A 56,041-nucleotide genomic window follows, 5' to 3' on the forward strand; every position below is an offset into this window, starting at 1 on the left:
TAACCTGAAGTGTACATAATCAATCCAGCCCTGTGAGTTACTGTATATTCATACAGTACCCCTGTGGCGATGAAAGATCAACTCTATTTTCGGAAACTGTCTCGCAATTTTTATTCTTAGTGGCGTCAAAAATAAAAATCATCTTGCTCGCGGAGTATAAGTTGCCTATTTTCGTCATTAACGGATCCGTTACTGCAAATCATTCTTTTACTTTATGATTTAAAAGGAATTTTATGAGAGCACTCTCTTATGGCAGGATCTATAAATCGCAAGAATATTTGGCCTCTTTGGGGACGATCCAGTATCGATCTTTATTCGGTAGCTATAGTCTGACCGTGGAGGATACCGTCTTTGCGATGGTGGCTAATGGCGAGCTTTATCTCCGCGCCTGTGAAGAAAGCGTACCCTACTGTGTGAAGCATCCTCCCGCCTGGCTCATGTTTATGAAGTGTGGACGTCCCGTTATGCTCAACTATTACCGGGTGGATGAAAGCCTGTGGCGCGATCAGCAGCAGCTGGTGCGTTTATCGAAGTATTCTCTTGACGCGGCAATGAAGGAAAAACACAGCCGTATTTTACAGCACAGACTCAAAGATCTCCCCAATATGACCTTCCATCTGGAAACATTGCTCAATGAGTCAGGGATAAAGGACGAAAATATGTTACGCATACTGGGCGCGAAAATGTGCTGGCTAAGGTTGCGACAAAGCAATCCCTTGCTGACGGTGAAAGTTTTGTATGCCCTGGAAGGCGCAATTGTCGGCGTACATGAAGCGGCGCTCCCGGCGAGTCGTCGCCAGGAGCTTGCCGACTGGGCTCATTCGCTTACGGCTGGGTAATTAATGTAGAAGTCGGCGGTGAAATTTGCCGTTGCAAGCGTCCAATCTCGGGCAGTAAGGCAATGAGCAAACCAATTTGTTGAACAACCAGAGGTTCTTTGCTGTCCGGACGTGTTTCCAGTGACTGAACTCGCTGCTTTAAACCCTCCAGCGCCTGGTGTACGCGCTGTTCGTCTTCAGGTTGATGATGAAGCGCATCATCAACGTAGCAGACCGCGTCATCCAGAAGCCCCAACACGTCCGGATTACTGAGCTTTTCGCGGTGCGCGCCGAGGGCGGAGATATAGCTGGTAAAAGTGTGATTGAGGCAAAGCAGCCTGAACGCCGCCTCCCGGGTTTCAGCCGTGACGTCGGGTTCGCTCGACATATTAGAAACCACGGATGCCAGTTCTGCATCGCGGTTGTGCGCGTCGCGTCTGGCAATGCGATAGGCCAGGCGGTTATCCCGTCCCTGGTGATATTGCTCAAGGATCGCATCAAGGTAGCGGCAATTAGCATCGGTGGCGCGCTGGAGTACCCGGGGAAGGTTGCGAAAGCGCCAGTCCGGCCAAATAAAGCTGACCGCAGCCCAGGCGATAGCGCAGCCAATTAACGTGTCGACGACGCGCGGTAACGCTACCTCAAAGCCTTCGCCCAGGAGGTTAAAGCAGAGTAATACCAGCAGGGTGATGAACATCGTTGCATGGGCATACTGCACATTACGGAATGCGAAGAAAAGCACGCCGGTAATCACCAGCAGAACTAACTGTCCTTCAAGCGAAGGAACAAACCATAAAATCGGCAGGCCGATAGCAACGCCTACCAACGTGCCGATAATCCTGAGCGCAAGGCGATGGCGGGTCGCGTTATAGTTAGGCTGGCAAACAAACAGGCTGGTGAGCAATATCCAGTACCCGTGGCGCATCCCGGTAATTTGGATGAGAGCATAACCGATGCACAATACCAGCGACATGCGTACCGCATGGCGAAAGAGAGCGGACTCCGGGGTAAAATTACGGCTCAGACGCAGCCAGATGTCGCTAAACCCGTGTAGGCTATCATCAGCCAACTGGTTTTCTGACTCATTGCGCGGCATTGCCTGGGCCTGCTCCGACTCGATCGTCGCCAGTTGCGCATCAATGGCGCGTAGGTTGGTTAATAAGAATCCAAGCGTATTCAGCAGCTCTAAAGAAGCGCCGCTGGCGCGCATACGTTCAAGCGCGGCGTCAATGTGGGTAAAGACGCGTTCAAAACGCGGATCATGCTGGTACGGCGTACGCAGTAAGATACAGCGCGCCAGCTGCGTACAGGCCTGCGCCTGCATCGACATCAGACGCTGAAAGCGGAACATGACGTCGCTATGGCGAAAATAATCGCGCAGCGTCTGGTATTGAATATGCGAAGAACTGGCGCGTTCATGAATATCCTGTGCCACAAAATAGTAATGGAGGGTGCGGCGCGTACCGCGTTGACCGCGATCGCCGCGCAGGCGACTCAATAACGACACTTTCGTTTGGTTCAGCGTCGCCATTAACTGCCCGTTCGCTAACGCTAAATCATAGAGCGGCGCCTGGCTTTCATCTTCAATATCAGGATCAAACAGACGTGATTTCAGTTCCAGATAGTGCGCTAACTGTTCGTAACTGCGTGCCAGATTATCCTGCAACGGACGGATCGGAAATAGCAGATGCCCGGTTAGCGTCAGTAGGTTATACCATACTGCGCCTGCCAGCAGGAGCAGTGGTTGCTGATACCAGTGATCGTATAGAGAGGTACCCAGCATCGTATAGATGGCAATGAGTAACGCGCCGAACGCGATGGTGGCATAGCGTTGCCCCAGTCCTCCCAACAGAATAAACCCGCTGGTGGATAACGTTAAGCCCAACGCAAATAGCCACGGCCAGGGAAAGAGCAGCTCCACAGAAGCCGACGCGATAAAAAAGCAAATTAAGGTAATGATTAAATTACGCAAGCGTCCGGCAAGGCGATCGTCGAGATCGGTTAGCGCCGCGGCAACCATACCGAGCGTGAGCGGGATGGTCAGTTTGACGTCGCCCAGCCACCAGGGCAGGGCGGTGGTGCCGCACAGAGCGATAAAAATGCGGATGTAATACAGCCAGGTACTGTTCCAGGTATAACGGCGAATCAACGGACTTAACATAAAGGCTATTTGTCCCGATCATTCAAAACGGCGGCGCGCGTTAGCTTCTCGCGCGGCGCGAGCGGTTTCTACAGAGACGACGCGGCGACCGACAGGCCAAAGCGCAATCGCGGCAATTTTAAAGTTCGCAATACCGACAGGTATCCCGATGATAGTGACACACTGAGCGATACCGGAGGCAATGTGCATCAGGCATAGCCACCAGCCGAAAAAAAGTAACCAGAAAATATTCAGCAAGGTACCGCCAGTATTCATTAATACGCTTTTCGCCGCCGGATTAAGTTCGTCAACGTGAATGGCTTCATTACCGTAAGGGAACAGGGACAGTTTGGTTATCTCCCAGCAGGAGCGGGTCAACGGCAGGGTAAAAATAAGCACAATACTGACCAGCGTCGCCAGCAGCCAGGCCAGCGTAGTGGCAAAGCCGCCCAGTACAAAGTTTAAAATATTCAGAACGGTACGCATAAACCCTCAGTTCATTCCGGTTTTCTATCACTGCGGGCAATTGTAACGTTTTTTTAGACTGGAGCACGTTTTCTCTGGCGGTTACACTGATAAGCACATCTTTACGTCTGGATTCGCTGAGTCATGGAACTGAAAGCAACTTCTCTTGGAAAACGTCTGGCGCAACACCCGTATGATCGTGCCGTGATCCTCAACGCTGGGGTGAAAGTGTCTGGCGACAGGCATGAATATCTTATTCCATTCAATCAGTTATTGGCGATTCACTGTAAGCGTGGGCTGGTATGGGGCGAGCTGGAGTTTGTCCTCCCCGAGGATAAAGTCGTGCGTTTGCACGGTACCGAGTGGTCGGAAACCCAGCAATTCCATCGCTATCTGGACGCGCACTGGCGTCGCTGGAGCCAGGAGATGAGTGATGTCGCCGCGCAGGCATTACAGGAGCAATGGGCGCGTATTAGTGAGCGAACGGGCGAAAACCAATGGCTTACCCGTGAACGCGTTCGGGGGCTGGAACACGAAATTCGCCAGACGTTTGCCGCCTTACCGCTGCCGGTCTCACGTCTGGAGGAGTTTGCTCACTGTCGCGAGATATGGCGTAAGTGTCTGGCATGGTTACAGGATAGCGAGGGAAGTCGGCAGCAGCATAATCAGGCGTATGCTGATGCCATGCTGGAAGCGCATGCCGACTTTTTTACGCAGATAGAATCTTCTCCGCTTAATCCTTCCCAGGCCAGGGCGGTGGTTAACGGCGAATCATCGTTACTGGTACTGGCGGGTGCGGGAAGCGGCAAGACCTCGGTGCTGGTGGCGCGCGCGGGTTGGCTGTTGGCGCGCGGACAAGCCGATGCGGGGCAAATTCTTTTACTGGCGTTTGGTCGCAAGGCGGCAGAAGAGATGGATGAGCGTATCCGCGAGCGCTTACATACGGAAGAGATTACTGCCCGTACGTTCCATTCGCTGGCGCTGTATATTATTCAGCAAGGCAGTAAAAAAGCGCCGGTTGTCAGTAAGCTGGAAAGTGACGCCACCGCGCGGCATCAGCTATTTCTGCACACCTGGCATCAGCAGTGTAGCGAGAAAAAAGCGCAGGCCAAAGGCTGGCGTCAGTGGCTGGAAGAGGAGATGCAGTGGGCGGTGCCGGAAGGTAATTTCTGGGACGATGAGACATTGCAGCGGCGTCTGGCCCCTCGCCTGGATCGTTGGGTCAGTTTGATGCGTATGCACGGCGGCGCGCAGGCAGAAATGATCGCTGGCGCGCCAGAGGAGTGCCGCGAGCTGTTTGGCAAACGCATTAAGTTGATGGCGCCGCTGCTGAAGGCCTGGAAAAGCGCATTGAAAGCGGAAAATGCCGTTGATTTCTCCGGGCTGATCCATCAGGCAATGGTGATCCTCGAAAAAGGGCGTTTTATTAGCCCGTGGAAGCATATTCTGGTCGATGAATTTCAGGATATTTCCCCGCAACGGGCGGCGCTGTTAGAGGCGCTACGCAAGCAGAATAGCCAGACTACGCTGTTTGCCGTTGGCGATGACTGGCAGGCGATTTACCGTTTTAGCGGGGCGCAGCTCTCCTTAACGACGGCGTTTCATCAGACGTTCGGCGAGGGCGAGCATTGCCACCTGGACACCACGTACCGCTTTAACAGTCGGATTGGCGATATTGCCAATCGCTTTGTACAGCAGAATCCGCACCAGCTTAAAAAACCGTTAAATAGTCTGACCCCAGGCGATAAAAAAGCGGTGACGTTATTGGATGAAAGCCAGTTGGACGCGTTACTGGATAAATTATCCGGCTATGCGAAGGAAGATGAACGTATCCTGGTGCTGGCGCGCTATCACCATCTGAAACCCGCGAGTCTACAAAAAGCGGCGACTCGCTGGCCGAAGTTACAGATAGACTTCATGACTATCCATGCCAGCAAAGGCCAACAGGCCGATTACGTGATTCTTGTCGGATTGCAGGAGGGTAACGACGGTTTCCCCGCCCCGGCGCGAGAATCCATTATGGAAAGTGCGCTTCTTCCTCAGGTTGAGGATTTTCCGGACGCTGAAGAGCGGCGTTTGTTATATGTGGCGTTGACGCGCGCGCGTGCGCGGGTCTGGCTGCTTTTTAATAAAGATAATCCCTCGCGCTTTGTGGAGGCGCTTAAACAGCTGGATGTGCCGGTGGCGAGGAAGCCCTAAAGCGCGGGCGGTACAGCATCCCGCCCGCGTAGCGGTTATTTCAGGCGCTCGGCCAGATAACGCGCATAATCCGGAATAAGAATATCTACAGCGTCATTAAAATGCGGGGACTGGATGATAAAGTCCGCCGTTGAGACGTTAGTGGCGACAGGGATATTCCATACGGTGGCCAGACGCAGTAGCGCTTTGACATCGGGGTCGTGCGGTACCGCGTTAAGCGGGTCCCAGAAGAAAATCAACACGTCGATTTTCCCTTCTGAAATGAGTGCGCCAACCTGCTGGTCGCCGCCCATCGGGCCGCTCAGCATCGCATTAACGTCCATACCGGTTGCGCGCTGGATCAGATTCCCCGTGGTGCCGGTTGCATAAAGAACGTGTTTTTCCAGCAACGGCTGATGGCGTTCCACCCAGTTCATTAACATCTGTTTGCAGTGGTCGTGAGCAACCAACGCGATATGTTTGCGCGTCGGCAAGGTGCGAGTCGTCAGTTCCATAATTCGATTCCGTAGTTAACCTGTCTACAGATTACTGGAAGCGCTTGATGCTGCAAGAGAAAGAGAAAAAAATTGCGCGCTGGGACAACTCATATCAAGAGGGCGGCTGTTTTTCCGCCCATTGCAGAAAATGATGGCGTGTCTGCGGGTCGGCCAGTCGGAACCAATATTTCAGCCGCTGTTCTGTCAGAGTTTGTGATTGCGGCGGTACGGTATCAAGCTCTGAGACGTCGGAAAGTAATGTGCTGTCGTCTGCCATCATCGTGGCGAACTGAGGAAGCGAGGCGCGTTTCGCCGATTTATTATAACGCTCGGTCTCTATTTCATAATCGACCACTTTAGCCGTAGAAGTAATGGCCAGAATATCGAGTTTTACCGGAATGGGCATGGCGTCGCCGTCCAAAAGCGCCAGACGCGGCGCCGCGTTAAAATGCGAGGCTTCGCGCTCGTTTTCCAGCCGCGGGAGCTGGAAATTGACCTGACTTATCAGTTGGGTATCGAAACTTATCACCAGCGGCGGAGAAATATAAAGCCGCTCTTCATTACCGGGCAGGCGGATGGTTTTTTCCACCCGGAAAACGAGTTGATGCGGCCCGTTTTCCAGTTCAATGCTCTCTGCGCCGCGTAATAAAGAGCTGGACACCTTTTTGCCGTCCAGCACCAGCAGATCAACCTCATTAGACAAACGGAGCGTTGTGGCAAAAACAGTCACCGGCAAACAGAGAGCAAGGAAGGTGGTTAGCGCGCCGGTTTTCATAAGGTTCTCCTGTCCAAAGGCCGTCTGGCTAATAATGTATCGAAATTTTTCTTAGATCATGTTTACTAACATATAGACATATTTTGGCGTTTTGCTCTCATACATCGGTATGGGATGAATGGTTGCTATGTCAGGTTTGTCGTACACTTTGCAAAACAGCCAGGAGAAAGATGATGAAAGAGACCGATATTGCTGATGTTTTGACGTCCACTCGCACTATCGCGCTGGTAGGTGCGAGCGATAAACCCGATCGTCCAAGTTATCGGGTAATGAAATACCTGCTTGAACAGGGCTACCATGTGATTCCGGTTGCGCCAAAAGTCGCGGGTAAGACATTGCTGGGGCAACAGGGGTATGCCACGCTGGCGGATATTCCCGAAAAAGTCGATATGGTGGATGTTTTTCGCAACTCTGAAGCTGCATGGGGCGTCGCGCAGGAAGCTATCGCCATCGGCGCAAAAACGCTGTGGCTACAGCTTGGCGTGATTAACGAACAGGCGGCGGTACTGGCGCGGGATGCAGGCATGACCGTGGTGATGGATCGCTGCCCGGCGATTGAGATCCCTCGCCTGGGGCTGGCGAAATAAAAGTTTAAATGGCCGGATATCGCTCTCCGGCCTTTTACATACAATCAGTTACGTAGTCGCGGCGCCTGAAGCTGCTTGCGAATGGTACGCGCCAGTTCATCCATCGATGGCTGTTCTGGATGCTCGTCCCGCATTTCGCTTCGCAACTGGGCCTCGGCCAGATAAGTATGCACTGGCTGACCATCATCATCTTCCATTACCACGTGGTACCACGGAGCGGCGCGAAGTTCGTCGTTAACCGCCAGTTCATCAGGCGACGGTTCATCAAGCGAATATTCCGGGTCGATATCGACGACCACTCCGAGGTAACCTAACAGGGAATGGCGGACCTGTTGGCCGATACCGAATTTGCTGGCTATCATAGTCACCTCCCGGGAAATAGATACCCTTTATATGAGGATACTATTCCACTTTTCAAGTTACATGACGCGACAGGCAAACCCTTTCAGATACAGCCCTTCCGGGTAGGTGGCGATCACCGGGTGATCGGCGGCCTGACGGAACTGCTCTATAAATTGTACATCACGACCGGCATCTATTGCGGCATCGGCAATGATTTTCTGAAATAAATCGCTGGTCATCAGTCCGGAGCAAGAGAATGTCAGCAGTATGCCGCCCGGATTGAGCAGTTGAATCGCTAACATGTTAATGTCTTTATAGCCCCGGCAGGCGCCCATTAACTGGCTTTTATTTTCGACGAATTTGGGCGGGTCCATGATGATGACGTCGAATTTTTCGCCGCGTTCACGGTAAGCGCGCAGCAACTTAAACACGTCGTCGCGCACGAATTCGGCTTTGCTCAAGTCCAGTTGGTTCAGTTCAACGTTTTGCCTGGCGATATCCAGCGCATCCTGTGAGGTATCCACGCTGACAACCTGGCGACAACCGCCCATTAACGCCGACACGGCAAAACCGCCGGTATAAGAGAAGCAGTTCAGTACCCGCTGATTTTCCACGTAGCGGCGCGTCGCCAGACGACTGTCGCGCTGATCAAGATAATAACCGGTTTTGTGGCCGCCCTGGATATCGACCAGTAATTTCATACCGTGTTCTTCAATTGGCAGAAGCGCAGGCGGCAGTTCGCCAGTGACCGGACCTTGCGTCAGCGCCATCCCTTCTTTTTTCCGCACGGCGACGTCGCTGCGATCGTAAATAGCGCAATCCGGATAGCATGTTTGCAGAGCGCTAATTAATGCGGCGCGTTGATATTCGGCCCCGGCGCTGAGCAGTTGCAGCACCAAAAAATGACCAAAACGATCGATAGTGACGCCAGGCAGGCCATCGGACTCACCGGCGATCAGACGATAGCTATCCAGGCCGTCTTTTTTCGCCAGCCAGTCGCGCCACTGCTGCGCCTGGCGCAGGCGGCGGGTGAAAAACGCAATATCAATGGATTCTGCTTTATCAAATGTCCAGACGCGCGCGCGGATCTGGGAGGCTGGCGACCAGGCGCCGCGTGCTAACCACTTTCCCTGATGGTCGACGATATCGATAGTTTCACCGAGGTTGGCTTTGCCTTCCAGGCGGGAGACGGCGCCGGAAAAGACCCATGGGTGGCGGCGGAGTAAAGATTTTTCTCGCCCTTTGCTGAGGACTAAACGGGGATATTGCGGAAATGTAGATTCAGTCATGCGGAGTAACCTCTCACAAACAGTGACGCGAGCCGGATGATAGTTCCAGCCAGGGACCGTGAAAACGAAATGGCGCGTAGGGTAGCACAGATAAGAGGGGCAATCACCAGCGTATGGTGGTGAGCGTTTCTGCACAAAATAGAATCGTAAAGGCACAGTTTCTTCAGCGGGCGCTTTTTATAGTGTTATTTCTTTATATGAAGAAGGAAATACAATGAAAACAGTCTTCTCTTTGACCGCAGCCGCAATGATGGCATTAAGTGGCAGCGTATCTGCCGCGTCGGCGTTTAGCCTCAGTAGCGCGGATATTCCGGCGGATTTTCGTTTAACGCAACAGCACGTCTTTAAAGGATTTGGTTGTAGCGGAGAAAATATTTCGCCGCAGCTGAGCTGGCGCAATTCGCCTGCCGGAACCAAAAGCTACGCTATTACCGTCTTCGATCCTGATGCGCCCACCGGAAGCGGCTGGTGGCACTGGACGATGGTGAATATTCCTGCGCAGATTCACGACCTGCCGACGGGGGCTGATAAAAAAACGTTACCCGCTGGAGTGGTGCAGGGACGGAATGATTTCGGTTATGCTGGCTTTGGCGGCGCCTGTCCGCCGCCGGGCGATAAGCCTCATCGCTATCAGTTTACTGTGTGGGCGCTGAATACGGCAACACTGCCACTCGACAGTGAGTCGAGTGGCGCGTTGGTAGGGTTTATGCTGAACGCGCATGCGATTGCGAAAGCACAATTCACGGCCACATACGGAAGATAAAACAGAGGACGGCACGGTGCAGGAGATGCATATTCGACATCAGGATCTTACGACGGCAGAGGTGCGTTCCAGTCATCTGCACCGTTTGCATCGTGTTACGCTTTTTTCCGCCGCTATCTGCCATATTACGCAGGGCAGTAAAGTCATCATTCAGGATGATAGCCGCCTTGTCGCCGGGCCGGGCGAGTTGATTATTATCCCGGCGAACACGCCGCTGGAGATTATTAATCAGCCTGCGCAGAACGGTTTTCGCTCCGACCTGTTGTTACTTTCACCGGAGATTATTGCTCGCTTTAAAACGATGTACGTTCAGGATTATCCACCGGCAAACCTGACATCGCTGTGTACCCCGATGAGCCGTAGCCTGACATTTATGTGGGAGAACGTGTTGGATGCTGTGCGCCAGGGCTTACCTGTCGGGCTACAGGAACATCAGGCGATGGGGTTACTGTTAGCGCTTTTGCATGATGGCGCGGCGGGACCGCTGCTTATTGAACGGCGTTACACCCTCACGGAGCAGGTGCGGCAACTGATTATGCTCTCACCTGCTAAGCTATGGACAGCCCAGGAGATAGCCCGCCGTCTTGCTATGGGAACATCGACGCTGCGTCGGCGTTTGCAGCGCGAATCGCAGAGTTATCGGCAAATTATTGAAGAGGTACGCATGTCCTGCGCGCTTTCTCAACTGCAATCGACGACGCTGCCGATCGGCGAAATAGCGCTACGGTGCGGCTACCTGTCGGGGTCGCGATTTACGGCCAGATTCCGCCAACATTATGGGTGTCTGCCCAGTCAGGTACGTTAAGTATGTCCTGTATGCGTCTTCACCGTTGATTATGAAAGGAGAACCATCATGTCGAACGTCTGCATTATCGCCTGGGTTTATGGTCGCGTTCAGGGCGTCGGATTTCGTTATACCACGCAGCATGAGGCGCAGCGACTGGGGTTAACCGGCTATGCGAAGAATATGGATGACGGAAGCGTAGAAGTGGTGGCCTGTGGCGACGCGGCGCAGGTGGAAAAGCTCATCAAGTGGCTGAAAGAAGGCGGACCGCGCTCTGCTCGTGTGGACAAAATCCTCACTGAACCGCACAGCCCTCGCGAGACGCTAACAGGCTTCAGTATTCGGTATTAAATACACTTTACCGGTTTGGGCAGACCGGCGATTTTGGTCGCTTGCTTTGCCGGGCCTTTCGGGAACAGACGATACAGATAGCGGCTATTGCCTTTTTCTTCGCCGAACTTATTCGCCATCGCTTTTACCAGCATTCGGATGGCGGGAGAGGTATTAAACTCCAGGTAAAATTCGCGCACGAAGCGCACGACTTCCCAGTGTTCCGCAGAGAGCTCAATGCCTTCATTGGCGGCGATAGCGACTGCCAGCGCTTCACTCCACTGCGTCGTCTCTTTCAGATAGCCTTCGCTATCAGTACTGATTTCTTTACCTTCAAAGATCAACATAACGTTTCACTGCGTAATCAACACGGACGGCAGTGTAGCAAAAAATAAAGCCCTGCATAAGCAGGGCTGGAAGAGGGGAATGTCGATTAGTCGCGGCTGGCGAAGCCCAGAATGCTGAGCAGGCTGACAAAGATGTTGTACAGCGAAACGTACAGACTGACGGTCGCACGAATATAGTTGGTTTCACCGCCGTGAATGATGTTACTGGTTTCATACAGGATAGCGCCCGAGGAAATCAGGATAAACACCGCGCTAATCGCCAGGTGCAATGCAGGCAGTTGCAGGAAAATATTCGCCACCATACCAATCAGCACGACGACGATCCCGGCCATTAACATACCGCCCAGGAAAGACATATCCTTACGGGTGGTCAGAACGTAAGCGGAGCAGCAGAAAAATACTAACGCGGTACCACCCAGCGCCAGGCCAATGACATCGCCCATGCCTGCTGACAGATAGGCGTTAAGAATCGGGCCCAGGATATAGCCGAGGAAGCCGGTAAACGCAAAAGCAGACAGGATACCGACCGGCTTATTGGCGGTTTTATAGGTCAGGAACATCAGCCCATACATACCGACCAGCGTCAGAATCAGGCCGGGGGAGGGCAGCATCAGTACCGTACTGGCTGTCGCGGTAATTGCGGAGAAAGCCAGCGTCAGGCTCAACAGAAAATAGGTGTTGCGCAGTACTTTGTGCGTACTCAGTAGCGAGCTACGATCACGCGATGATGTAATGATACGATCCATTAGTCACTCTCTTATGACAGATGTAATTAATAAAGGAGAATAATAAAAACAGTCACTGTCACCCAGTGGTTTTACCCATCTTTACGCATTCGTTTACGTTTAGTTTCCTTAAGAGATTTCAGGTGATTACCGTCGTTAAAACGGTCTGCTCATGCCTGGCGCTACGCCATAAAACAGGCGGCAGCGCCAACCACGCGTTACCGATAAAAAATTGATAATCACAGCGGTAAAACAGTGGGGACGATCAACACGTATTAAGCCAGTTTTTGTGTTGAAGAAATGGTCAATGTGCCGCTATTTCAGGCAATTAACGAAAATTTGCCTGTTTTTCACGCAAACGAACACATTCGGTCTTTACATGACGCACCGGGATGTTTATAGTGCGCCTCATTCCGGAAGTGTGGCCGAGCGGTTGAAGGCACCGGTCTTGAAAACCGGCGACCCGAAAGGGTTCCAGAGTTCGAATCTCTGCGCTTCCGCCAGATTAAACAAGGGGTTACCGAAAGGTAACCCCTTTGTTTTTTGGGCGCTTAGAATATAGTTAGAAAATACTGCTAGAACATTTCCCGAAAAAACGGACTACGTGGGTTTTTAGTTTCTTTTCGTTTCCTGATGTGTCTATTTATTGAAGATGTAGACCATTCTGGGAGGTGAAGGATGCCCCATCTCTTTCAGAATAATGTTGGTATATTCGACAACAGGGCCTCTTGGATGATTTTCTTCTTTATCCTGAAGATGGGGCAGTGCATGTACAACTTCATGAATAAATGAACGTTTTGTGTCAAAAAGTTGTCTTCCTTCGTTACTTTCATAATGTTCGGTATATGAATCATCAGAATCGTCCAGATTGAGACAAATAACTTTCCTGCCTTCTGAAAGTTTGAAGTGTTCCTGAGCCACGGTAGTTTCAAAGGCTTCGCCTGCCCCCAGTAGCCAGCGCTGCTCCACATCATGTAGTTCTTTTTCATATGCGTAATTCATCAGTCTGCGGAATGTTTCGCTTTGGGTATACGCATTTTGAAGTACGGAGGATAGTTCATCGTAGCATTCGTCATAAGTGTCGTCATCAATTTCTGTATCAGGGTCTATTCCACCCGCGCCTGAGATAAGGTACTCCACCACACACTCTGGCTCCAGACGGAATTCACTGTTTATGGCAAGGCTGTCATGAGCAAGGCGTAGCCGTGAGGGGTTTGGTGCATGTTCGGGAATATCGGGGAAAACAGGTGTATCTGCGGTATTTAATCCATATGTGGATACTCCGCTTTGAGGTATTAATCTGTAGGTGACCGGAAGCATAACTTCTTATTTCCTGACTACAATTATGAATTATTTAAATTAAACAATAATAGTGTTTTTAGTTAATGTGCCACATACAGATAACGCTATGATTCAGACAAAGCCAACAAGTAATACGCTGAAAATGTTATTTATAATGAAACTTAGGGGCGGGGTTTATTTAATAAAACAAGGGGGCCTCTGTTTGAATACTTCTTGTTTATAAAATCCCTTTATCTCGACTAAAATATCGGATGGGGGAAAAGAGTTCTATCATTGTAATCCGGGAGTGGAGTAGGGGTATGTTGACTACCTGTCAGATCGGCTCCTGTTAATGCTTTCGCTAAAGTTAGAGCTATCTTATCTAATTTCGCACCATTTAGTTTGGTGTCAGTTAAGTCTGAGCCGAATAGAATTGCAGCGGTTAAGTTTACACCGGACATGTTAGCGCAAGTCAGGTCTGCGTGAGTCAGGTTTGCTTTAGTCATGTTTGAACCCATTAGATTTACAGCGTGTAGATTTGCACAACACAAATTTGCACCGACTAAATTTACATTAGAAAGAGTTGTTTCACGGAAATCTGCATTAGAAGCATCTATTTTTGACAAATCTTCCCCCTGGAAATCTTTATGAGCCAGGTTTACTCCGCGCAGGTTCAGAAAACCATCCTCGGTTATAAGTGAATCAGGCTGTTGTATATTATGTTTACTCATCAGTTTTAACATTCGACATACATTCCAAAATCTCTCACTATCAACTTTATCCGTTACAGTTTTTCCATTTTTGTTCACTTCAATAATGACCATGGGATCCGTATTTTCGGATGCTGCTCCACATGACAGACATATAGTACACCCGTTGACATCCTCCAGAAATATTTTATTACCATCGAAGAAAGCATTTTTATTTACATATAATAATGATGTGGTCAGTTTTCCAATTACCTCCCGAAAGCATCTTTCATTGCTTCTTCTTACTCCACCACAGGTAAAAAAATTGACAAACCATTCCAGTATACCGCGTGGTGAAGTTGCACTTTTCATTGCTTCTTTCGTACCGGTACCGGCCGCATGCAAATATCTTAATATATTTTCTGGGGACGCGTTAGTTATTGGCATTTTGATTCCTTCTTATGGAAGTGAGCCGACTCCTTATAGGTGTGAGTCAAGTCACATTTATACAAGGAATAATAAAAAAAGATATAAGGTGATTTTTGTATTTAGAGCTTTGGTTGAGTATGAGTAGGTGTCTGGCATCTGACAAGAGGCGATGATATCTGCCATAACGGTGAAGCAGAAGTAATATCACCCGTGAATAATAAGATTATCCTTGCTATTGACTTCCTTCATTTCCAGCATAGCTTACGCTTCATCATCATTGAATAAACAATTAAGTTTGTTGAGCGAAAATTTACTTAAAGAAAAAATAATAAGCACTAATATTTTTTGCAGTATTTCAACTTATACCAGAATAAATGCGCGTAGATGGCGTAAAAACCTGATGAGCAGGAATACTTACACACTAAAAATGCTCCCGCAAACAGAGCAAAATGAGAGAGATGAACGTTTGCCCCTTACATTTCCACCAAAGATTCTGGTCTTGTCTCTTGTAAAGGGCATACGTATCGCGTTTTATCTCATTAAGAAAGTATGTTGACGTATTAAATTATGCATAATGCTCTTTCAATTGCTTCACGTTTGAAATGAATAATTCAAAACCAGTGAGCGCCTCTTCTTCGGTACTGGTTTGCGGCAAGCGATAAAGCGCCACTAAAGCAGTATTGTCTGCGTCAGCGCCGATAGTGACGGCGCTGGTGTAGTTCAGACGTAAAAAATGCTGCAAAGTCAGGATGTCGTCAGGCAATGGCATAAAGGGACAGCACATTTCCAGTGTATGATCGGATTCATTAAAATAAACCTGTATCCCATCATCAATGATAAGCAGTGGCTCATCTTCTGGCGCATCCAGGCCTAACGCGTCATATAAACGATTTAATAGACTTTCCATATAGTTACCTCAAGACTCAAGATGTGATTAATGAAGAAATGCCTTTTACTGACTGCCAAATATTTTCATCCCCAACTCGTTTTTGATAGGAAAGATTGAGCACCTCTGGCGATAAATTTTTCATTACTTTGTTTCCCGCCCCGCCCGTATTTTGTTTCTGAATCTCCAGGTTACCGCTATTCAGTAATACTTTTTGGAAAATTTTCTGTCCACCGCTATCCGGAAGACTACCAGGCGCACTTAACATATGGGTCTGATGTAAGGAAATGATCTCTCGCTTGATTTCTGAATCCATCATCCCTGTACGATCTTTGCCGCTTTTACAATTCCAGGCGGGTACCGCGTCAATTTCATGGGCTAACATGGCAAGGCGTTGTGCGAGTTTATAGGGTTCGCCGCCATCTTTATGATGTTGGTTATTTTTCCATATATCCTTAATCTGGCGCGCTAATGTATTGACGACCTCATAATTATCCGGGTATTGCGCCAGCCATTCGCCAACCCAGCCACCTGGTCTGGCTTCAGGGCGTAAATCATTGCCTAATAACTGATGTAGCGCCTCGGCATTATAGCTATCCGATGCCTTAAGGCCAAAGCCGAGCTTGAGCGCCAGCTCATTAACACCCACATTAAATGCGGCGACGTCCGGTTTTATTTTTACCGTCTGTAGATCGCCATCTTTATTGCGGATTTTTAAATGAATCATTTTTCCCGGCTGGGTCAACGATTGCCATGCGCGCATTTGGTCCTCGACCATCGTTCCCTCTTTGCCGAAAATATTCGACGCGGTGAGTAACCCGACGGATACCAGTTTCAGGCTTACCGCCTCGCCCGCTAAGGCTTTGTTAAGCAACTCAGGTTTACTAAAAAGTGCCGCAGTTAATACTTCTTTGGCTTTGTTTTCAGCGCCGACGTGACGCAGAAGCGGATCTTTTTCATGATAGGGGGAAAGCACGCCATGACGTATCCCGCAAAAAAGCGTTTTATCTTTACCGTCCTCATGCACACTCACCGTGGACATCCACAAATTATTGGCGTGATGAATATTCTTGGTATCCCAACTGCATACGCCCTTTCCCTCATAAGCACTGGGAAAGATATCTTTTGCGCCGATTTTCATCTCTGCTGCAGGGAGCTGCGTGTTGGTATAGTGATGCCCGTTATGCGTGAGTGTATTTTTTATGGTTTGCCAGGGCTGGTTATTAAGCTGCTTGACCTGAGCATCTCTAAACGCTACTGCCGCAAAGCGATGAGCTTCTTTTGCAGGTAAGCCATCCTGCTGCTGAGTGCGTGCTGCAATAAGTTCGATAAGATTTTTCTTCAATGCTTTTGCCGCGGCTTCTTCTTGTTTTGTTGCTGGCCGGTCCGCTTTAACTTTGGCTAACTCCATTTGGTTTGCCATTGACGTTAGAACCGGGTCTTGTTTACCCAGAACGGTTGCCGCGACGGTAAGAAGATCGCGCTGTAAGTTATAGAGGTTATGCAGCGAGTGGTTAGACGCCTTCTGATGCTGTAGATAATTCCCCCATGTCGCGCCGGGTTCTCGCAGGACAATAATTTCCGGGCGAACGTCGGACGCTTTAGCCGGTGCTTTGCCCTGGCCTGAGAGAATCTGCATTCCGTTGTATAAGGTTTTTTGTAGGCTTTTAAAAGCCTCCTGGGTTTTTAGTGAAGCTGAGTGATAGAAGCTCTGTATTTGCATAGCGTTTTTAATATTCCTGAATAGGGGAGTGGGAACATTCAACAGGGTTAACAACCCTTTAAAATGATGTGACTTTTATGCACCAGGAACTTTAAAAAAATGTCCTTTTTAATGAGGAAACGCTTCTGATCAGGCGGGGAGGCATCCTGACGTCCATACGTAGTGGCGATCATGGGGGAGATCGGTACATCAAATGTTCATAAAATCTACAAACTTCACAATTTATGGCACAACTTTTATTGAAAACCCACCTTCTTGACTCAGATCAAATTCACCGATTTACTCCTGCGTAAAGTAACGGCGTTACATCAAATGTTATACAGGTGTGTGTATGCCAGCAAAGCCCCGGACAAGTAAGACCGTGACGAAGAATATTCGTTTTTCCTATTCCATGCTTGAACAGATAGAATTCGCGTTGAAATCTGAAAAGACGCGGAATTTTTCAGCATGGGTAAAAGAGGCCTGTCGGGAAAAGTTATGTAACACGGGACATAAGCTGTAGTTATCGTCTTATGTAAGAGGGGGCGGCCATTTTGAAAAGAACAACGTGCTTATATACCTCCTGGGTTTTTGCCGCTTTTGTCTCTCTGCTGATATTTGCCTGGAGTGTCATAAACTATCCTCTCTATGAATCCATAATAATTATTGTCTTTTATATCTGGCTAATTCTGGTACCGCTTTATCTTATTGTGTATGAGTGGCTAATAGATTGTCATTAAATTTATGGTTGCGTACTTGAAAAGTGATATTTCATATCTGTACGGTAAGTCATTGTCGTAATAATATTATTGGTCAGGCGACGGGCGAGCGTCTGCGCATTTTGCATCGTTTTATCTTCAAAATTTTGCAGTAAGCGTTGCGCTTCTTTCGGATGCGACGCATATAATCTCAGATAGCTCTGCTCCATCTTATACTGCTGCTTAGCTGTTTGCTGTTCAAATGTTTTCCAGGCGTGTTGCACATCTGGCGCAAACGCATTGTAGTCCTGCATAACCAGCGTTTGCAGCGTGCGGAATGTCCAGTAGGTAGAGTCGTTGCTCGCCCGATCGGTTCCTTTATCATCTCCGGGTTGATAATGACGCATCCCCTGATAATAGGGGAGATAGACACTAAGAGATGGCATTCCATAGGCGATGTATTCTACGTTGCCGATAGCCTGCGGTAATTTCGGTCTGACCTGTAAAATATGCGACTCCTGGGTACGAAAAACGGATATGGGTCGCCATGGTTCTTGTGGATTATGACTGGCATAAGGGTCGTGCGACGTTCCCTGATAGTGATTTCGTAACGCGTTTTTTACTGCCGCCACGCTAATTTTTGTTATTGGCGTTAAAAAAACAGGAAATGTTTCCCCTTCGCTAACGGCCGTATCCAGATGCGGATTAAACTGGTGTTGTAGCGTCCAGACGCGCGGATAATTATAGGTGGTATCGTTTTTGTTATCCTGCGAATAGGCTTGATGGAAGTCGAATTCGCCGCGGGCCGGATCATATAATCCCTGCTTTTTCGCAAAGCTTACTAACGTTGGTGACGCCATATAATTCGCGTTATCATTCGGATCGTAATGGCGTAAACGTCCCTGATTGGCGGAAACGAAATAGCTATCTGCCGGAAGTCGTACTGCCAGCCATTGATGACCGCTTCCCGTCTCCAGATACCATATCTCTTTGCTATCAATAAACGCGACGCCGAAACCTTCGCCCGCGCCTTTTTGTTCAATAATGTCTCCCAGTAATTTGGCGCCCTGACGCGCCGATTGCGCCACTGGCAGGATCGCGGACTCAATGGCGTCTTCCGTGATTCCCGTTTTTGTCACGTAAGGATCGGCAGCCAGCGCCGCTCTGCCGTTATAAATGGTTTCCGTTGCGCTCATTCCGACGCCCGCCGAATTGAAACCGGCTTCACCCATGGCGTTATCGTTAGTATCAAAGTCATGAATCGCCGTATAGCGCATCGCTGTCTCCGGAAGCGGCCAGCTAAAATTGTTCCGATGTGCTTTATACTCGCCTTGTTGATGAAACGCGATGGGATGAATAACCTTATGCTTGGCGTTATTTGCCGAGCCATCTTCGTTGCGCGCGATAATGAAGGAGCCGTCAGCCGAAGCCTGATTGCCTACCAAAAGGGTAGTACAGGCGATGACTTTACCCATACCCAGCAGCGTAACGGCGAATGCAAGATACTTTTTCATAAAGGTTCCCACTGAATAACGCGTTATGGGATGAATTGACCCTGGATTGGAAACCGAGAAAGTGATCGAGCCAGCAATATTCTTTGCCGGCATCCTTTATTTTCTCTTTATTGAGGTTGTATTGATAACCACAGCCCTGTGGCAGGGAAGGGGAACAGAACCTGTACTGACCTTAGCTATCACCGCTATCGGGCAGACGAACCGAAAAGATATTATGTTCATCGGCATAGCGGTAAGATGCCGAACCACCGTGTAATAGAGCAATCGCGTTAACTAACGATAACCCCAGGCCGAAACCGGCAGTGTGGCGGGCATTATCTCCTCGCCAAAAACGCCGGAAAAGCTTATCCGCATCGGCGGGGTGGCTGCCCGGATTAGCGACCCGAATTTCTGCAACGTTATCATCATAAGCGCTTTCAATACGTATCACGGCGTTTTCATCAGAATAACGGATGGCATTCGTCAGCAGGTTTGAGAGCACTCTTTGTAATAATATTTCGTCAGCCCATACCGTTCCCTGACATTGATTTATAAAACAGATGCGCTTCTCCTCGGCAAGGGGGCTAAGATAATCCAGCATATTTTCGACCAGCGCATTGAGCGAAACAGGCTGTTTTTTTACCGCTATATTCTGGTGCTCCGCGCGTGCCAGAAAGAGAATATTTTCTGTCAGTCGCGACAGTCCCTCCAGCTCTTCAATATTATCGACAAGGGCTTGTTGATACTCTTCGGCGCTGCGTTCCTGACTCAGCATCACCTGGTTTTTCCCCAGTAAAATATTAACCGGCGTGCGCAGCTCATGCGCCAGATCGTCGGCAAATTGGTTCAGGCGTTCAAAATCGTCGGAAAGCTTCTGGCGCATGGTATTTAGCGCTTGTCCAAGCGGCCTGAGCTCAACGGGTAACGCCTGTTCCGCCAACGGCTGGCGAAGTGTGCCGCTATCTGTCGCCGCGGTGAGTCGGCTGAGCGACGTAATGGCCCGCAGCCCGTTTCTGATGACTAATGGACTGAGCGCCGAACAGACGAGGATCGCGATAAGGCTCATCAGCAAACTGTTGCGGCGATATTGCGCCAGCATTTGCCGCCTTTCCGTCGCCAGCCTGGCAATAGTAAGGGTCAGCGGGTCATCGCCGCTTCTGGCGCTTACGCGTACCGCGGTCAGTTCCGTGCCTTGTACCGCCTGGCGAAATAAGGTTTCGCGGGTGATGTTTTTAGCCAGTGGAATCTCGTTAAAGCGTTGGTCGGGGATGCCGCTATGATTAATCGCAACATTGTGGCCTGTTGCTGAATGAATCAATAAGATATCCTGCTTCGTATCCACCATCCGATTGAAATAGAGCGGCAGATTTTCCGGCCTGGCGCCATCCAGTAACAGTTGCTGCATTTGCGCCGCCCGATTTATTAGCGTCATATCATCCCGATACGTTAATTCTTTGCTCAGCGCGTTATAGAGCGTCCAGCTAATGCCGGTACAGGCGAGGATAAGGATGGCGATAAAAGAAATTGTCAGGCGCAGCGTCATTGATAACTTAACCATTCTGCGACGCTTCCGCCTGTAATCGATAACCCATCCCCCGGACGGTCATAATGAGCTTATTTTCAAATGGATCGTCTACTTTGGCGCGCAGCCGACGAATCGCGACATCAACGGTGTTGGTTTCACTATCAAAGTTAATTCCCCAAACTTCGCTGGCAATCGCGGTTCGGGGCACGATTTCTCCTGCCCGGGACGCCAGTAACCAGAGGAGCAGGAATTCTTTGCGGGTCAGGGAAATCGGTTTGCCATTTCGTGACACCGATTGCTTTGTGGCATCCATGTCCAGACCATTAATCGTCAGTCGGGTAAAGACCGGGACATGCTGTCTGAGTTGAGCTCTCACCCGGGCCAGCAGTTCGGCGAAGGAAAAAGGCTTAACAAGGTAATCATTAGCGCCCGCCTCAAGACCTTTGACGCGATCCTCAACCGAGTCGCGCGCCGTCAGGCAAATAACAGGGGACTGATGCGCAGTGCGTAACGCGCGTAAAACCTGCCATCCATCAAGCCCCGGCAGCATAATATCAAGAATAATCAATGAATAATGTTCCTGAAGGGCGAGGTGTAATCCGTCTCGTCCATCACAGGCATAATCAACCACATAGCCTGCTTCCGTGAGTCCCTGACGTACCCACTCAATGGTTTTCTGGTTATCTTCAATCAATAAAATCTTCATCAACGCAGTATGCCATAGGCTTGGTAGCGAATCCGTAAATCTCCAACAAGATGACATAATTGTCATGTCCGTGTAAGGTTAATCCTGGACGCGCCAGATATATTTTCCTGCATCAATACCGTAAAGGAGTGAAGCATGAAACGATATATACTGGCTACCGCGATAGCGTCTCTTGTTGCAGCCCCGGCAATGGCGCTGGCCGCTGGCAACAATATTCTCAGCGTACATATTCTCGATCAGCAAACAGGCAAACCGGCGCCCGGCGTGGAGGTGGTACTGGAGCAGAAAAAGGATAACGGATGGACGCAATTAAACACCGGGCATACCGACCAGGATGGACGTATTAAAGCACTGTGGCCCGAAAAAGCTGCCGCGCCGGGGGATTATCGCGTTATTTTTAAAACCGGCCAGTATTTTGAAAGTAAAAAACTGGATACGTTTTTCCCGGAGATTCCCGTCGAGTTTCATATCAGCAAAACGAATGAGCACTATCATGTGCCGCTGTTATTAAGTCAGTATGGTTATTCAACCTATCGCGGGAGCTAATTTAGAGCCTATCCCATTAGGGTTATTTTACTTGCCATTTTGGTCCTGGGCAGTGCTCGCCAAAACGCGTTAGCGTTTTGAACGCCGCTTGCGGCGGCCCGAAGGGCGAGCGTAGCGAGTCAAACCTCACGTACTACGTGTACGCTCCGGTTTTTGCGCGCTGTCCGTGTCCAAACTGGCTGCGCCAATAACGCCTGGTGGGATAGGCTCTTAGATTGTATTAATCGCCGCGATTTATGGCGAGCAAACATCGCGGCGGGAATAAAAATCTTCAGCGTATCGACTCTTCTCCCACAAGCGGTGGTTATCCCGCTTGTGGGCATGAGTGACGGTTAAACAGGCGCTTCCATCTCAAGTCTGACCGGATGAAAACGGCGTTTGAAATAAATCAGGCCATGCCCATCCTGGCTAAGAATAATATTTTTGATCGCCACCAGATACACCAGATGCGTGCCAATGGTTTGTACCTCGCTGATCTCGCCTTCAAGACCGGCCAGCGCGCCGTTAAGTACCGGCTGGCCCAGCGGCCCGTTTTGCCAACATGGCTGGTGAAAACGCTCTTCCATCGCCATCCCCGTCATACCGGCAAAGTGGCGCGCCATCAGCTCCTGCTCATGGTTAAGTACATTAATGCACAGCTTGCCGTTGCCCTGAAAGACGGGGTTCATGGCGCTATTGGCATTAATACATACCATCACGGAGGGCGGCGTATCGGTGACGGAACAGACCGCTGTTGCGGTGATACCGCAGCGTCCGGCGTGACCCGCCGTGGTTACGATGTTGACCGCTGCCGCCAGACTTGCCATCGCATCGCGAAAACGCAGACGTTGTTCATCTACTTGCATGAGAACCTCCTGCCGCGTTATTTCAGCAGCTTATCCAGTTGATTGATGTCGTCGTTATTGTGCAAATGCGAAACCGTCCAGCCATTCTGATCGTATTCGGAGAGGCAGCGATCGACCATTGCCATCATCTTATCCATATTGCCGGAGCTCTGGGCCTGACGCAGGCACTGCAGACGAATTTCATCCTGGCTGCCCGAGTAGTTAATCTCGTACAGCTCATGGCGACCGCCAAACTCGCTACCGATGGCATCCCACATCAATTTAAGAATTTTGATACGTTCAACATGGTCCATTCCGTTAGAGCCGCGTACGTATTTCGCCAGGTACTGGTCGATTTGCGGATTATTCAGATCGCGGGCGCTGGAAGGCAGGTAAATCAGGCCGCTGGTAACGTTACGTTCAATAATATTTTTAATTTTCGCGTAGGCCATTGGGGCCATCACACGATAGGTTTGCAGCGCGGCGTGGTCCGGCAGCCAGGCGCCGTTTACCCACGGGGTTGCTTCAGAACACATAGAATCGCTCAATGCCCAGAACATATTGCGCCAGGCCACGACTTCGCCGAGATCGGCCTGCACACCCCGGAACTCTACGGTACCCGTACATTCGAGCGATTTTTTCAGCAGCGCGGTAATGAAATCAAGTTTAACCGCCAGACGAACACAGGCTTGCAGTGGATACATACGGGCAAAGCCGCCTTCCATCGTCCAGCGACGGCAACGATCGAAATCACGGTAAATCAACACGTTTTCCCACGGGATCAACACCTTGTCCATCACCAGAATGGCATCGTTTTCATCAAAGCGGCTGGAGAGTGGATAATCAAACGGCGAGCCCGTCGCGCCCGCGACCATTTCATACGAGGCGCGCGAAATAAGTTTTACGCCTTCGGCATCCATTGGCGCGACAAACATCAGAGCAAAGTCCGGGTTTTCGCCCATCACCTGGGCTGAGCCGAAACCAATCATGTTGTAGTGAGTCAGGGCGGAGTTAGTGGCGACGACTTTCGCCCCGCTGACAATAATCCCGGCGTCCGTCTCTTTCTCCAGCTTGATATAGACGTCTTTCACTTCGTCGGCAGGTTTGTGGCGGTCAATGGGCGGGTTGACGATTGCATGGTTAAAGTACAGGCCGGTCTCCTGAATACGGGTGTACCAGTTGCGGGCGTTCTGCTCAAACTGGCCGTAGAAGGCTGGGTTAGCGCCCAGGGCGCAACCAAAGGCGGCTTTGTAATCCGGTGTGCGTCCCATCCAGCCGTAACTCAGGCGTGACCACTCGGCGATAGCATCACGCTGTTGGCGCAGATCGTCTGCGCTTTTCGCCACGCGGAAAAATTTATGCGTATAACCGCCGCTGCCGGTATCGGTATTCCAGCACAGGGTATCTTGCATCGACGGTTTATGTAATGCGTCATACAGTTGTGCGACAGAGGCTGCGGCATTGCGGAATGCCGGATGTGTCGTAACATCTTTAACGCGTTCGCCGTAAATATAAATTTCCCGCCCGTCCTGCAGGCTTTTTAAATACTCTTCGCCCGTTAACGGACGCTTGTTATCAGTACGAAAATCTTCAGGTTTCATTGCGGCCTCTTCCTCGTTAATCGGAATGTTTTGTTAATAATATGTTTCTTATTTGTTGTTCAATTGAATAGGCAGAAGCGTAAACTGTGAAGAGACTTTCAGGACAACGGCGGGTACTTTTCAGATGAACGTCGAAGAAGAAGAGTAAAATGCGATCGCCGTCAACGTTGTAAGCGGGAGGGGATTCCCGTGTCGGCGGCGTGGGAAGGTAAGAATACTATGCTTCCGCTTCGCTATCAGGATGCTGGCGCCCCAGAGCAATAAGATCGTCCAGCAGCAGCATCAATTGCTGTGTTTTTTCGGGCGTGAAATCGGCCTCAATTTTTCGATAAGCCTCTTCTACCTGGCTTCGGGCACGGGCGTACAACGTTTGTCCCTGCTCCGTCAACATGACATATAACTTACGCTGATCGTTAACCGGCTTGAGTCGCAACACCAGTCCGTCTCGCTCCATGCGCGTCAATATTCCGGTCAGACTTGGACGCAAAATGCAGGTACGAAAGGCCAGCTCGTGAAAATCCATAGAGGGGCTATCGGCCAGGATTCGCACAATGCGCCATTGCTGGTCGGTCAGATTGTGGCTTTTAACGATGGGGCGGAAATAGGTCATTGCCGCTTCGCGCGCCTGAAGCAAGGCGATGGTTAATGAATCATGCATAAGCGTTTCTCTTTTGCAGAATTATTAATACCTGAATAATCGTGTTTACCGATGTGAGCTATGACATCTGTTTTATGTCCAAAGTTTAACAGAAACAAGGGGTTTTATTTAACTCTTTGATATATATGTGTTTAATAATAAATTTGTGAAAATATTGTTAATCACATCACAAATACTTTACTTCAGCTTGCTAAATGTACAGCGAAAGCATAAATCTAATCATTAATATATTAATGAAATCACAGCCCGTTAAATCGGCCTGAGGAGTTTATGTATGAAGGGTACTGTTTTCGCCGTTGCGTTAAACCATCGCAGCCAGCTTGATGCCTGGCGAGAGGCTTTCTCTCAGCCTCCCTATAATGCGCCGCCTAAAACCGCAGTGTGGTTCATCAAGCCGCGTAATACGGTGATTCGTCACGGCGAACCCATTCCTTATCCGCAGGGAGAAAAGGTACTGAGCGGCGCGACAGTGGCGCTCATTGTGGGGAAAACCGCCAGCCGGATACGCCCTGAAGCGGCGGCGGACTATATCGCCGGGTATGCGCTGGCTAACGAGGTCAGCCTGCCGGAAGAGAGCTTTTATCGCCCGGCGATTAAAGCGAAATGTCGCGATGGCTTTTGCCCGCTGGGTGAAATGGCGCCGCTGAGTGATGTGGATAACCTCACCATTATCACTGAAATCAACGGACGAGAAGCGGACCACTGGAATACTGCTGATTTACAGCGTAGCGCCGCACAACTGCTTAGCGCGTTAAGTGAGTTCGCTACGCTTAACCCTGGCGATGCGATCTTACTCGGTACGCCGCAGAATCGCGTTGCGCTGCGTCCCGGCGATCGGGTGCGTATTCTGGCGAAAGGTTTACCCGCTCTGGAAAATCCGGTTGTCGCAGAAGATGAATTCGCCCGCCACCAGACGTTTACGTGGCCGCTGTCAGCGACGGGAACGTTATTTGCGCTGGGGTTGAACTACGCCGATCACGCCAGCGAGCTGGCATTTACGCCGCCGAAAGAGCCGCTGGTATTTATCAAAGCGCCAAACACCTTTACCGAACATCACCAAACGTCGGTGCGCCCGAACAACGTCGAATATATGCACTACGAAGCCGAGCTGGTCGTGGTGATTGGCAAAACGGCGCGTAAGGTGAGCGAAGCCGAAGCTATGGAGTATGTGGCCGGTTACACCGTCTGCAACGACTACGCGATCCGCGACTATCTGGAAAACTACTACCGTCCGAATCTGCGGGTAAAAAGCCGCGACGGCCTGACGCCGATAGGCCCGTGGATTGTGGATAAAGAGGCGGTTTCTGATCCGCATAACCTGACGTTACGCACCTTTGTCAACGGTGAGCTGCGCCAGGAAGGGACGACCGCCGATCTGATCTTCAGCATCCCGTTCCTGATTTCTTATCTGAGCGAATTTATGACGTTGCAACCGGGCGACATGATTGCCACCGGTACGCCGAAAGGGTTGTCCGATGTGGTGCCGGGGGATGAAGTTGTCGTGGAAGTAGAAGGCGTGGGTCGCCTGGTTAACCGAATCGTCAGTGAGGAGAGTGCAAAATGAAGAAAATAAATCATTGGATTAACGGCAAAAACGTTGCAGGTAACGACTACTTCCAGACCACTAACCCGGCGACCGGTGATGTGCTGGCGGAAGTAGCCTCCGGCGGTGAAGCAGAAGTGAACCAGGCTGTCGCGGCGGCAAAAGAGGCGTTCCCGAAATGGGCCAACCTGCCGATGAAAGAGCGCGCGCGCCTGATGCGTCGCCTTGGCGATCTGATTGACCAGCATGTGCCGGAAATCGCGGCGATGGAAACCGCCGACACCGGCTTGCCTATTCACCAGACTAAAAACGTGCTGATCCCGCGCGCCTCGCATAACTTCGAATTCTTCGCCGAAGTGTGCCAGCAGATGAACGGCAAGACCTATCCTGTTGACGATAAAATGCTCAATTATACGCTGGTGCAGCCCGTCGGCGTCTGCGCGCTGGTGTCGCCGTGGAACGTGCCGTTTATGACCGCGACCTGGAAAGTCGCGCCGTGCCTGGCGCTGGGTAACACCGCGGTGCTCAAAATGTCCGAGCTGTCGCCGCTGACTGCTGACAGGCTGGGCGAGCTGGCGCTGGAGGCAGGAATTCCGGCAGGGGTGCTGAACGTGGTGCAGGGCTATGGCGCGACGGCGGGCGATGCGCTGGTACGCCACCATGACGTGCGTGCGGTGTCGTTTACCGGCGGTACCGCCACCGGTCGCAATATCATGAAAAATGCCGGCCTGAAAAAATACTCGATGGAGTTGGGCGGCAAATCGCCGGTGCTGATTTTTGAAGATGCCGACATTGAGCGCGCGCTGGACGCCGCGCTGTTCACCATCTTCTCGATCAACGGCGAACGCTGCACCGCCGGGTCGCGCATCTTTATCCAGCAGAGCATTTACCCTGAGTTCGTGAAGCGCTTTGCCGAACGTGCGAATCGCCTGCGTGTCGGCGATCCGACCGACCCGAACACCCAGGTCGGCGCGCTGATTAGCCAACAGCACTGGGAAAAAGTCTCCGGTTATATCCGCCTCGGCATTGAAGAGGGCGCAACGCTGCTGGCGGGCGGTGCGGAAAAACCCACTGACCTGCCTGCGCATCTGAAAGGCGGTAACTTCCTGCGCCCAACCGTGCTGGCCGATGTCGACAACCGTATGCGCGTCGCGCAGGAAGAGATCTTTGGGCCAGTTGCCTGTCTGCTGCCATTCAAAGACGAAGCGGAAGGGTTACGCCTGGCGAACGATGTGGAATACGGTCTGGCCTCTTATATCTGGACCCAGGACGTGAGCAAAGTGTTGCGCCTGGCGCGTGGGATTGAAGCCGGCATGGTCTTCGTCAACACCCAGAACGTCCGCGACCTGCGCCAGCCGTTCGGCGGCGTGAAAGCCTCCGGTACCGGGCGCGAAGGCGGCGAATATAGCTTCGAAGTGTTTGCGGAAATGAAAAACGTCTGCATCTCAATGGGCGACCATCCTATCCCAAAATGGGGAGTTTGATATGGGCAAGTTAGCGTTAGCAGCAAAAATTACCCACGTGCCGTCGATGTATCTTTCTGAACTGCCAGGAAAAAATCACGGTTGTCGTCAGGCAGCCATTGATGGGCATATTGAAATTGGCAAGCGTTGCCGCGAAATGGGCGTTGACACCATTATCGTATTCGACACCCACTGGCTGGTGAATAGCGCTTACCACATTAATTGTGCCGACCATTTCCAGGGCGTCTATACCAGCAACGAATTGCCGCACTTTATTCGCGACATGACCTATGACTATGACGGTAATCCGGAGCTCGGCCACCTGATCGCCGACGAGGCAGTCAAACTGGGCGTGCGCGCTAAAGCGCATAACATCCCGAGCCTGAAGCTGGAGTATGGCACGCTGGTGCCGATGCGCTACATGAACAGCGACAAGCACTTCAAAGTGGTCTCCATCTCGGCGTTCTGCACTGTGCATGATTTTGCCGACAGCCGCAAACTGGGCGAAGCCATTCTCAAGGCGATTGAGAAATATGACGGTACCGTAGCGGTATTCGCCAGTGGTTCTCTGTCGCACCGTTTTATTGACGACCAACGGGCGGAAGAGGGGATGAACAGCTACACCCGCGAGTTCGATCATCAAATGGACGAGCGCGTGGTCAAGCTGTGGCGCGAAGGCAAATTCAAGGAGTTTTGCACCATGTTGCCGGAGTACGCCGACTACTGCTACGGCGAAGGCAACATGCACGACACGGTCATGCTGCTGGGAATGCTGGGTTGGGACAAATACGACGGCAAGGTGGAGTTCATCACCGACCTGTTCGCCAGCTCCGGTACCGGCCAGGTGAACGCTGTTTTCCCGCTGCCTGCGTAAGGGGTGTTTATGCCGCACTTTATTGCTGAATGTACTGAAAATATTCGCGAGCAGGCTGATTTACCCGGCCTGTTCAGCAAGGTAAACGAGGCGCTGGCCGCCAGCGGGATTTTCCCCATCGGCGGTATCCGCAGTCGCGCCCACTGGCTGGATACCTGGCAGATGGCTGACGGTAAGCATGATTACGCGTTTGTGCATATGACGCTGAAAATCGGTGCCGGGCGCAGCCTGGAGAGCTGTCAGGAAGTCGGCAAAATGCTGTTTGGGCTGATTAAAGCCCACTTCGCCGACCTGATGGAGAACCGCTATCTGGCGCTGTCGTTTGAGATTGCCGAGCTACATCCAACGCTCAATTACAAACAAAACAACGTACACGCGTTATTTAAATAGCACACTCTTTCGCCCGGTGGCGCTGCGCTGACCGGGCCTACAAAAAAAAACGATGCACGAAGCAATACCGAACCGTAGGCCGGGTAAGACGCACCGCGTCGCCACCCGGCGCAGCAGCACCGAATGACGTAACAGGAAGCAACTATGCTCGATAAACAGACCCATACCCTGATCGCCCAGCGACTTAATCAGGCTGAAAAACAGCGTGAACAGATTCGCGCAGTGTCGCTGGATTATCCCAACATCACTATTGAAGATGCCTATGCCGTACAGCGTGAATGGGTCAATATCAAGATGGCCGAAGGGCGCACGCTCAAAGGCCACAAAATCGGCCTGACCTCAAAAGCGATGCAGGCCAGCTCGCAAATCAGCGAACCGGATTACGGCGCGCTGCTTGACGATATGTTCTTCCATGACGGCGGCGATATCCCCACCGACCGTTTTATCGTCCCGCGTATTGAAGTGGAGCTGGCGTTCGTGCTGGCGAAACCGCTGCGCGGCCCTCACTGCACGCTGTTCGACGTCTACAATGCCACGGATTATGTGATTCCGGCGCTGGAACTGATTGACGCCCGCAGCCACAACATCGACCCGGAAACCCAGCGCCCGCGCAAAGTGTTCGACACCATTTCCGACAACGCCGCCAACGCTGGGGTGATCCTCGGTGGTCGTCCCATCAAACCAGACGAGCTGGATCTGCGCTGGATCTCCGCGCTGCTCTATCGCAACGGCGTGATCGAAGAAACCGGCGTCGCCGCAGGCGTGCTGAATCATCCGGCCAACGGCGTGGCGTGGCTGGCGAACAAGCTTGCCCCCTACGATGTCCAGCTTGAAGCCGGGCAGATCATCCTCGGCGGCTCGTTCACCCGCCCGGTGCCGGCGCGCAAGGGCGACACTTTCCATGTCGATTACGGCAACATGGGCGCGATCAGTTGCCGGTTTGTGTAAGGAAAAAACGATGAAAAATGCTTTCAAAGACGCGTTAAAAGCGGGGCGTCCGCAAATCGGTTTGTGGCTGGGGCTTGCCAACAGTTACAGCGCTGAACTGTTAGCGGGCGCCGGCTTCGACTGGCTACTGATTGACGGTGAACACGCGCCAAACAACGTGCAGACGGTGTTGACCCAGTTGCAGGCGATTGCGCCTTATCCCAGCCAGCCGGTGGTGCGTCCGTCATGGAACGATCCGGTACAGATTAAGCAACTGCTCGACGTCGGCGCGCAAACGCTGCTGATACCGATGGTGCAGAATGCCGATGAAGCGCGAAACGCCGTGGCGGCTACTCGTTATCCGCCTGCCGGTATTCGCGGCGTGGGCAGCGCGTTGGCGCGGGCATCGCGCTGGAACCGCATTCCGGACTATCTCCACCAGGCCAACGATGCCATGTGCGTACTGGTGCAGATTGAAACGCGTGAGGCGATGAGCAATCTGGCGTCAATTCTCGACGTGGATGGCATTGACGGCGTGTTTATCGGCCCGGCGGACCTCAGCGCCGATATGGGCTTTGCCGGCAATCCGCAGCACCCGGAAGTGCAGGCGGCGATTGAGAACGCCATCGTGCAGATACGCGCGGCGGGGAAAGCGCCGGGGATTCTGATGGCCAATGAAGCACTGGCGAAACGTTATCTGGAACTGGGGGCGCTATTTGTCGCCGTCGGCGTTGACACCACGCTGCTGGCGCGCGGAGCGGAGGCGCTGGCGGCGCGCTTTGGCGTAGAAAAAAAACTGTCCGGTGCGTCCGGCGTCTATTAAGCCTGGCCCGGTAAGCGCAGCGCTACCGGGCAACCGTAGTACCCTACAAAATTCCCATCAGAGGAAAAAAAATGAGCGACACATCATCTGCACTTCCGGAAAGCCCCGAGTCTGTCCGTTCGCACAACGCGCTCAGCACGGGTCAACAAACCGTCATAAATAAACTGTTCCGCCGACTGATCGTATTTTTATTCGTGTTGTTTATCTTCTCGTTTTTAGACCGTATCAACATCGGTTTTGCCGGGTTGACGATGGGGCAGGATCTGGGGTTAAGCGCCACCATGTTTGGCCTTGCCACGACGCTGTTTTACGCCACCTACGTCATTTTCGGCATTCCCAGCAACGTGATGTTGAGCATTGTCGGCGCCCGCCGCTGGATTGCGACCATTATGGTGCTATGGGGCATTGCATCTACCGCCACGATGTTCGCGGTGGGACCGAAAAGCCTGTATGTGCTGCGAATGCTGGTGGGCATTACCGAAGCGGGCTTTTTGCCAGGAATATTGCTCTATTTAACCTACTGGTTCCCGGCATTTTTCCGCGCCCGCGCCAACGCATTATTTATGATTGCCATGCCGGCCACTACCGCGTTGGGGTCGATTGTCTCCGGCTATATTTTATCGCTGGACGGCATATTCAATCTGCATGGATGGCAGTGGTTATTCCTGTTGGAAGGATTTCCGTCAGTTTTGTTAGGCATTATGGTCTGGTTTTACCTGGATGATACCCCGGCAAAAGCCAAATGGCTGACGGCAGAGGATAAAAAATGTTTGCAGGAGATGATGGATAATGACCGCCTGACGCTGGTTCAGCCGGAGGGGGCCATCAGCCATAACGCCATGCAGCAGCGTAGTCTGTGGCGCGAAGTATTCACGCCAATTGTACTGATGTATACGCTGGCCTATTTTTGCCTTACCAATACGCTTAGCGCCATTAGTATCTGGACGCCGCAAATCCTGAAAAGTTTTAATGAAGGCAGCAGCAATATCACCATCGGCCTGCTGGCGGCGATCCCGCAGATTTGTACTATTCTGGGCATGATTTACTGGAGCCGCCATTCGGACAAACATCAGGAACGTAAACATCACACGGCGTTGCCGTTCCTGTTTGCCGCCGCGGGCTGGCTGCTGGCGTCGGCGACCGACCATAACCTGATCCAGCTCCTGGGGATCGTGATGGCATCCACGGGTTCCTTTAGCGCGATGGCGATCTTCTGGACCACGCCGGATCAGTCGATCAGTTTACGCGCCAGGGCGATAGGCATTGCGGTCATCAATGCCACCGGCAATATTGGCTCCGCGCTCAGCCCGTTTATGATTGGCTGGCTAAAAGATATCACCGGTAGCTTCAATAGCGGACTCTGGTTTGTCGCTTCTCTGTTAGTCGTCGGCGCCGCCATTATCTGGCTCATTCCCATGAAAGCATCGCGTCCGCGCGCCACCCCTTGAGGAGAAACTATGTGCCAACGTGCGATCGCCAATATTGATATCAGCAAAGAGTATGACGAAAGCATGGGCAGTAACGATGTGCATTATCAGTCGTTTGCTCGTATGGCGGATTTCTTTGGTCGTGATATGCAGGCGCATCGCCACGACCAGTTTTTTCAAATGCACTTTCTTGATACCGGGCAGATTGAGCTACAGCTCGACGATCATCGCTATTCGGTGCAGGCGCCGCTATTTGTGCTTACGCCGCCCTCGGTGCCGCATGCTTTTATTACCGAATCGGATAGCGATGGCCATGTTCTGACGGTACGCGAAGAGCTGGTTTGGCCGCTGCTGGAAGTGCTTTATCCCGGCACCAGAGAGGCCTTTGGCCTGCCGGGAATCTGCCTGTCGCTGGCGGATAAACCCAACGAGCTGGCGGCGCTCAAACATTACTGGCAGCTAATTGAGCGGGAGTCCACGGAACAACTGGCTGGCTGCGAACATACCCTGGTGCTACTGGCGCAGGCGGTATTTACCTTGCTGTTGCGTAATGCGAAGCTGGACGATCACGCCGCAACCGGGATGCGCGGTGAACTGAAACTTTTTCAGCGCTTTACCCTGTTAATTGACAACCACTTCCATCAGCACTGGACGGTGCCCGATTATGCCTGCGAGCTGCATATTACCGAATCTCGTTTGACCGATATTTGCCGACGTTTTGCTAATCGCCCGCCTAAACGCCTGATTTTTGATCGGCAATTACGCGAGGCGAAACGACTGCTGCTTTTTTCCGACAATGCTGTCAACGAGATCGCCTGGCAATTAGGTTTTAAAGATCCGGCTTATTTCGCCCGTTTCTTTAATCGCCTTGCTGGCTGTTCTCCTTCGCAGTTTCGCCAACGTGAAGTTCCCTCTTTTCTCAACTAAGAAGAGTAAAAACATGATGAAAAAAAGCGTCGCTATGCTGGCGGTTTGTATGCTGGCGCAAAGCCACCTTGCCATTGCTGCCGGTACTCCTGCGCCTCAAGAGATCAACATTGTTTTACTGGGCACCAAAGGCGGGCCTTCTTTGCTCAATACAGCCAGACTACCGCAAGCGACGGCGCTCACTATCGGCGATAAAATATGGCTGATAGATGCCGGCTACGGTGCCAGTCTGCAACTGGTGAAAAACGGCATTCCACTGCGCAACATCAATACTATTTTGCTCACCCATCTGCACAGCGACCACATACTGGATTATCCTTCCTTGCTGATGAATGCCTGGGCAAGTGGTCTGAAAGACCATACCATACAGGTGTATGGCCCGCCGGGAACCCAGGCGATGACGAAGGCTAGCTGGAAGGTCTTTGACAGGGATATCACGCTACGCATGGAGGAAGAGGGGAAACCCGATCCGCGCAACCTGGTTAAGGCGACCGATATTGGCCAGGGCGTCATCTATAAAGATGAACTGGTCACAATAAGCGCGCTAAAAGTGCCTCATTCCCCTTTCCCGGACGGTGAAGCGTTTGCTTACCGTTTTGATACCCAGGGTAAGCGAATCGTCTTCTCTGGCGATACGTCCTGGTTTCCGCCGCTTGCAACGTTTGCTCAAGGGGCGGATATCCTGGTACATGAGGCGGTACATGTCCCTTCGGTAGCAAAACTGGCTAATAGTATTGGCAACGGAAAAACGCTGGCTGAAGCGATTGCGTCGCATCACACCACGATTGAAGATGTCGGTAAGATTGCTCGCGAGGCCCACGTGAAAAAACTGGTGTTAAGTCATCTGGTGCCTGCGACGGTTGCGGATGACGTCTGGCAACAGGAAGCCATGAAAAATTACCCGGGCCCTGTCATTGTCGGTCATGACAATATGACGATAAGCGTACCGTAAGTATCAGAGCAGGGATAAACCCACGGGCTGACATGATGTCAGCCCGTTATGCTTTTGGCGATCAGCATGACGCGCAGAGCTTTTGTCTAAAACATTATTTTTTCTAAACACTACTTGCTGATTTTTATGCACAATAAAGGTAAGATGATTGCTCTGGTGAAATATCACTAAATAAGAATGTCACGGATGGAATTTATACAGTGTTAAAAGCAATGCGTTTCTTTGTCTGCCGGCCATCAGTAATATCCTCTGTACCGGCTCCTCGTTGCCAAAGTGAAGGTTAGATTAAACGAATCAAAAAATATCCGAACTGTACAATTTTTATATCAAACATATTTAACTGCAAAATACTGCAAACGTGCGCGAATACACTTAATCAGTAGTATGGCTAATGCATACTTTATTTCCTAAACTTTCTTATTATCTATTTGAATATTTCTGGTTAAACCAAATGGACAAACGGATACCAGACACTCGAAAGGATAACTGCAGGCTTCTGGTTTAGGATTGCAGTTACCAGGACAGTGGCTATTTTCTTTAAGCGATTTCCATAGAACAGGATTAAACCTGGTAACGTTGTAAACAGTAACGGGATAAAGTTTATCGTTTATTAAGACCCCCTTATTAAAGGGGATGATAATGCTACCTGGAGGCATGTAAACATCTGCCTGATACCATAAGGTCAATCTAAGATTTTTTAGGCTATGTATGCATGAGAACGACACTCCGGTAGAGGGACTTATAACTGTATCAACGACCTTCCATTCCATTACAGAAACCTTTTAAGTGAAATAGTCAATGGTGTAAATTACATTTTCCGTAAGCCTATTCAGGATAGATGAAAATCTGAGAAACATAACTCGTTGAAAACGATCGTTTTTTATTGACCACTCTATTTATATTGATTTTTTAATAAGTTATTTATTTTATGCTCTTATTTTGTTTACATTCTATTACATTTTTGTATTTTAGACGTGGTGTAAATATTGGGCGGTAGTGGATGTTATAACGCTCAATTATTAAACTGTAAGTGACTGTTGTATTTCTTATTTATAAATACCGCAACCTGTAAGCGCAGCGGTACATTTTACCCGGCATTGACAGGGAGAAGGTACGTATCAACCAGAGAGTACAAAACAGTGAAAGAATATATTCTTCAGGCAATAAATGATCGCTAACGTGTAAAAATAACCGACGTATCTAAAAAATGTGAACGTGTGGCTGGTCTTTATTTAAACGATGATCTTCGCAATGGCGCATTAATGGCTGACATTGGCGGTTCGTTGATCGGGTTGTGCGCGGTGAAAGGCTATATTTCTTCCGTTGGGGGAAGTATGTCAGAGGCATTCTGGTATTATACCGGGTGCATGTAAATCCGGGGTGGGCAGAAAGCCCACCCTCGGTTTATTGCCTTTATCGTGGATTAGGGATGCGAGATAAAGCGAGAAAGGCGTTGCAGTAGTAACCGGTTTTCTTCGCGCAGCCGTGAATTCTCTTCCAGCAGCGTTAACGCGACCGCGATCCCAGGCCAGTCGAGCGCCAGCTCCTCACGTAAGCGTAGCGCGCGTTGTACCACGCTCGCTGCGCGATCGTCGAATTGCCAGTCGGCGTTATCGTCTTCGTAAGGCTCAATTACGCCAAGTCCGACGATTTCGTTTAGCTCCTCTTCCGTCACGCCGGTGTGCAAACAAAATTCGGTGATGGTAAAGGTGACAGTGATGTTAGCCATTATGCTTTCCCCCATTGCTGGCGTGGGTCAAAGGACGACTGCGCGTCCGCCAGTTGTTGCCACAGGGCAGCTGTTTTCTCGTCAGGTTTCGGCGGCATAACGATTTTGATGATGGCATAGAGATCGCCAGTGTGCTTTTTACTGGCTAATCCTTTTCCTTTGATACGCAGCCGCTGACCTGCCTGGCTACCGGGGGGAATGGTCAGCAAAATACGCTCTTTAAGCGTTGGCACAGACACCTTAGCGCCGAGCGCCGCCTCCCATGGGGCAAGCGGAAGGACGACTTCCAGATCCTGATTGACAATATCAAAGAGCGGATGCGGGGCAATATGGATAACGAGCCATAAATCGCCATTAGGTCCGCCGTTTTCCCCCGGCGTGCCCTGGCCTTTCAGTCTGATTCGTTGCCCGTTGCTGACGCCAGCCGGGATTTTCACATTCAATGTCTTGGGAATTTCCCGCTCCACCAGGCCGAACGCGTTATAAACGGGGACGGAATAGCTAATCGTACGCTGGTGCTCTTCCAGCGTTTCTTCCAGGAATACCGCCACTTCAATTTCGATATCATGACCGCGTGCGGCGTGGCGGTGATGCGAATGGCGACCGTGCTGACCAAAAATAGACGAGAAAATATCATCAAAATCTTCAGCGTTATACGGCTGGCCTTCGTGTTGCTGGAACTGGCGATTAAATTGTGGATCGTTACGGTGTTGCCATAACTGGTCATACTCGGCGCGCCGTTGCTCATCACTCAGCACTTCCCATGCTTCAGCAACCTCTTTGAAACGGGCTTCGGCATCGGGTTCTTTGCTGACATCTGGATGGTACTTGCGGGCCAGTCGGCGATAGGCGGTCTTAATCGTCTTGAGATCGTCCGTCGGTTTCACGCCCATAATGGCGTAATAATCCTTAAGTTCCATAGCATCATCTCGCTAAATCAATACATACAGAAGGGACCCCAAAAAGGTTTCTCCACTAAGTGTAGGGTAAACCTGAAAAGTGCGTATGAAAACACCAGTTATATCATTAGTAAGAATAAATTACGTTGTTCGACTATCAGAAGGTTGCGCAGCGCGCCGACATAACTTTACAGGGGAAAGGTTGCCAAAACCGCGCCAGTGGCTAAGATAACTCGCGTTAAACAGTGAGGGCGCAATGGCGAAACAACAACGGATGGGCTGGTGGTTTCTTTGCCTTGCATGTGTCGTGGTAATGGTTTGTACCGCGCAACGCATGGCGGGCCTGCACGCCTTGCAGATGCAGGCGACGGCCTCTGCTGCGGTGGTCAGCGCTCCCTCCTCGACAGATGACGGCTCGCCGGTCACCCCCTGCGAATTAAGCGCCAAGTCGCTGCTGGCGGCGCCTCCGGTACTCTTTGAAGGCGCTATCCTTGCGCTTTGTCTACTGCTTTCCTTACTGGCGCCTGTCCGGGTCATGCGCCTGCCGTTTTCGCCTCCACGGGCTATTTCGCCGCCCACATTACGGGTACATCTACGATTTTGTGTCTTCCGTGAATGACAGACCGGTTATTGCTAACGGTTAATTACTCATTCACGGAGAAAAAATATGATGATTTTGTTCAGGCGGATACTGTTCTGCCTGTTATGGCTTTGGCTGCCCGTCTCCTGGGCGGCGGAAAGCGGCTGGCTGCGTTCGCCCGATAACGACCATGCCAGCATACGGCTACGTGCCGATACGTCCGCTAACGGTGAGACCCGGCTGTTGCTGGATGTCAAACTGGAAAACGGCTGGAAAACCTACTGGCGCGCGCCGGGGGAAGGGGGCGTGGCGCCCTCTATCGCCTGGAAAGGCGACATGCCTGAGGTAAGCTGGTTCTGGCCAACCCCCTCGCGCTTTGATGTGGCGAATATCACCACCCAGGGATATCACGACGAGGTGACCTTTCCGATGATCGTGCGCGGTACGCCGCCGGCGACCTTGCGCGGTGTGTTGACGTTATCAACCTGCAGCAATGTTTGTCTGTTGACCGATTACCCCTTTTCCGTGACGCCCACTGTGCAGAATGCCGATTTTGCCCATGACTATGCGCGGGCGATGGGTAAAGTTCCGCTCCGCAGTGGACTAACGGACTCGCTTGACGTCGGCTATCGCCCGGGAGAACTGGTGGTCACTGCTACGCGAGCGGCGGGCTGGTCATCGCCCGGGCTCTATCTTGACACCGTAGATGACGTCGATTTTGCGAAGCCTCGTCTGCGCGTAGAGGGCGACAGGTTACAGGCGACGGTGCCGGTGACGGACAGTTGGGGCGAAAAGGCGCCCGATTTGCGCAACAAATCGCTGACCCTCGTGTTAGCCGATGGCGCTATCGCCCAGGAGAGCACGCAAACCATTGGCGCTGCGCCAGCGCAAACGCCGGACAATGCGGCGCTACCTTTCTGGCAAGTTGTAATGATGGCGCTGATCGGCGGACTGATTCTTAATTTAATGCCCTGCGTACTGCCGGTTCTGGGCATGAAGCTTGGCTCTATTTTATTGGTAGAGGAAAAAAGCCGCTCTCACATCAGGCGACAATTTTTGGCTTCGGTCGCCGGTATCATTGCGTCATTTATGGCGCTGGCGGCGTTTATGACCCTCCTTCGCCTGTCAAACCATGCGCTGGCCTGGGGAGTCCAGTTCCAGAATGTATGGTTTATTGGTTTTATGGCGCTGGTGATGTTGTTGTTTAGCGCCAGCCTGTTCGGGCTTTTTGAGTTCAGGCTTCCCTCATCTATGACCACGAAACTGGCCACTTACGGCGGTAACGGTATGTCGGGACATTTCTGGCAGGGGGCATTCGCCACGCTGCTGGCGACGCCTTGTAGCGCGCCGTTTCTGGGCACGGCGGTCGCGGTGGCGCTCACGGCGTCGCTGCCGACGCTGTGGGGGCTGTTCCTTGCGCTTGGCCTGGGAATGAGCGCGCCGTGGCTACTGGTCGCGATACGACCAGGGCTTGCGCTACGTTTACCGCGCCCCGGGCGTTGGATGAATGTCCTGCGCAGGATCCTCGGTCTGATGATGCTGGGGTCGGCTATCTGGCTGGCGACGTTACTCCTGCCGCATTTCGGCTTCACTGCGTCAAAGAGCGCGCAAGACACGGTTCAGTGGCAACCGTTGAGTGAACAGGCAATCCAGTCGGCGCTGGCGCAGCATAAGCGGGTATTTGTCGATGTCACTGCGGACTGGTGTATTACCTGTAAAGTGAATAAATACAACGTCCTGCAAAAAGAGGATGTGCAGGCCGCCTTGCAACAGCCGGATGTTGTGGCGCTGCGGGGAGACTGGACGCTGCCGTCCGATGCCATTACAGATTTTCTGAAAACGCGCGGCCAGGTCGCCGTGCCGTTTAATCAGGTATATGGCCCCGGCTTGCCGGAAGGGGAGGCACTGCCCACTTTGCTGACCCGCGATGCGGTATTACAAACGTTGAAAAAAGCGAAAGGAATAACCCAATGAAATACATGATTGTTTTACTGCTGGCGCTGTTTTCGACGCTGAGCATCGCGCAAGAAACCGCTCCTTTTACGCCGGATCAGGAAAAGCAGATTGAAAATCTGATCCATGCGGCGTTGTTTAACGATCCTGCCAGCCCGCGGATAGGCGCTAAACACCCTAAGCTGACGCTGGTGAACTTTACGGATTACAACTGCCCGTACTGCAAACAGCTCGATCCGATGCTGGAAAAGATTGTGCAGAAATATCCTGACGTTGCGGTCATTATTAAACCGCTGCCATTCAAAGGAGAGAGCTCCGTACTGGCGGCGCGTATTGCGCTGACCACCTGGCGCGATCATCCGCAACAGTTCCTCGCGCTACATGAAAAACTCATGCAAAAGCGCGGTTACCATACGGATGACAGTATTAAACAGGCCCAGCAGAAAGCAGGGGCTACGCCAGTGACGCTGGATGAAAAAAGCATGGAAACGATACGCACTAATTTGCAGTTGGCAAGGCTGGTCGGCGTGCAAGGAACGCCAGCGACGATCATTGGCGACGAGCTGATTCCGGGCGCGGTGCCCTGGGATACGCTGGAAGCGGTGGTGAAAGAAAAACTGGCGGCTGCCAATGGCGGGTAAACTGCGGCGTTGGCTGCGTGAAGCCGCGGTTTTTCTGGCGCTCCTCATCGCGATAATGGTGGTCATGGACGTCTGGCGCGCGCCGCAGGCGCCTCCGGCGTTTGCCACGACACCATTACGTACGCTGACGGGAGAGTCGACAACTCTGGCGACATTGAGCGAAGAACGCCCCGTACTGCTCTATTTTTGGGCCAGCTGGTGCGGGGTATGCCGCTTTACTACGCCTGCGGTCGCTCGCCTGGCGGCTGAAGGGGAAAACGTCATGACCGTTGCGCTCCGCTCCGGCGATGACGCTGAGGTTGCCCGCTGGCTGGCGCGCAAGGGCGTTGACTTCCCGGTCGTCAATGATGCTAACGGCGCCTTATCCGCTGGCTGGGAAATCAGCGTGACGCCAACGCTGGTGGTGGTTTCACAAGGTCGGGTTGTGTTCACCACCAGCGGCTGGACCAGCTACTGGGGCATGAAGCTTCGGCTATGGTGGGCAAAAACGTTCTGAATATGCGCCGGGGTTTCCCGGCGCTAACGCGTTTACTGTAAGAAAAACCCCCGTTTTGCGAAATCGTTCCCGGAAAAATGATCCATTTCTGTCACACTCAGAACGATTTGATAACAACAAGAGGTCATAGGGATGAAAAAATCATTACTCGCTGTTGCTGTGGCAGGGGCTGTTTTGTTGTCATCCGCCGTACAGGCGCAGACAACGCCGGAGGGTTATCAATTACAACAGGTGCTGATGATGAGCCGCCATAATCTGCGGGCGCCGCTGGCGAATAATGGCAGCGTACTGGCGCAGTCGACGCCGAACGCCTGGCCGGCGTGGGACGTTCCCGGCGGGGAACTGACGACGAAAGGCGGCGTGCTGGAAGTCTATATGGGACACTACACACGTGAATGGCTGGTCGCGCAGGGGCTGATACCGTCGGGAGAATGTCCGGCGCCCGACACGGTATATGCCTATGCGAATAGTTTGCAGCGCACCGTCGCCACCGCGCAATTTTTCATTACCGGCGCTTTCCCCGGCTGTGATATTCCTGTTCATCATCAGGAAAAAATGGGCACTATGGACCCTACCTTCAATCCGGTAATTACCGATGATTCCGCCGCGTTCCGGCAACAGGCCGTACAGGCGATGGAAAAGGCGCGTAGTCAGCTACATCTTGATGAGAGTTATAAACTGCTTGAGCAGATAACGCATTATCAGGACTCGCCGTCCTGCAAAGAGAAGCATCAGTGTTCGCTAATCGACGCGAAAGATACCTTCAGCGCGAACTATCAGCAAGAGCCTGGCGTGCAGGGGCCGCTTAAAGTAGGGAACTCGCTGGTGGATGCGTTTACCCTGCAATATTACGAAGGGTTTCCGATGGATCAGGTCGCCTGGGGCGGGATCCACACCGATCGGCAGTGGAAGGTGCTGTCAAAACTGAAAAACGGCTATCAGGACAGCCTGTTTACCTCACCCACGGTGGCGCGCAATGTCGCTGCGCCGCTGGTGAAATATATCGATAAGGTGCTGGTTGCCGATCGCGTTAGCGCGCCGAAGGTTACCGTGCTGGTGGGGCATGATTCCAATATCGCGTCGCTGCTGACGGCGTTGGATTTTAAACCCTATCAGCTCCATGACCAGTATGAGAGAACGCCGATTGGCGGTCAGCTTGTCTTCCAACGCTGGCATGACGGCAACGCTAACCGGGATTTGATGAAAATCGAGTATGTCTACCAGAGCGCCCGGCAGTTACGTAACGCGGAAGCGTTAACGCTCAAATCGCCCGCGCAAAGGGTAACCCTGGAACTGAAAGGATGTCCGGTGGATGCGAACGGCTTCTGTCCGCTGGATAAGTTCGATAACGTCATGAACACTGCTGCAAAATAGCCATATGCCCCCGCGCAGGCGGGGGCGTTTGTGTTATACGTTTTTACGTTCGATGATTTGTTCGCCCCAGAAGAGCGAGTCTTTGTCCGTTTTCTCAAAGGCTTTGATCAGCACCTCATCGCTACCTTCTTCCCATATTTTTTCTGCCAGTTTCTCGTCATAGTGAGCGACTTCAAAAATGGCTTCGGCAATTTCCGGCGACGTATTACGCAGGCTTGCCCATTCGCCGACGCGGTGCGCTTTTGCTTCTTGAGTTGGCATTCGAATCCTCCTGTTGAAGATTAGCCGTTGAGTTTGACTGCCAGACCGGCGACGTATTCCCCCTGATAGCGAGCGATAGAGAGTTCCTCCTGGCTTGGTTGACGTGAACCGTCGCCTCCGGCGATAGTCGTTGCGCCGTAAGGCGTGCCGCCGCGAACCTGGGAGACGTCAAAGAGTTCCTGTGCGGCATAGCCTATCGGGACGATCACCATCCCATGATGGGCAAGAGTAGTCCAGGTCGAGGTGATGGTCTGCTCCTGGCCGCCGCCTGTTCCGGTAGAACTGAACACGCTGCCGAGCTTGCCGTATAGCGCGCCGGATGCCCACAGTCCGCCGGTTTGGTCCAGGAAGGTACGCATCTGGCCTGACATATTGCCAAACCGGGTTGGCGTACCAAAAATAATGGCATCGTAATCCGCCAGCTCCTGTGGGGTGGCAACCGGTGCGTTTTGCGTTTTACCGCCAGCTTTTGCGAAGATTTCAGGCGGCATTGTTTCTGGCACACGCTTTATAATGACCTCTGCGCCGTCGACTTTCTTTGCCCCTTCCGCCACCGCGTGCGCCATGGTTTCAATGTGTCCGTACATGGAATAATAGAGCACCAGAATCTTTGCCATTTGTACTACTCCTCAGATTAATCAGGTGTGTAGCGATTCGCTACGTCTATTTAAAGATATGCTCTCCTGTGAAGAGTGCAAATTTCAGCGCCATTTCTTTGATTTATAACAATAATTAATTTGGCGACCTTTGTTGCAAAATGATACATTTTTAAGCGCTTTGATTTTCCCAAATATAAGAATAACTTATTTATTTCTTATGGTTATTATTCTGCGTATTCGGCTTCCAATGTTGCAGAATATTTCGGTAAGCGGCCTACCACGACGTTTTTCACTATGCTTAATGTTACGCGGCGTTACTGATGATATCGTTCATACGCTGCGCGAGGAGATACTCCTCATTACCTATGCAATATGATGTCTAATCTATGACGGAGGTCAGTAATGGCAAACCATCGTGGCGGTTCCGGTAATTTTGCGGAAGACCGCGAAAGAGCATCAGAAGCAGGTCGTAAAGGTGGTCAGCACAGCGGGGGCAATTTTAAGAATGACCCGCAGCGTGCATCCGAAGCAGGCAAAAAAGGGGGCAAAAGCAGTAACCGTAATAGCTAGCCTGCGTCACAACAGCAAGACGCTGAGCGTTTCGCGCTAAAAAGCGTCATGCGCCACCGCCGCCGGATTTCCGGCGGTTTTTTTGTTTATAAGCCGGATTTGGTATGCTTGCGTCCTGACGAAAAGGAGAGGGCGCATGTCGCAACGCACAGAGAAAAAAATCGGAAAACGTTCGCAGGCCACCGGTGCAAAACGGCAGCTTATCTTAACCGCCGCGCTTGCCGTTTTTTCCCAGTATGGCATTCATGGCGCGCGTCTTGAGCAGGTCGCCGAGCGGGCTGGCGTCTCCAAAACCAATCTGCTTTATTATTATCCCTCGAAAGAGGCGCTGTATGTCGCAGTAATGCGACAGATCCTGGATGTCTGGCTGGCGCCGCTCAAGGCGTTTCGCGCAGAATTTTCCCCTCTGGAGGCCATCAAAGAGTATATCCGTCTCAAGCTGGAGGTTTCGCGTGATTATCCGCAGGCGTCGCGGCTCTTCTGCATGGAGATGCTGGCGGGCGCGCCGCTCTTAATGGAGGAACTGACCGGCGATCTAAAAGCGTTGATAGATGAAAAATCCGCGCTGATTGCCGGATGGGTGCACAGCGGGAAACTGGCGCCCGTTTCTCCGCATCATTTGATCTTCATGATTTGGGCCGCCACGCAACATTACGCCGATTTCGCCCCTCAGGTTGAAGCGGTAACCGGCGCGACGCTTCGCGATGAAGCCTTTTTCAACCAAACGGTCGAAAGCGTTCAGCGCATTATTATTGAAGGGATTCGCGTGCGTTAACCGGCTGGCGGCAGTGGGCAGCTCAAATCACCCTCTTCACATTGCAGCAGCGAGGCTAAAAACGCTTCGCGTTCGTTCGTTTTATCGGTCAGGCACTGGCTGGCGATCATGGGTTGCACGCTGCCGCCCTCCGTACCTGAGCGAATCAGAGCGCAATCGGCGTCCCGCAGGGCAATCCATGCCACCTGCGCTTTTTGCAACAGCTCGCGCTGCGGCGGTTGCGCACGCTTAATCGCGCTTTGATAGGTTTCGTTCAGCTTTTTATCTGCCGCCTGGTATTGCGCGGCGGCGCAGCGATTCATTTCCAGCTGCGTACTGGCGCTGGCACACTCATCGGCCAACGCCTGACTGCTGAACAACAACGCCGCGCAGGTAAGGAAAATTCGTTTCATACGGTCCTCTGACGCGAGTAAAAAGGCTCCATTGACGGAGCCTTAATTAACCACAGTATTAGCCAATTGTCATCAGGCTGGCATTACCGCCAGCGGCGGCAGTGTTTACGCTCAGCGAACGTTCAATATAGAGCCGTTCCAGCAGTATATTGCTTTCGCCGCGGGCGAACCCCTGTACCGACACTATCGCGCCTTCGCGGGCGGCGACGGCTTCGCACACGGTTCGCAGCTTGTCGGAGTCGCCGTGGAAAATCACCGCGTCAAACGGCTGCGCCATCAGCGTTTCCGCTTTCGCAAACTGGACACGCGCCGCAACGGCGGCGGGGAGACGTTTCGCCAGATCGCGGTGGAAGGCGTCGTCTGACCATAGCGCCTGACTGCCGACGGCGAGAACGGCGGCAAGCTGCGTCAACGCGTCCTGTTCGTCATCAGCCAGGCATAATACCCGTTCACGCGGCAACAGCGTCCAGGTATTACGCTCGCCGGTCGGTCCCGGTAGCAGGCGCTGCGTGCCGGCCTGCGCCAGATCGGCGAATTGTCGGCAGAGCGTCTGTAGCGCTGGACGATCCGCCGCCCATTGCGTCAGGGCGGTCAACGGCGCGAGTAGCGTGGTTTTAAGCTGCGCATCTACCGGGTAACGCGCATCCTGACGAGTCAGCGTCGTATTGAGCGCATTGGGCGGGCGGTGTGCCAGCAGGCGGTAGAGATAGAGCGGCCCTCCCGCTTTTGGCCCGGTACCGGACAGTCCTTCGCCGCCAAACGGCTGGACGCCGACGACCGCGCCCACCATATTACGGTTAACGTACAGGTTGCCGACATGGGCGGAACCGGTGACTTGCGCAATGGTTTCATCAATACGGGTATGTACGCCCAGCGTTAGCCCGTAGCCGGAAGCGTTAATCTGTTCGATAAGCTCCGCCAGTTGGTTACGGTTATAACGCACGACGTGCAGCACGGGCCCGAAGACCTCTTTTTCCAGTTCTGCGAAGTTTTCCAGCTCAATAAGCGTGGGCATAACAAACGTACCGGTCCGCCATTCCTGCGCATCATCGCTGTTTTCACGTGCGGCCTGGAAAACCGGGCGGCCTTTGGCGCGCATCGTCTGGATGTGACGTTCAATGTTGGCTTTGGCCTCGCTATCGATCACCGGCCCGATATCGGTCGTCAGACGGCCTGGATTCCCCATCCGACACTCCGCCATCGCGCCGCGTAACATTTTCAGCGTATGTTCGGCGATATCGTCTTGCAAACACAGCACGCGGAGCGCGGAACAGCGTTGTCCGGCGCTGTCGAAAGCGGAAGCCAGCACATCCACGACCACCTGCTCGGTGAGCGCGGAAGAGTCGACAATCATAGCGTTCATACCGCCGGTTTCCGCAATCAACGGAATAGGGCGGCCCTGGGCGTCAAGACGCGTGGCGATGTTGCGCTGCAACAACGTCGCGACCTCCGTGGAACCGGTAAACATCACGCCGCGTACACGCGCATCGGCGGTAAGCTGGGCGCCGACGGTTTCTCCCCGTCCCGGCAACAGTTGCACGACGCCCGGCGGTACGCCCGCTTCCAGCAAAATGGCAATGCCCTGGGCGGCAATCAGCGATGTCTGCTCTGCCGGTTTCGCCAGAACGCTGTTACCTGCCGCCAGCGCGGCGGCGATTTGGCCGGTGAAAATGGCCAGCGGGAAGTTCCACGGACTGATACAGACCACCGGCCCTAACGGGCGATGCGTTTCGTTATCGAAATCGTCACGTACTTGACCGGCATAATAATGGAGGAAGTCTACCGCTTCGCGCACTTCGGCAATGGCGTTGCTGAACGTTTTCCCCGCTTCACGCACCAACAGGCCAATCAACTGCTGCATTTGGTCTTCCATCAATACCGCCGCCCGCTGCAAAATAGCGGCGCGTTCTTGCGGCGGCGTCGCAAACCAAACCGGCGCCTGATTGACCGCGTTTTGCAATGCCTGTTCAACCTCGCTTTCTGTCGCTTCGCGTCCCCAGCCAACAATATCTTTCGGTTCCGCTGGGTTGATAACCGGCGTCATCTCACCGTCGGCCACCGGTTGTTCCAGCACAGGTTTGGCCTGCCATTTCTGCATGGCGTTGCTTAACAGGGCAGAAGAAAGCGAGGCGAGGCGATGTTCATTCGCTAAATCAAGTCCGGCGGAGTTTATCCGACCTTCGCCGTACAGATCGCGCGGCAGCGGAATTTTCGGATGCGGTATGCCAGCCTGACCTTCCTGCTGCGCCAGTTTTTCCACGGCCTCGACCGGGTCCGCCACCAGTTCATCTAGCGGTAGGGTGGCATCGGCGATACGGTTGACAAAAGAGGTGTTGGCGCCGTTTTCCAGCAGGCGTCGTACCAGATAGGCCAGCAGGGTTTCGTGTGTTCCCACCGGCGCGTAAATACGGCAGGGACGGTTAAGTTTTCCGTCCGCCACTTTACCGGTGACCTGTTCATACAGCGGTTCGCCCATGCCGTGTAGGCACTGGAATTCGTACTGACCCGGATAGTAATTTTGCCCGGCCAGATGATAAATCGCCGCCAGTGTGTGAGCGTTATGGGTCGCGAACTGCGGGTAGATCAGATTAGGGACGGCGAGCAGTTTTTTCGCGCAGGCCAGATAAGAGACATCGGTATACACTTTGCGGGTATAAACCGGATAGCCCTCCAGCCCTTCCATTTGCGCGCGTTTGATTTCGCTATCCCAGTAGGCGCCTTTTACCAGACGAATCATCAGCCGACGGCGGCTACGGGAGGCCAGATCGACTAAATAATCAATGACCAGCGGGCAGCGTTTCTGGTAAGCCTGGATCACAAAGCCAATGCCGTTCCAGCCCGCAAGTTCGGGTTCGAAGCAGAGTTTTTCCAGCAGATCGAGCGAGATCTCCAGACGATCCGCCTCTTCGGCGTCGATATTGAGACCAATGTCGTACTGGCGCGCCAGCAGCGTCAGGGATTTCAGGCGCGGATAAAGCTCCTCCATTACCCGATCGTATTGTGCGCGACTATAGCGTGGATGCAGGGCGGACAGCTTAATCGAGATGCCTGGCCCTTCGTAAATACCGCGACCGTTAGACGCTTTGCCGATGGCATGAATCGCTTGCTGGTAAGAGACCATATAGGCCTGCGCATCGGCGGCGGTTAACGCGGCTTCGCCCAGCATATCGTAAGAATAGCGGAACCCTTTCTCTTCCAGTTTTCGGGCATTCGCCAGCGCCTGAGCAATGGTTTCACCAGTCACGAACTGCTCGCCCATTAAACGCATCGCCATGTCGACGCCTTTGCGGATTAACGGTTCGCCGCTCTTGCCGATAATGCGGTTCAGCGAGCGCGAAAGATTGGCTTCGTTATGCGTTGAGACCAGTCGGCCGGTAAAGAGCAGCCCCCAGGTGGCGGCGTTTACAAACAGCGACGGGCTACGGCCAATATGCGACTGCCAGTTGCCATTACTGATTTTGTCGCGAATTAACGCATCGCGCGTAGCTTTGTCGGGAATACGCAGCAGCGCTTCCGCCAGACACATCAGCGCAACGCCTTCTTGCGAAGAGAGGGAAAACTCCTGCAACAGGCCTTGCACCATACCCGCGCGACCGCTGGCGGATTTTTGATTGCGCAATTTCTCCGCCAGTTGATACGCCAGTTTATGCGCCTGCTCAGCGACAGGCGGCGACAGGCGCGCCTGTTCCATTAGCATTGATACCGCATCGGTTTCCGGGCGGCGCCAGGCGGCGGTGATGGCGGCGCGAGAGACGGATTGGGGAAGAATCTGTTCGGCAAACTCCAGAAAGGGCTGATGCGGCTCATCCTGCGGCGCGACCGGCTCCTCGCTTTCATTTGCCGCGCCGGCAAACAGCGCAGGTAGCTCCGGTAGCGTATCGCTATTTTCCAGCTTGTCCAGATAGCTAAAGATTGCCTGTTTTATTAACCAGTGCGGCGTGCGATCGATACGCGACGCGGCCATTTTGATCCGTTCGCGCGTGGCGTCGTCCAGCTTAACCCCCATCGTGGTGGTTCCCATACCCTCTACTCCTGTTATTCGCTCTATCTGCTAACCAATAGTTAGCGGAAAATATCCACTATGTTGCAACTTTGTGCAACCGAGTTAAATGTGACCTGCGTTGCAAGCTTAAAAATGAATAAATTGTTAAAAAAAGAAAGAGGGAGTCTGACGGGGAAAACCATCTGGATTTATTTTCTCTGCGGTAGTTAACACTTTTAAAAGGTGCAACCGCAAAAAATGTGAGAGAGTGCAACCTGGAGAAAAATAGTATCCCTCTGCAATCAAATTTGATGTAAATGGTGTGTTAAATCGATTGTGAATAACCACCGCTTCCGGCAGGATACGGTCGCCCTGGTAAACATAACACCCTTGCCACGTTCCGGCAGGGTACAAAACGGCACGCTACGGTAGTGCCAATAAATAAATTTGGAGAACCTTGATGGCTATTAGCACACCGATGTTGGTGACATTCTGTGTCTATATTTTTGGCATGATATTGATTGGGTTTATCGCCTGGCGCTCAACCAAAAACTTTGATGACTATATTCTTGGTGGTCGCAGCCTGGGGCCGTTTGTTACGGCTTTATCAGCCGGCGCGTCGGATATGAGCGGCTGGCTGTTAATGGGGCTGCCTGGCGCTATCTTTCTGTCGGGGATCTCTGAAAGCTGGATCGCCATTGGCCTGACGTTAGGCGCATGGATTAACTGGAAGCTGGTGGCCGGGCGCCTGCGCGTGCATACCGAATTTAACAATAACGCGCTCACGCTACCGGACTATTTTACCGGTCGGTTTGAAGATAAGAGCCGAGTCCTGCGTATTATTTCCGCGCTGGTCATTCTGCTGTTTTTCACCATCTATTGCGCATCAGGTATTGTCGCTGGGGCACGACTGTTCGAAAGCACCTTCGGTATGAGCTATGAAACCGCACTGTGGGCGGGGGCCGCGGCAACCATTATTTATACGTTTATAGGCGGGTTTCTTGCCGTTAGCTGGACGGATACCGTTCAGGCCAGCCTGATGATTTTTGCGTTAATCCTGACGCCGGTGATGGTTATTGTCGGCGTAGGCGGTTTTAGCGAGTCGCTGGAGGTGATCAAGCAAAAGAGCATCGAGAATGTCGACATGCTCAAGGGGCTGAATTTTGTCGCTATTATTTCTCTGATGGGCTGGGGACTGGGTTACTTCGGTCAGCCGCATATCCTGGCGCGCTTTATGGCGGCGGATTCCCATCACAGTATTGTTCATGCGCGTCGTATCAGTATGACCTGGATGATTCTGTGTCTGGCGGGCGCGGTGGCGGTGGGCTTCTTTGGCATTGCGTACTTTAACAATAACCCCGCGCTGGCCGGGGCGGTGAATCAAAACTCAGAACGCGTATTTATTGAACTGGCGCAGATCCTGTTTAACCCGTGGATTGCCGGTGTTCTGCTGTCTGCTATCCTGGCGGCGGTGATGTCGACGTTGAGCTGTCAGTTGCTGGTATGCTCCAGCGCGATTACGGAAGATTTATATAAGGCTTTTCTGCGTAAAAGCGCCAGCCAGCAAGAGCTGGTATGGGTAGGGCGAGTGATGGTGCTGGTGGTAGCGCTGATCGCCATTGCGCTGGCGGCGAACCCCGATAACCGTGTGCTGGGGCTGGTGAGCTACGCCTGGGCTGGATTCGGCGCGGCATTTGGACCTGTTGTCCTGTTTTCTGTGATGTGGTCGCGTATGACACGTAACGGCGCGCTGGCGGGAATGATTATTGGCGCGGTGACGGTTATCGTCTGGAAACAATATGGTTGGCTGGATCTGTATGAGATCATCCCTGGCTTCATTTTCGGCAGCCTGGGGATCGTAATCTTTAGCCTGCTTGGCAAAGCGCCGACAGCAGCGATGCAGGAACGCTTTGCAAAAGCGGACGCGCATTATCATTCCGCGCCGCCATCGAAGCTACAGGCGGAATAACCGACATGTCCGATAGCATTATTGCCATCGGACATATTTTACCAGGCGGCGTTATACGCCTGCCTGGTCCTCTGATAAGTCCCGGACCGATTGACTGAAGATGTTCAGGTAAATGAGGACGCTCTCTCAAACTATTTTTAGCCCTTGAGCGCCGTTAACGCGGCCGTAATACGTCTCGAGTAATCACTAACTGGCCATATATGAAATCGCCTGTTAATGGTACCAATAGCCTTGACGCAATAGGGTAATGACAAAAATTAAAACGAGTCAGCGTTACTGGCGTAAGTATGCCGCACAAAATTTTGCATAAATAATGCCGTTTTAGTGATGGGAGAGAGGATACGTTAATTACTCCATTTTAACCTTTTATATGTTGAATATTCAATGGCTTATGGGTAGTTTCACCATTAATACCCGCAGTAGCTAATGATTATCTTTTTTAGTCTCCTGCCGATGAAATAATCGTGTAATCTTTCTGTAAGAGACTGACAATGACGCAATAATGTCTGGTTAATACTTGGTGAATATATTGTTGCATTATTGATGTTTTGTGTTGTACTTAGTAGTAATAGCGGTAGTTCCCCGGCAGTGATGGTCACTCACTATGGAGATCGCGAATGGTAATGTCCGCACCAGGACACATTGTTTACAGTAGTTACAACACCCTGTACGGACATTCTCTCTCCGGTGGCGGTCTTGTCACCTTAAAAGCTCTCATCATTTCCCTTACTGTCCATACCCATGACGTCATATGTGGTGCGCGTAGCCGTGTGTGGCGTCGTTTCAAAAAGCAAGCTAAGGCTTACAAGGAAGCCAACCCTCAGATGTGTGTGCGCATAATCGCGTTCAAGAGAACGCGGGTGATGTATACCTACAACTCAAGGTGCTATCCATGGGAAGACAAAAAGCAGTGATCAAAGCTCGTCGTGAAGCAAAGCGTGTGTTGAGACGAGATTCGCGTAGTCATAAGCAACGTGAAGAAGAATCGGTCACGTCACTGGTACAGATGGGCGGAGTAGAAGCCATTGGCATGGCGCGCGATAGTCGCGATACCTCTCCTGTTAAGGCGCGAAATGAAGCACAGGCGCATTATCTGAACGCTATCGACAGTAAACAGCTTATTTTTGCGACCGGCGAAGCCGGCTGCGGAAAAACATGGATCAGTGCGGCAAAGGCGGCAGAAGCATTGATTCATAAGGACGTCGAGAGGATCATTGTGACGCGTCCGGTATTGCAGGCTGATGAAGATCTTGGTTTTTTGCCCGGTGATATCGCTGAAAAATTCGCGCCTTATTTTCGTCCCGTCTACGATGTCCTGCTTAAACGGTTGGGCGCGTCCTTTATGCAATATTGTTTGCGCCCGGAAATCGGTAAGGTAGAAATTGCCCCGTTCGCCTATATGCGTGGGCGTACTTTTGAAAATGCGGTCGTGATCCTCGACGAGGCGCAAAATGTGACTGCGGCGCAAATGAAAATGTTTTTGACGCGACTAGGCGAAAATGTCACGGTCATTGTCAATGGCGATATTACGCAATGCGACCTGCCGCGCGGCGTGCGTTCCGGATTGAGCGATGCGTTGGAACGCTTTGAAGAAGATGTAATGGTAGGGATTGTGCATTTCAACAAAGACGACTGCGTGCGCTCGGCGCTTTGTCAGCGAACGCTCCACGCATACAGCTAATATAGCATTGACTTTCAGAGCCCGGGAGACCGGGCTTTGTTGTCTATAAAGCGTCCAGCAGACTCATGGACAAAAAAGGAAAATGACGCCTGTACGTGAAGGGAATTATTTTGTCATGTCCAGGGCATTCATTGTCCGTAATTTGCTTTCTCGGGCCTGTTCCGGCGAGGACTGTACAAGAAGGGTATAGAGCAGGTCAAAGACGAAAAGCTGCGCGGCTTTCGTACCGATCGAGTCACCCTGCAACATTCCTTGCCGATTACCATTGATCAGGCAAAAATCGGCCTCTTCACATAATGGAGAACCCAGATTATGGGTAATGGCGACTGTGGTGGCGCCAGCCTGTCGGGCCAATCGGAGTGAATGCACTGTTTCTGGCGATGTGCCCGAGTGACTGACACCCATCGCGACATCGCCTGCTTTTAATAGCGTAGCCTGCATGTACATAAAATGGTTATTGCTTACCGCATCGCCCCGTAAACCAATACGCATTAGCTTGTGTTTCATATCCAGCGCCGTGATCCCCGATGAGCCCACACCAAAGATATAAACTGAGTGACAGTGACGTAGGGCGTCCACGACACCGAGAACCTGTTGCATATCAAGCAGATTTAGCGTTTCAGATAATACATTACTAATGGTGTTCTGCAATTTTAAACCAATGGCGTGGGCATCGTCGGATTCGCTAACTTCGGCATCCAGTAGAGGACTACTGTCATCAGACTCGGTAGTGGCAAGTTCAATGGCCAGGTCCATTTTAAAATCCTGAAAACCTTTATAGCCCAGGGTGCGACAAAAGCGAATAACCGTGGCTTCTCCGGCCTGTGTGTCGCGCGACAAATCGGCAATAGATGACTGTGTCACCTGTCTGGGGAAGGCTAAAATATATTGCGCAATACGCTGGGAGGCACGTGTCAGGCTTTTTTGCATAGCACCCAGAGTGTCAAGGATTTTTCCGGGTTTAAGACGTGGGGGTTGAGGCTCCATATAGTTCCTGCTCTTGAGGGCTGATTGCGGCACAAAGCCTGCAATATCGAACAGAGCAGAGCCTATCAAGTCTGCGGCATGAAAAAAAGCGCGATGTAAGTAAAGGAGGGGGAATATTTACATCGCGTTGCCAACTTATGACAGAACATCACTGGAGAGTAATCTGTTTGCTCTTACGGTGTTTATAGCGCGCCATCTGTCGGATGGTTTATATCTGGCCCGGTATTGTCGCCCCGGGCGTTGGCGTCACCGTGTGCTGTGTCGGTATAGCGTGGTATCATGAAATCATAATGTCACCTTTGGTTCAGGTTTTTCATCCAGCGTCAATGGCGGTGCCGGGGCAAATAACGGGGCGAAAATAACGCCGCTGATCACCACGCTTAGCGAGCCAATGACCCCATAAAAGAAGAAGTTAAGGTCAGTGGCATAGCGTGCGCCCAGCACGGTAATGACGCTGATAATAATTCCTAAAACCGCACTCCCGGCATTTGCTCGTTTAAAGAAAATGCCCAGCATGAACAGACCGGTCATTGGCCCTCCCATCAGACCTATCAGACTATTAAATGCATCCCAGATTTCTGATTCATCGGCCATGACCAGCCATACCGAGGCCGCGCTACTTATCAGGCCCGCGACCAGAATAACTAACTTAGCTATTTTCATACGGTTTTCTGGCGTTCTTTTTTTATGACTCAAACGCTGATAGATATCGGAATTAAAACAACTGGAAATGCTGTTTAAGCTGCTGGAGATGCTGGACTGCGCGGCAGCGAAAATAGCGGCGATTATCAACCCTGCAATGCCGACTGGCATTTCGGTGACCACGAATAAGGGTAAAATGCCGCCAGTGTTGAATCCCGCCGGTAATAATTGTGGATGTTGCTGATAGTAGACAAACAATGCCGAGCCGATAGCAAAAAAGAAAACAGGGATCACAGCAACCAGTTTGGCATTTGTAAGTAATGTTTTCTTCGTTTCCTCTATGGAGTCAGTCACGATATAGCGTTGGACCACATCCTGACTGGCAGTAAATTGCTGAATATTGGCAAACAGAAAACCAATCATCAATACAGGTACTGTGCTTTCCGTCCAGCTCCAGTGGAACTGCGTAGCCGGAAAGAATTTATCCGCCTGCTGCGTCACCGTAAAAATTTCACCAATGCCGCCCTGGACTTTGAGACATATCACTATAAAAATCAGTATCGCGCTGCCAGAAAGTAAGAGGCCTTGAATAACATCAGTCCATATTACTCCTTCAATTCCACCCATCCAGGTATAAATGATACACATCACGCTAATCAACAGTACCAAAATCACCGGGTCTATAGCGATGAAGGGGCGCAAGGCCAGCACGGTGAGGAAAGTGATAATGGCGATACGTCCGATATGAAACAACATAAATGACATGCTGGCGAATAGACGGCAGCGCACATCGAACCGTGCTTCGAGATATTCATAGGCTGATGTGACTTTCAATTTCCGAAAAAACGGAATATAGAAATAAAAAACCAGCGGTAAAATTGCGATAGCCAGATACTGACCAATGATAAACGTCCAGTCGGAAGTAAACGCTTTGGCAGGAATTGACATAAATGTAATTGAGCTTAACGTAGTAGCAAATACACTGACCCCAGCCGCCCAACCAGGAACCCGGCCACCACCGCGAAAATAATCGTCTGCTGTTTTTTGCCGTCTGGAAAAATAGACACCGACTAACATCATGGCCAGGAGGTAGCCAAATAATACAAGATAGTTAACGATGCCGAAAGAATGTGTAATCATAGTTCTTTCCTGCTTATGGTTTTGAGTAGAGTTGCGGTCATCGTCTGTGTATTTTTATCTTCCCATCATTCAGACGATACGATATTCAGATCAAGTAATAGTTTTTGTTACTCTCAATGACGGTAATCATGAGATGTAAAAGGCAGAGCATTTATGCTCCACCAATGGTGATGCCCAGACGTATGTCCTGCCGGATACCTGAAATAGCAGATATCCGATATTGCGTTCAAACAGGCTTCAGGCCTGGGGATCGTATTTGCCGATAGCATTATTAACGTCGGATTATTATCTGAGACATAAATATCAATAGTAAGCGTGTTCATTTTCTTTTCCTGTTCAGCGTTTTACTGCGTGACTGAACCACTGACAGATATGCTCGATACGGGTGATAGCGGAACCAACGGTAACTGCCCAGGCACCATGCTCAATAGCATTGGCCGCCAGTGCAGGCGTGTTATAGCGCCCCTCGGCAATAACACGACAACCTGCATGGCTCAGTTGTGTCACCATTGCCAAATCTGGCTCAACCGGCGTGATGGGGCCGGTATAGCCAGACAGTGTTGTACCAATGAATTCGATTCCTTTCTGATGGCAACTTATGCCTTCATTCACGGTTGAACAGTCTGCCATCGCCAGTAATCCATGCAGGCGAATACGTGTCAGTAAACTATCAATATCAACCGGGCGAGAGCGGAATGAGGCATCAAAAGCGATAATATCGGCACCTGCCTGCGCCAGGGCGTCAACATCCTGTAAATAGGGAGTGATACGGACTGGCGACCCTGTAAGGTCACGTTTAATTATCCCAATAATAGGAACAGAAAGATGGGGACGAACAGCCCGCAGATTCTCAATGCCTTCAATGCGCACAGCGACCGCACCCGCCGAAGCCGCTGCCTGTGCCATTGCAGCCACAATTTCAGGTTTATCCATAGGGCTGCCTGGTACCGGTTGGCATGAGACAATC

General features: G+C 51.7%; 57 protein-coding genes and 1 tRNA gene (2 of these 58 running past the window's edge). 28 read left to right on the forward strand and 30 right to left on the reverse strand.

What is annotated here, in order from left to right:
* Positions 1-17: the 5' portion of an SOS-induced cell division inhibitor SulA gene (gene sulA, locus ACLJRS_RS01370; RefSeq protein ID WP_000288732.1), read on the reverse strand. The gene continues 493 nt to the left of window position 1, outside the view; 17 of the gene's 510 nt are visible here — the first part of the coding sequence; its start codon is at positions 15-17; its stop codon lies beyond the left edge, outside the window.
* A 216-nt stretch (positions 18-233) separates the two neighbouring features.
* Between sulA and ACLJRS_RS01375 the strand changes: the two genes are divergently transcribed.
* The gene (locus ACLJRS_RS01375) at positions 234-839 is read left to right on the forward strand and encodes a TfoX/Sxy family DNA transformation protein (protein WP_286102065.1); all 606 of its coding nucleotides are present in this window, start codon (positions 234-236) and stop codon (positions 837-839) included.
* Here ACLJRS_RS01375 and yccS read toward each other — a convergent pair.
* Together yccS and ACLJRS_RS01385 are read right to left on the reverse strand one after the other, a co-directional pair.
* Positions 826-2,979, reverse strand: coding sequence for a YccS family putative transporter (yccS, locus tag ACLJRS_RS01380; protein ID WP_000950876.1), 2,154 nt, complete (start codon positions 2,977-2,979; stop codon positions 826-828). The two genes, ACLJRS_RS01375 and yccS, sit on opposite strands and share 14 nt — an antisense overlap.
* Before the next feature lie 18 nt (positions 2,980-2,997).
* On the reverse strand, positions 2,998-3,444 hold the full coding sequence (locus tag ACLJRS_RS01385) for a YccF domain-containing protein (protein ID WP_001261222.1): 447 nt from the start codon (positions 3,442-3,444) through the stop codon (positions 2,998-3,000).
* 123 nt (positions 3,445-3,567) lie between these two features.
* On the opposite strand from ACLJRS_RS01385, the gene helD reads away from it, so the two are divergent.
* Complete coding sequence (gene helD, locus ACLJRS_RS01390; RefSeq protein ID WP_000420513.1) at positions 3,568-5,622, forward strand: DNA helicase IV; 2,055 nt, start codon at positions 3,568-3,570, stop codon at positions 5,620-5,622.
* Positions 5,623-5,657: 35 nt separating this feature from the next.
* Here the strand turns inward: helD and mgsA are convergent, their stop codons facing one another.
* Positions 5,658-6,116: a methylglyoxal synthase gene (mgsA, locus tag ACLJRS_RS01395; protein ID WP_000424187.1), complete on the reverse strand. Its 459-nt coding sequence runs from the start codon at positions 6,114-6,116 to the stop codon at positions 5,658-5,660.
* A 94-nt stretch (positions 6,117-6,210) separates the two neighbouring features.
* Entirely contained in the window at positions 6,211-6,873 is a 663-nt protein-coding gene (locus tag ACLJRS_RS01400; RefSeq protein WP_000847732.1) for a DUF2057 family protein, read from the reverse strand.
* A gap of 173 nt (positions 6,874-7,046) precedes the next feature.
* Between ACLJRS_RS01400 and ACLJRS_RS01405 the strand changes: the two genes are divergently transcribed.
* Positions 7,047-7,460, forward strand: coding sequence for a CoA-binding protein (locus tag ACLJRS_RS01405; RefSeq protein WP_001537782.1), 414 nt, complete (start codon positions 7,047-7,049; stop codon positions 7,458-7,460).
* Between the two features lie 44 nt (positions 7,461-7,504).
* Here the strand turns inward: ACLJRS_RS01405 and hspQ are convergent, their stop codons facing one another.
* Together hspQ and rlmI are read right to left on the reverse strand one after the other, a co-directional pair.
* Entirely contained in the window at positions 7,505-7,822 is a 318-nt protein-coding gene (hspQ, locus tag ACLJRS_RS01410) for a heat shock protein HspQ (protein WP_000561983.1), read from the reverse strand.
* A 57-nt stretch (positions 7,823-7,879) separates the two neighbouring features.
* Entirely contained in the window at positions 7,880-9,091 is a 1,212-nt protein-coding gene (gene rlmI / locus ACLJRS_RS01415) for a 23S rRNA (cytosine(1962)-C(5))-methyltransferase RlmI (RefSeq protein WP_000140482.1), read from the reverse strand.
* A gap of 214 nt (positions 9,092-9,305) precedes the next feature.
* On the opposite strand from rlmI, the gene ACLJRS_RS01420 reads away from it, so the two are divergent.
* The 3 genes from ACLJRS_RS01420 to yccX are packed head-to-tail and all read left to right on the forward strand — an operon-like array spanning position 9,306 to position 10,989.
* A complete protein-coding gene (locus ACLJRS_RS01420; RefSeq protein ID WP_000859429.1) occupies positions 9,306-9,854 on the forward strand; it encodes a YbhB/YbcL family Raf kinase inhibitor-like protein in 549 nt (182 codons plus the stop codon).
* 25 nt (positions 9,855-9,879) lie between these two features.
* Positions 9,880-10,659, forward strand: coding sequence for an AraC family transcriptional regulator (locus ACLJRS_RS01425; protein WP_000548080.1), 780 nt, complete (start codon positions 9,880-9,882; stop codon positions 10,657-10,659).
* A gap of 48 nt (positions 10,660-10,707) precedes the next feature.
* Positions 10,708-10,989, forward strand: a complete 282-nt coding sequence (gene yccX, locus ACLJRS_RS01430) for an acylphosphatase (RefSeq protein ID WP_000072884.1) — start codon at positions 10,708-10,710, stop codon at positions 10,987-10,989.
* Here the strand turns inward: yccX and tusE are convergent.
* Together tusE and yccA are read right to left on the reverse strand one after the other, a co-directional pair.
* Entirely contained in the window at positions 10,986-11,315 is a 330-nt protein-coding gene (gene tusE / locus ACLJRS_RS01435; RefSeq protein ID WP_000904446.1) for a sulfurtransferase TusE, read from the reverse strand. The genes yccX and tusE overlap by 4 nt on opposite strands.
* 86 nt (positions 11,316-11,401) lie before the next feature.
* Positions 11,402-12,061, reverse strand: a complete 660-nt coding sequence (gene yccA, locus ACLJRS_RS01440) for an FtsH protease modulator YccA (RefSeq protein WP_000374046.1) — start codon at positions 12,059-12,061, stop codon at positions 11,402-11,404.
* 394 nt (positions 12,062-12,455) lie between these two features.
* Between yccA and ACLJRS_RS01445 the strand changes: the two genes are divergently transcribed.
* A tRNA-Ser gene (locus tag ACLJRS_RS01445) sits at positions 12,456-12,543 on the forward strand.
* A gap of 136 nt (positions 12,544-12,679) precedes the next feature.
* Here the strand turns inward: ACLJRS_RS01445 and pipA are convergent.
* Positions 12,680-13,360 (reverse strand): type III secretion system effector protease PipA, encoded by a 681-nt coding sequence (gene pipA / locus ACLJRS_RS01450; protein ID WP_369532146.1) that lies wholly within the window; start codon positions 13,358-13,360, stop codon positions 12,680-12,682.
* A 221-nt stretch (positions 13,361-13,581) separates the two neighbouring features.
* The gene (gene pipB, locus ACLJRS_RS01455; RefSeq protein ID WP_001123040.1) at positions 13,582-14,457 is read right to left on the reverse strand and encodes an SPI-2 type III secretion system effector PipB; all 876 of its coding nucleotides are present in this window, start codon (positions 14,455-14,457) and stop codon (positions 13,582-13,584) included.
* Between the two features lie 217 nt (positions 14,458-14,674).
* On the opposite strand from pipB, the gene ACLJRS_RS01460 reads away from it, so the two are divergent.
* Entirely contained in the window at positions 14,675-14,995 is a 321-nt protein-coding gene (locus tag ACLJRS_RS01460) for a membrane protein (protein WP_010989012.1), read from the forward strand.
* A gap of 9 nt (positions 14,996-15,004) precedes the next feature.
* On the opposite strand, the gene sigE is transcribed toward ACLJRS_RS01460, so the two are convergent.
* Positions 15,005-15,346, reverse strand: coding sequence for a type III secretion system chaperone SigE (sigE, locus tag ACLJRS_RS01465; protein WP_000444724.1), 342 nt, complete (start codon positions 15,344-15,346; stop codon positions 15,005-15,007).
* Between the two features lie 16 nt (positions 15,347-15,362).
* Positions 15,363-17,048, reverse strand: a complete 1,686-nt coding sequence (sopB, locus tag ACLJRS_RS01470; RefSeq protein ID WP_001166962.1) for an SPI-1 type III secretion system effector inositol phosphate phosphatase SopB — start codon at positions 17,046-17,048, stop codon at positions 15,363-15,365.
* 331 nt (positions 17,049-17,379) lie between these two features.
* Between sopB and ACLJRS_RS01475 the strand changes: the two genes are divergently transcribed.
* Positions 17,380-17,550 carry a YlcI/YnfO family protein gene (locus ACLJRS_RS01475; RefSeq protein ID WP_001111006.1) on the forward strand — a complete coding sequence of 57 codons (171 nt, stop codon included), beginning with the start codon at positions 17,380-17,382 and terminating at the stop codon, positions 17,548-17,550.
* Here the strand turns inward: ACLJRS_RS01475 and ACLJRS_RS01480 are convergent, their stop codons facing one another.
* The 4 genes from ACLJRS_RS01480 to hprR form a co-directional block, all read right to left on the reverse strand.
* Complete coding sequence (locus ACLJRS_RS01480; RefSeq protein WP_000174813.1) at positions 17,551-17,661, reverse strand: hypothetical protein; 111 nt, start codon at positions 17,659-17,661, stop codon at positions 17,551-17,553. It lies immediately after the preceding gene.
* Between the two features lie 108 nt (positions 17,662-17,769).
* Positions 17,770-19,239 carry a C69 family dipeptidase gene (locus tag ACLJRS_RS01485; RefSeq protein WP_000760224.1) on the reverse strand — a complete coding sequence of 490 codons (1,470 nt, stop codon included), beginning with the start codon at positions 19,237-19,239 and terminating at the stop codon, positions 17,770-17,772.
* A gap of 172 nt (positions 19,240-19,411) precedes the next feature.
* On the reverse strand, positions 19,412-20,776 hold the full coding sequence (locus tag ACLJRS_RS01490; protein ID WP_000240041.1) for a heavy metal sensor histidine kinase: 1,365 nt from the start codon (positions 20,774-20,776) through the stop codon (positions 19,412-19,414).
* On the reverse strand, positions 20,769-21,449 hold the full coding sequence (hprR, locus tag ACLJRS_RS01495) for a response regulator transcription factor HprR (protein WP_000698208.1): 681 nt from the start codon (positions 21,447-21,449) through the stop codon (positions 20,769-20,771). Before hprR ends, ACLJRS_RS01490 begins: the two co-directional genes overlap by 8 nt.
* A gap of 135 nt (positions 21,450-21,584) precedes the next feature.
* Between hprR and hiuH the strand changes: the two genes are divergently transcribed.
* Positions 21,585-21,995: a hydroxyisourate hydrolase gene (hiuH, locus tag ACLJRS_RS01500; protein ID WP_000833182.1), complete on the forward strand. Its 411-nt coding sequence runs from the start codon at positions 21,585-21,587 to the stop codon at positions 21,993-21,995.
* Positions 21,996-22,327: 332 nt separating this feature from the next.
* Here hiuH and ACLJRS_RS01505 read toward each other — a convergent pair whose 3' ends face one another.
* From ACLJRS_RS01505 to hpaR, 3 genes are all read right to left on the reverse strand, one after another.
* On the reverse strand, positions 22,328-22,840 hold the full coding sequence (locus ACLJRS_RS01505) for a 4-hydroxyphenylacetate 3-monooxygenase reductase subunit (protein WP_001195551.1): 513 nt from the start codon (positions 22,838-22,840) through the stop codon (positions 22,328-22,330).
* Between the two features lie 17 nt (positions 22,841-22,857).
* Positions 22,858-24,420, reverse strand: a complete 1,563-nt coding sequence (gene hpaB, locus ACLJRS_RS01510; RefSeq protein ID WP_000801496.1) for a 4-hydroxyphenylacetate 3-monooxygenase, oxygenase component — start codon at positions 24,418-24,420, stop codon at positions 22,858-22,860.
* 217 nt (positions 24,421-24,637) lie between these two features.
* Positions 24,638-25,078 carry a homoprotocatechuate degradation operon regulator HpaR gene (gene hpaR / locus ACLJRS_RS01515; protein ID WP_000543922.1) on the reverse strand — a complete coding sequence of 147 codons (441 nt, stop codon included), beginning with the start codon at positions 25,076-25,078 and terminating at the stop codon, positions 24,638-24,640.
* Positions 25,079-25,352: 274 nt separating this feature from the next.
* Here hpaR and hpaG point away from each other — a divergent pair, with 274 nt between their 5' ends.
* The 9 genes from hpaG to ACLJRS_RS01560 all read left to right on the forward strand — a co-directional run bounded on the left by hpaG (position 25,353) and on the right by ACLJRS_RS01560 (position 34,404).
* Positions 25,353-26,642 carry a 4-hydroxyphenylacetate degradation bifunctional isomerase/decarboxylase gene (gene hpaG, locus ACLJRS_RS01520; RefSeq protein WP_000679216.1) on the forward strand — a complete coding sequence of 430 codons (1,290 nt, stop codon included), beginning with the start codon at positions 25,353-25,355 and terminating at the stop codon, positions 26,640-26,642.
* Positions 26,639-28,105 (forward strand): 5-carboxymethyl-2-hydroxymuconate semialdehyde dehydrogenase, encoded by a 1,467-nt coding sequence (hpaE, locus tag ACLJRS_RS01525; protein WP_000723524.1) that lies wholly within the window; start codon positions 26,639-26,641, stop codon positions 28,103-28,105. Before hpaG ends, hpaE begins: the two co-directional genes overlap by 4 nt.
* Position 28,106: 1 nt before the next feature.
* The gene (gene hpaD / locus ACLJRS_RS01530) at positions 28,107-28,958 is read left to right on the forward strand and encodes a 3,4-dihydroxyphenylacetate 2,3-dioxygenase (protein WP_000516976.1); all 852 of its coding nucleotides are present in this window, start codon (positions 28,107-28,109) and stop codon (positions 28,956-28,958) included.
* A gap of 9 nt (positions 28,959-28,967) precedes the next feature.
* Positions 28,968-29,348: a 5-carboxymethyl-2-hydroxymuconate Delta-isomerase gene (locus tag ACLJRS_RS01535; RefSeq protein WP_001119848.1), complete on the forward strand. Its 381-nt coding sequence runs from the start codon at positions 28,968-28,970 to the stop codon at positions 29,346-29,348.
* A gap of 144 nt (positions 29,349-29,492) precedes the next feature.
* Complete coding sequence (hpaH, locus tag ACLJRS_RS01540; RefSeq protein ID WP_000884801.1) at positions 29,493-30,296, forward strand: 2-oxo-hept-4-ene-1,7-dioate hydratase; 804 nt, start codon at positions 29,493-29,495, stop codon at positions 30,294-30,296.
* Positions 30,297-30,306: 10 nt separating this feature from the next.
* Positions 30,307-31,098, forward strand: a complete 792-nt coding sequence (gene hpaI / locus ACLJRS_RS01545; protein WP_000785064.1) for a 4-hydroxy-2-oxoheptanedioate aldolase — start codon at positions 30,307-30,309, stop codon at positions 31,096-31,098.
* Between the two features lie 71 nt (positions 31,099-31,169).
* Positions 31,170-32,546, forward strand: coding sequence for a 4-hydroxyphenylacetate permease (gene hpaX, locus ACLJRS_RS01550; protein WP_001285795.1), 1,377 nt, complete (start codon positions 31,170-31,172; stop codon positions 32,544-32,546).
* A gap of 9 nt (positions 32,547-32,555) precedes the next feature.
* Positions 32,556-33,452 carry a 4-hydroxyphenylacetate catabolism regulatory protein HpaA gene (gene hpaA / locus ACLJRS_RS01555; protein ID WP_000336602.1) on the forward strand — a complete coding sequence of 299 codons (897 nt, stop codon included), beginning with the start codon at positions 32,556-32,558 and terminating at the stop codon, positions 33,450-33,452.
* A gap of 13 nt (positions 33,453-33,465) precedes the next feature.
* Complete coding sequence (locus ACLJRS_RS01560) at positions 33,466-34,404, forward strand: MBL fold metallo-hydrolase (protein WP_000976561.1); 939 nt, start codon at positions 33,466-33,468, stop codon at positions 34,402-34,404.
* A gap of 407 nt (positions 34,405-34,811) precedes the next feature.
* Here the strand turns inward: ACLJRS_RS01560 and ACLJRS_RS01565 are convergent, their stop codons facing one another.
* The 3 genes from ACLJRS_RS01565 to cbpA form a co-directional block, all read right to left on the reverse strand.
* Positions 34,812-35,174 carry an anti-adapter protein IraM gene (locus tag ACLJRS_RS01565; RefSeq protein ID WP_001537781.1) on the reverse strand — a complete coding sequence of 121 codons (363 nt, stop codon included), beginning with the start codon at positions 35,172-35,174 and terminating at the stop codon, positions 34,812-34,814.
* A 653-nt stretch (positions 35,175-35,827) separates the two neighbouring features.
* Entirely contained in the window at positions 35,828-36,133 is a 306-nt protein-coding gene (gene cbpM, locus ACLJRS_RS01570; protein ID WP_001284251.1) for a chaperone modulator CbpM, read from the reverse strand.
* A complete protein-coding gene (cbpA, locus tag ACLJRS_RS01575; protein ID WP_000420603.1) occupies positions 36,133-37,053 on the reverse strand; it encodes a curved DNA-binding protein in 921 nt (306 codons plus the stop codon). The genes cbpM and cbpA overlap by 1 nt, the downstream gene beginning before the upstream one ends.
* 235 nt (positions 37,054-37,288) lie before the next feature.
* On the opposite strand from cbpA, the gene ACLJRS_RS01580 reads away from it, so the two are divergent.
* From ACLJRS_RS01580 to agp, 5 genes are all read left to right on the forward strand, one after another.
* Complete coding sequence (locus ACLJRS_RS01580; protein WP_001118902.1) at positions 37,289-37,651, forward strand: copper resistance protein; 363 nt, start codon at positions 37,289-37,291, stop codon at positions 37,649-37,651.
* Between the two features lie 48 nt (positions 37,652-37,699).
* A complete protein-coding gene (locus ACLJRS_RS01585; RefSeq protein ID WP_000972963.1) occupies positions 37,700-39,586 on the forward strand; it encodes a protein-disulfide reductase DsbD family protein in 1,887 nt (628 codons plus the stop codon).
* Positions 39,583-40,206, forward strand: coding sequence for a DsbA family protein (locus ACLJRS_RS01590; protein ID WP_000876687.1), 624 nt, complete (start codon positions 39,583-39,585; stop codon positions 40,204-40,206). The genes ACLJRS_RS01585 and ACLJRS_RS01590 overlap by 4 nt, the downstream gene beginning before the upstream one ends.
* Positions 40,196-40,702, forward strand: a complete 507-nt coding sequence (locus ACLJRS_RS01595) for a protein disulfide oxidoreductase (protein ID WP_000907530.1) — start codon at positions 40,196-40,198, stop codon at positions 40,700-40,702. The genes ACLJRS_RS01590 and ACLJRS_RS01595 overlap by 11 nt, the downstream gene beginning before the upstream one ends.
* Positions 40,703-40,834: 132 nt before the next feature.
* Positions 40,835-42,076, forward strand: coding sequence for a bifunctional glucose-1-phosphatase/inositol phosphatase (gene agp / locus ACLJRS_RS01600; protein ID WP_000749193.1), 1,242 nt, complete (start codon positions 40,835-40,837; stop codon positions 42,074-42,076).
* A gap of 33 nt (positions 42,077-42,109) precedes the next feature.
* On the opposite strand, the gene ACLJRS_RS01605 is transcribed toward agp, so the two are convergent.
* Complete coding sequence (locus tag ACLJRS_RS01605; RefSeq protein WP_001143125.1) at positions 42,110-42,337, reverse strand: YccJ family protein; 228 nt, start codon at positions 42,335-42,337, stop codon at positions 42,110-42,112.
* Between the two features lie 20 nt (positions 42,338-42,357).
* On the reverse strand, positions 42,358-42,954 hold the full coding sequence (gene wrbA, locus ACLJRS_RS01610) for an NAD(P)H:quinone oxidoreductase (RefSeq protein WP_001062898.1): 597 nt from the start codon (positions 42,952-42,954) through the stop codon (positions 42,358-42,360).
* Between the two features lie 384 nt (positions 42,955-43,338).
* Between wrbA and ACLJRS_RS01615 the strand changes: the two genes are divergently transcribed.
* Together ACLJRS_RS01615 and rutR are read left to right on the forward strand one after the other, a co-directional pair.
* Positions 43,339-43,506 carry a general stress protein gene (locus tag ACLJRS_RS01615; protein WP_001273663.1) on the forward strand — a complete coding sequence of 56 codons (168 nt, stop codon included), beginning with the start codon at positions 43,339-43,341 and terminating at the stop codon, positions 43,504-43,506.
* Positions 43,507-43,642: 136 nt separating this feature from the next.
* Entirely contained in the window at positions 43,643-44,281 is a 639-nt protein-coding gene (gene rutR, locus ACLJRS_RS01620) for an HTH-type transcriptional regulator RutR (RefSeq protein ID WP_000083128.1), read from the forward strand.
* On the opposite strand, the gene ACLJRS_RS01625 is transcribed toward rutR, so the two are convergent.
* Positions 44,278-44,673 carry a lysozyme inhibitor LprI family protein gene (locus ACLJRS_RS01625; protein ID WP_000821059.1) on the reverse strand — a complete coding sequence of 132 codons (396 nt, stop codon included), beginning with the start codon at positions 44,671-44,673 and terminating at the stop codon, positions 44,278-44,280. The genes rutR and ACLJRS_RS01625 overlap by 4 nt on opposite strands.
* 58 nt (positions 44,674-44,731) lie before the next feature.
* Complete coding sequence (gene putA, locus ACLJRS_RS01630; protein WP_000537495.1) at positions 44,732-48,694, reverse strand: trifunctional transcriptional regulator/proline dehydrogenase/L-glutamate gamma-semialdehyde dehydrogenase; 3,963 nt, start codon at positions 48,692-48,694, stop codon at positions 44,732-44,734.
* 421 nt (positions 48,695-49,115) lie between these two features.
* On the opposite strand from putA, the gene putP reads away from it, so the two are divergent.
* Both putP and phoH read left to right on the forward strand, forming a co-directional pair.
* The gene (gene putP / locus ACLJRS_RS01635; protein ID WP_001018467.1) at positions 49,116-50,624 is read left to right on the forward strand and encodes a sodium/proline symporter PutP; all 1,509 of its coding nucleotides are present in this window, start codon (positions 49,116-49,118) and stop codon (positions 50,622-50,624) included.
* Positions 50,625-51,516: 892 nt separating this feature from the next.
* Positions 51,517-52,305 (forward strand): phosphate starvation-inducible protein PhoH, encoded by a 789-nt coding sequence (gene phoH / locus ACLJRS_RS01640; protein ID WP_410957740.1) that lies wholly within the window; start codon positions 51,517-51,519, stop codon positions 52,303-52,305.
* 105 nt (positions 52,306-52,410) lie between these two features.
* Here phoH and ACLJRS_RS01645 read toward each other — a convergent pair whose 3' ends face one another.
* From ACLJRS_RS01645 to ACLJRS_RS01655, 3 genes are all read right to left on the reverse strand, one after another.
* Positions 52,411-53,292 carry a MurR/RpiR family transcriptional regulator gene (locus tag ACLJRS_RS01645; protein WP_000433673.1) on the reverse strand — a complete coding sequence of 294 codons (882 nt, stop codon included), beginning with the start codon at positions 53,290-53,292 and terminating at the stop codon, positions 52,411-52,413.
* A 285-nt stretch (positions 53,293-53,577) separates the two neighbouring features.
* Positions 53,578-55,074 (reverse strand): sodium:solute symporter, encoded by a 1,497-nt coding sequence (locus tag ACLJRS_RS01650; RefSeq protein WP_000628085.1) that lies wholly within the window; start codon positions 55,072-55,074, stop codon positions 53,578-53,580.
* Positions 55,075-55,410: 336 nt separating this feature from the next.
* A protein-coding gene (locus ACLJRS_RS01655; RefSeq protein WP_001672764.1) for an N-acetylmannosamine-6-phosphate 2-epimerase crosses the window boundary here: on the reverse strand, positions 55,411-56,041 show its 3' portion. 50 nt of this gene lie beyond the right edge of the window; the window shows 631 of its 681 coding nt (coding positions 51-681); its start codon lies beyond the right edge, outside the window — the gene reads right to left on this strand; its stop codon occupies positions 55,411-55,413.

Origin of the sequence: Salmonella sp. SAL00670 (assembly GCF_046552235.1) — a bacterium.
Classification (GTDB): Bacteria; Pseudomonadota; Gammaproteobacteria; order Enterobacterales; family Enterobacteriaceae; genus Salmonella; species Salmonella enterica.

What these genes read in the sequence shown, in the direction of transcription:
- hprR (WP_000698208.1), bottom strand. Translation starts at nt 21,449, where the DNA reads ATGAAGATTTTATTGATTGAAGATAACCAGAAAACCATTGAGTGGGTA.
- hpaI (WP_000785064.1), top strand. Translation starts at nt 30,307, where the DNA reads ATGAAAAATGCTTTCAAAGACGCGTTAAAAGCGGGGCGTCCGCAAATC.
- ACLJRS_RS01535 (WP_001119848.1), top strand. Translation starts at nt 28,968, where the DNA reads ATGCCGCACTTTATTGCTGAATGTACTGAAAATATTCGCGAGCAGGCT.
- rlmI (WP_000140482.1), bottom strand. Translation starts at nt 9,091, where the DNA reads ATGACTGAATCTACATTTCCGCAATATCCCCGTTTAGTCCTCAGCAAA.
- hspQ (WP_000561983.1), bottom strand. Translation starts at nt 7,822, where the DNA reads ATGATAGCCAGCAAATTCGGTATCGGCCAACAGGTCCGCCATTCCCTG.
- ACLJRS_RS01385 (WP_001261222.1), bottom strand. Translation starts at nt 3,444, where the DNA reads ATGCGTACCGTTCTGAATATTTTAAACTTTGTACTGGGCGGCTTTGCC.
- ACLJRS_RS01580 (WP_001118902.1), top strand. Translation starts at nt 37,289, where the DNA reads ATGGCGAAACAACAACGGATGGGCTGGTGGTTTCTTTGCCTTGCATGT.
- helD (WP_000420513.1), top strand. Translation starts at nt 3,568, where the DNA reads ATGGAACTGAAAGCAACTTCTCTTGGAAAACGTCTGGCGCAACACCCG.
- putP (WP_001018467.1), top strand. Translation starts at nt 49,116, where the DNA reads ATGGCTATTAGCACACCGATGTTGGTGACATTCTGTGTCTATATTTTT.
- agp (WP_000749193.1), top strand. Translation starts at nt 40,835, where the DNA reads ATGAAAAAATCATTACTCGCTGTTGCTGTGGCAGGGGCTGTTTTGTTG.
- rutR (WP_000083128.1), top strand. Translation starts at nt 43,643, where the DNA reads ATGTCGCAACGCACAGAGAAAAAAATCGGAAAACGTTCGCAGGCCACC.
- ACLJRS_RS01375 (WP_286102065.1), top strand. Translation starts at nt 234, where the DNA reads ATGAGAGCACTCTCTTATGGCAGGATCTATAAATCGCAAGAATATTTG.
- hpaX (WP_001285795.1), top strand. Translation starts at nt 31,170, where the DNA reads ATGAGCGACACATCATCTGCACTTCCGGAAAGCCCCGAGTCTGTCCGT.
- hpaA (WP_000336602.1), top strand. Translation starts at nt 32,556, where the DNA reads ATGTGCCAACGTGCGATCGCCAATATTGATATCAGCAAAGAGTATGAC.
- pipB (WP_001123040.1), bottom strand. Translation starts at nt 14,457, where the DNA reads ATGCCAATAACTAACGCGTCCCCAGAAAATATATTAAGATATTTGCAT.
- cbpA (WP_000420603.1), bottom strand. Translation starts at nt 37,053, where the DNA reads ATGGAACTTAAGGATTATTACGCCATTATGGGCGTGAAACCGACGGAC.
- ACLJRS_RS01590 (WP_000876687.1), top strand. Translation starts at nt 39,583, where the DNA reads ATGAAATACATGATTGTTTTACTGCTGGCGCTGTTTTCGACGCTGAGC.
- tusE (WP_000904446.1), bottom strand. Translation starts at nt 11,315, where the DNA reads ATGTTGATCTTTGAAGGTAAAGAAATCAGTACTGATAGCGAAGGCTAT.
- ACLJRS_RS01615 (WP_001273663.1), top strand. Translation starts at nt 43,339, where the DNA reads ATGGCAAACCATCGTGGCGGTTCCGGTAATTTTGCGGAAGACCGCGAA.
- ACLJRS_RS01425 (WP_000548080.1), top strand. Translation starts at nt 9,880, where the DNA reads ATGCATATTCGACATCAGGATCTTACGACGGCAGAGGTGCGTTCCAGT.
- hpaR (WP_000543922.1), bottom strand. Translation starts at nt 25,078, where the DNA reads ATGCATGATTCATTAACCATCGCCTTGCTTCAGGCGCGCGAAGCGGCA.
- ACLJRS_RS01595 (WP_000907530.1), top strand. Translation starts at nt 40,196, where the DNA reads ATGGCGGGTAAACTGCGGCGTTGGCTGCGTGAAGCCGCGGTTTTTCTG.
- phoH (WP_410957740.1), top strand. Translation starts at nt 51,517, where the DNA reads ATGGGAAGACAAAAAGCAGTGATCAAAGCTCGTCGTGAAGCAAAGCGT.
- yccS (WP_000950876.1), bottom strand. Translation starts at nt 2,979, where the DNA reads ATGTTAAGTCCGTTGATTCGCCGTTATACCTGGAACAGTACCTGGCTG.
- sopB (WP_001166962.1), bottom strand. Translation starts at nt 17,048, where the DNA reads ATGCAAATACAGAGCTTCTATCACTCAGCTTCACTAAAAACCCAGGAG.
- hpaE (WP_000723524.1), top strand. Translation starts at nt 26,639, where the DNA reads ATGAAGAAAATAAATCATTGGATTAACGGCAAAAACGTTGCAGGTAAC.
- hiuH (WP_000833182.1), top strand. Translation starts at nt 21,585, where the DNA reads ATGAAACGATATATACTGGCTACCGCGATAGCGTCTCTTGTTGCAGCC.
- ACLJRS_RS01475 (WP_001111006.1), top strand. Translation starts at nt 17,380, where the DNA reads ATGCCAGCAAAGCCCCGGACAAGTAAGACCGTGACGAAGAATATTCGT.
- ACLJRS_RS01490 (WP_000240041.1), bottom strand. Translation starts at nt 20,776, where the DNA reads ATGGTTAAGTTATCAATGACGCTGCGCCTGACAATTTCTTTTATCGCC.
- ACLJRS_RS01645 (WP_000433673.1), bottom strand. Translation starts at nt 53,292, where the DNA reads ATGGAGCCTCAACCCCCACGTCTTAAACCCGGAAAAATCCTTGACACT.
- mgsA (WP_000424187.1), bottom strand. Translation starts at nt 6,116, where the DNA reads ATGGAACTGACGACTCGCACCTTGCCGACGCGCAAACATATCGCGTTG.
- ACLJRS_RS01405 (WP_001537782.1), top strand. Translation starts at nt 7,047, where the DNA reads ATGAAAGAGACCGATATTGCTGATGTTTTGACGTCCACTCGCACTATC.
- ACLJRS_RS01420 (WP_000859429.1), top strand. Translation starts at nt 9,306, where the DNA reads ATGAAAACAGTCTTCTCTTTGACCGCAGCCGCAATGATGGCATTAAGT.
- ACLJRS_RS01605 (WP_001143125.1), bottom strand. Translation starts at nt 42,337, where the DNA reads ATGCCAACTCAAGAAGCAAAAGCGCACCGCGTCGGCGAATGGGCAAGC.
- ACLJRS_RS01585 (WP_000972963.1), top strand. Translation starts at nt 37,700, where the DNA reads ATGATGATTTTGTTCAGGCGGATACTGTTCTGCCTGTTATGGCTTTGG.
- ACLJRS_RS01505 (WP_001195551.1), bottom strand. Translation starts at nt 22,840, where the DNA reads ATGCAAGTAGATGAACAACGTCTGCGTTTTCGCGATGCGATGGCAAGT.
- ACLJRS_RS01560 (WP_000976561.1), top strand. Translation starts at nt 33,466, where the DNA reads ATGATGAAAAAAAGCGTCGCTATGCTGGCGGTTTGTATGCTGGCGCAA.
- hpaB (WP_000801496.1), bottom strand. Translation starts at nt 24,420, where the DNA reads ATGAAACCTGAAGATTTTCGTACTGATAACAAGCGTCCGTTAACGGGC.
- ACLJRS_RS01400 (WP_000847732.1), bottom strand. Translation starts at nt 6,873, where the DNA reads ATGAAAACCGGCGCGCTAACCACCTTCCTTGCTCTCTGTTTGCCGGTG.
- cbpM (WP_001284251.1), bottom strand. Translation starts at nt 36,133, where the DNA reads ATGGCTAACATCACTGTCACCTTTACCATCACCGAATTTTGTTTGCAC.
- yccX (WP_000072884.1), top strand. Translation starts at nt 10,708, where the DNA reads ATGTCGAACGTCTGCATTATCGCCTGGGTTTATGGTCGCGTTCAGGGC.
- ACLJRS_RS01650 (WP_000628085.1), bottom strand. Translation starts at nt 55,074, where the DNA reads ATGATTACACATTCTTTCGGCATCGTTAACTATCTTGTATTATTTGGC.
- ACLJRS_RS01485 (WP_000760224.1), bottom strand. Translation starts at nt 19,239, where the DNA reads ATGAAAAAGTATCTTGCATTCGCCGTTACGCTGCTGGGTATGGGTAAA.
- wrbA (WP_001062898.1), bottom strand. Translation starts at nt 42,954, where the DNA reads ATGGCAAAGATTCTGGTGCTCTATTATTCCATGTACGGACACATTGAA.
- yccA (WP_000374046.1), bottom strand. Translation starts at nt 12,061, where the DNA reads ATGGATCGTATCATTACATCATCGCGTGATCGTAGCTCGCTACTGAGT.
- hpaH (WP_000884801.1), top strand. Translation starts at nt 29,493, where the DNA reads ATGCTCGATAAACAGACCCATACCCTGATCGCCCAGCGACTTAATCAG.
- ACLJRS_RS01565 (WP_001537781.1), bottom strand. Translation starts at nt 35,174, where the DNA reads ATGGAATGGAAGGTCGTTGATACAGTTATAAGTCCCTCTACCGGAGTG.
- sigE (WP_000444724.1), bottom strand. Translation starts at nt 15,346, where the DNA reads ATGGAAAGTCTATTAAATCGTTTATATGACGCGTTAGGCCTGGATGCG.
- hpaD (WP_000516976.1), top strand. Translation starts at nt 28,107, where the DNA reads ATGGGCAAGTTAGCGTTAGCAGCAAAAATTACCCACGTGCCGTCGATG.
- hpaG (WP_000679216.1), top strand. Translation starts at nt 25,353, where the DNA reads ATGAAGGGTACTGTTTTCGCCGTTGCGTTAAACCATCGCAGCCAGCTT.
- pipA (WP_369532146.1), bottom strand. Translation starts at nt 13,360, where the DNA reads ATGCTTCCGGTCACCTACAGATTAATACCTCAAAGCGGAGTATCCACA.
- ACLJRS_RS01480 (WP_000174813.1), bottom strand. Translation starts at nt 17,661, where the DNA reads ATGACACTCCAGGCAAATATCAGCAGAGAGACAAAAGCGGCAAAAACC.
- putA (WP_000537495.1), bottom strand. Translation starts at nt 48,694, where the DNA reads ATGGGAACCACCACGATGGGGGTTAAGCTGGACGACGCCACGCGCGAA.
- ACLJRS_RS01625 (WP_000821059.1), bottom strand. Translation starts at nt 44,673, where the DNA reads ATGAAACGAATTTTCCTTACCTGCGCGGCGTTGTTGTTCAGCAGTCAG.